Source organism: Gemmata sp., from assembly GCF_051859125.1.
Taxonomy (GTDB): domain Bacteria; phylum Planctomycetota; class Planctomycetia; order Gemmatales; family Gemmataceae; genus Gemmata.
In genome coordinates this window covers 1-57,671 of record NZ_JBHYGG010000046.1, presented here as the reverse complement: position 1 = coordinate 57,671, position 57,671 = coordinate 1, and the positions used below count along the sequence as shown (strand labels likewise).

The following is a 57,671-nucleotide window of genomic DNA, read 5'->3' as shown; positions in this document are numbered from 1 at the left end:
ATCGACGACCTGCTCGACATCTCCCGGATCACACGCAACAAGATGGAGCTGCGGCGGGCCCGGGTGGCGCTGGCCGACGTGGTGGGCAGCGCGGTCGAGACGGCCCGACCGGCCCTCGACGCGGCGGGGCACGAACTGACCCTCTCGCTCCCCGCGCGGCCGGTGCTGTTGGACGCGGACCCGACGCGGCTGTCGCAGGTGTTCTCGAACCTGCTCACCAACAGCGCCAAGTACACCACCCGGGGCGGCAAGATCTGGCTGGCGGCCGAGCGGACCGGGGGCGGCGTCGCGGTGTCGGTGCGGGACACCGGGATCGGCATCCCGGCGAGCGCCCTGCCGACAATCTTCGACATGTTCTCGCAGGTCGACCGCTCGATCGAGCGGAGCGCCGGCGGGCTGGGGATCGGGCTGGCGCTCGTCAAGGGGCTGGTGGAGATGCACGGCGGGACCGTCGAGGCCCGAAGTGAGGGCCAGGGGCGGGGCAGCACGTTCGTCGTCACCCTGCCGGTCCAGCCGGCGGCACCCGAGCCCGCACACGCGGTGAACGACGAGCGCTCGACGCCGAGTCGGGAGCGGCGGGTGCTGGTGGTGGACGACAACCGCGACGGGGCCGAGTCGCTGGCCGAGATGCTCCAACTCCTGGGCAGCGAGGTCGCGACCGCCCACGACGGGCTCGAAGCAGTTGAGCAGGCGGAGCGGTTCCGACCCGAGGTCGTCCTCATGGACATCGGGATGCCGAAGCTCAACGGGTTGGACGCCACGCGGCGGATCCGCGGGCAGGCGTGGGGCCGCGACATGACGATCATCGCCCTGACCGGATGGGGACAGGAGAGCGACCGGGCGCGGACGCGGGAGGCCGGGTGCGACGGGCACCTGGTCAAGCCGGTGAACCTGACGGACCTTGAGAAGGTGCTCACCGAATTACGCCCGAGCAGGGGGTGAGACGGATCGGGCTACGCTTTTCCGGGCGGTAGATCGCCACCTTCGTGCGTGAACATAGGGCGCACGTACACTTCAGCATCCGGAGCGGGTCCCCGCAACACTCGTCGTCGCCGCTCCAGCGGCTGATCGGCCCGGCGGAAATAGCCCACATGGTGGCATACCTGTCTAGTCCTACAGCCGTAGAAGCTAGAATTACCCCTGCGCAGCGAATGCGTTGGGGGAAGAAGTCATGTCAGGACGACCGACGGAGCGGGACGTAGCGGGGTGGGCGGAAGAAGTCACCGTCGTGGCGGAGCGGATCGGCCGACACTTCGCTCGGAGTGAGCCACGCGAGCGGGCCGTGGGCTACATACGCGGACTGTTGAGCGAGACCGAGCGGAAGAACGGCTGGCAGCTGGCCGAGCACCTCGGGGATCCAACCCCGGACGGCGTCCAGCACCTCCTGGCCCGCGCCGGCTGGGATGCGGATGCGGTGCCGGATGACCTGACTCGGTACGTGGCCGAGCACCTGGGCGACCCCGCCGGGGTGCTCGTAGTGGACGAGACGGGCTTCCTCAAAAAGGGCACGAAGTCGTGTGGGGTGGCCCGGCAGTACTCGGGAACGGCGGGGCGGGTCGAGAACTGCCAGGTCGGGGTGTTCCTCGGCTACGCGACGCCGCGGGGGCGGGCGTTGATCGACCGGGAGCTCTACCTGCCGAAGGAATGGGCACAGGACAAGGACCGGCGGAAGGCGGCTGGGGTGCCGAAGACGGTGGCGTTCGCCACGAAGCTGGTGCTGGCTCGGAGGAGGATCACCCGGGCGGTGGCGGCCGGGGTGCCGGCGAAGTGGGTCACGGCCGACGCGGTCTACGGCCCCGATTACCAGTTCCGCACGGCCCTCGAGGGCCACGGCCTGGGGTATGTCGTCGGGGTGCGGACGGACTTCTCCGTGTGGGCGGGCTTTCGGCAGGTTCGGGTGCGGGCGTTGCTTACCGAGGTGGCGGCGGGTGATTGGCACCGTCTCAGTTGCGGGACGGGTGCGAAGGGACCGCGGGTGTACGACTGGGCGTTGATTCGGACGAACTCTCCGGAACCGAAGGAATGCACGCGGTGGCTGTTGATCCGACGGAACGTGTCCGACCCGACCGTGGTGGCGTACTTCGCTTGCGGTGGGCCACCGAGTACGACCCTCAGCGATCTGGTGCGAGTCGCCGGAACCCGTTGGGCGATCGAGGAGTGCTTTGAGCTCGGGAAGGGGGGCTGCGGGTTGGGCGAGTACGAGGTCCGGAGTTGGACGGGGTGGTACCGACACGTGACGCTAAGCCTGTGGGCGCTGGCCGTGGTGTCAGCAATCCGTGCGAAGCTCCCCCGCCCGAGGGGGAGAAAAAAGGGGATCCGAAGCTCATCCCCCTGACCGTACCGGAAGTCAGGAAGTTGTTGCTCCAGCTGGTGCGGGATCAACTGTCGTCACCGGAAAGAGCGTTCGCATGGTCCGTGTGGCGGAGATCTCACCAGTATCAGGCTCGCAGGTCGCACTACAAGAAACGAAACGCCAAACCGCCGGATGACAAATTACGGCTGTAGGACTACACCCCGCGGTGGACTCGCGGGACGTCGTGAAACCCGGGATGGGGCTCCTCGCGCCGCCTCACCGCCCTCTCTTCGTGTTGCTGGTCGCCACCGAGAGGGGGCCGTTCGACACGCAGAACGGCTCCGTGCGGGGACTGTCCACCGGCGTGACCCGGGTCGACCGCACCCCGGCGATCTCGGGGCCCGAGGCGAAGGAATCTCGTGCCTCGCTGCCCACGGCCGTAGAACACGCCCTGCGCCGCCCCCGGGCAGTGGGCGGCGAGCCTGGCACCCCGCGAGTCCCGGGCCGCACTGGAAACGATGCCCGCGAGGGTCGTCGGGCTGGCGCCGCGGACCGACGCGCTTCGAGCCGAGAACGCCCGAGCCACCGACACATAGAGTTCGGCGGCCACCCGCGGTCACGGCTGGGCGGGGACGGGCACGTTCGTCGCGGGGACCGCACCGGGGTACATCGGCTGCACCACCATCTTCCTCGGACCGGGGATCGGGTGCTGCGGCCCCCGCGGCTGGAACGTCAGGTTCCGGCCCGCCCGGATCTGGGGCAGTTCGCCGTGGGCGGCGTCCGCCACCGGCGGGGTCCGCCGCCACGCGCTCGCCGAGCGGACCACGGACTGGCCCTCCCGGAACAGGGCGGTCATCACCTTCGGGTCGAACTCGCCGCACGACCCCAGCGGCGGGTACTCGGCCGGGATGGCCGTCAGGTTGTAGGTCATCCCCTTCAGCACGCACACCGTCCACAACCGCTGGAGGTCGCCCCGGGTCTGGGCGTACAGGACCGTGTTCATGGCCTTGGTCCCCTGGGACAGGGCACTGGGTTTGATCACCTCGGCGTCGGCGTACAGTTTCCCCGCCACGATGATGTAAACGTTCGTCCCGACCATGTTCATGGTCTGACGGTTACGCGCTTCCGGGGGGACGTACGGGGGGTAGAAAAAGAGCCCCTGCGACACCCCGCCGTCCACGTGCCGCTCGGTGTAGCACTTGCCGTCCACACACACGTCGATCTTGGACGGCGGGAACGCCCCGGGGATCGCGGACGACCCGATCATGACGTCGATGATCAGGTCCCGGTCGCGGGGGCCGTTGCGGCTCGCGATCTCGCCGATGTCCCAGAGGATGAAGCGCTTCCCCTCCTCCTCCGTCGTGCCGATCATGAGCCGCCGGCCGGCCTGGTGGGCGGCGGCGATTTCGGCAATCACCTCGCAGGTCAGCACCCCGGAGATCTTCTTCCGGAGCGGCGTTGTGTCTGCGAACGACTCCCCACCGAACAGCCCCCGGACGAGTTGCTTCTTGAAGATGTCGTCGTTGGTGATGGTCGTGTAGAACTCCTGAATCTGGGCGTCATAGCTCGACCCGAGGAAGGCGAACGGGGCGATTAGGGCGCCCGTGCTGATGCCGGTCACCACGTCGAACTGCGGCCGGTCGCCGCGGGCGGTCCACCCGACCAGCACGCCGGCCGAGTACGCCCCGTACGACCCGCCGCCCGACAGGCACAGGACGTTGCGCTCCGGCCGCCCGGGCGGTGCGTCCTTGAGTAACTCGTCCCGCAGGTGGGCGGCCCGCTTCTCTGCCGTCTCGTTGAAATGCTCGACGCCGATAAACTGCTCCCCCTCGGCCTGCGCCGCGGGGTCGATGAGGTCGCGGGTGGTCAACCCGGACGCGGCGGGGGTCGGGCAGTTCGTCGTCTGGCGGTACCGGCACCCGACGGCCAGCGTCAGGACCGCACACAGAAGTGACCCGCTCACCGCGGCGCGCCGGAGTTGTCTGGACATCACGTCACCCCGAGGAGATTCCACCGAGCACCATCCGCGACCCGACGCGCCTCGGCGACCCGAACCGCACGGCGGGCGTCGACGTGCGGACTCCGGCACCGGGTCCCTCGCCCGCCCCACGGGACCGGTGATCGCATTCGGTAGCCCGTGAGCGTATCCGTTCGACCGCGGCACCGCACCGATCCGGGCTCGGGTTGGTCCGAGCCCGGTGGGATTCCCGGCGGCCGGTGAGGATGGCAATTGAACGCCGGATAGCATCGGTAAGGCGAGTAAGGTGGGGTGAGGCGATTCGGTGGATTAAAGGGGCGAGGTGGATTGATTCGGACTGACCCGGGGCGGGGGCGGAGTCGGGGGCGTGCCGGCGCAATCTCCACCTCCGGCCCCGGGCCGGGCTCGGTTCGGCGAATCGTCCGTCGTCGTCGGTTCCACTAACCGGGTACGACCCGACACGAACGGACCGACGGCCGGCCCGGCGTCCGGGTGTACAGGCCAACCGCGCTCCCCGGCCCCGCCGCCGCGGCCTCCCACCGGGTGAACGTCCGGTACGACACGATCGAGGTCAGGTCCCTCACCGCCGACCCGACCCGCTGCTCGGGCCGTCCCGGCGCGCCCGGTCCCGAGCGGGTACACTACTCCCGCCGGGAGCTGGCACCGGAGCATCCGGTGCTCGGCGTTCAGCTACTCGACCACCCGAGCCAGCGACCGAGACCGGGGCGATACACAGGGATTTCAGTGCGTGGGCCACGGTTCGGCACCCTGCCACGAGTCCCGGGAAGCAAGCCGAACCGGAGCGCCCCGGTGCTCCGTGATCGTGACGGGTCGTGCGTCGGCCGCCGGCTCTGCTGACGACGACGGGGGAGACGGCGACCGGCAGGAGCCGGAGTGCCCTCTTCGCGTTGGGGTCCTCCGCCCCCGAACGGTCACGGGCGCGGCCCGGCCCGTCGCCCGTTCGACGCGGGTCACCGTCTGCCCGTCGGCGAAGACCCAGAACTTGTGCTCGTGCGCGGACTGATCCAGACCCCGACGGGGGCCGCGGCCAAACGCGTCACCACGTCGTTCGGCACCGCCGGATTGCGCGCCTCCCAGTTCCCGTCCTTGTCGGTGACGAGGATCTCCCGCCCGTCCGGGCCGACCTGAACGGACGGGGCGTGTTCGAACCACGCCTTGTTGGGGCACGGCTTGGCGGGCCTCGCGTCCACGAGAATGCCCGCTCCCTCGTGGTGGCGTTCAGCCGCCACACCACGCCGCGGTGCTCGGTGAGGCGGAGCGACGTGCCCTCGGGGGTGAACGCCGGGGAGCATTGGTCGAACGGCCCTTCGAAGTGGGCGACCAGTTTTCCCTCCTCCGCGTCCCAAACGCGGACGGCGTGGCCCGGCTCCGTGACCGCGATGTACTTGCTATCGGGCTACCACACGACAGCGCCGCCGGAGGCAGTACTGGTCGTTCGGAACCGATCGGTCCCCAACCGCAGGACACAACCGGGTGGCAACGGATCGGCGGGCGGGTCACCCCGGGGCGGATCCGCGGCGGTAAGTGCCTGCCGGGGAGGTGTCCCGACGGAGAATTCGACGACGAGTACCGTGAGCTACAAGAAAGCCGGGGTTCGCATGTCCACACCCCGCGTGCATCATCGAAGGGTTACGAATTGTCGCAAACGTTCGGGAACGTCGCACCTGAATTCTCACCAACTGTTGCGTTCACCGTGCGGAGACAATTAGGAAGGATGGCAGAGGACCCCTGCGGCGCACATAATGGTCCCACCCGAACCCGGTGGGCCGCCGATGCGTCCTCCTCCGGGCCACACACTCGCGGGGCGACATGGACTCGGACGTTGTCATCGGCATCGACCTCGGCACCACCAACTCGGCGGCCGCGTTCCTCGGGCCGAGCGGCCCGGAGATCATCCCGAACGCGGTCGGCGGCCGGCTCACCCCCTCGGTGGTCGGGATCGACGGGTCCGGGGCCGCCGTCGTCGGGGCCGCGGCCCGCGAACTTCAAGTGGTCCACCCGGACCGCTGCGCCAGCCTGTTCAAGCGGTACATGGGGACCGACCACACGCTCACCCTCGCGGGCCGCTCGTACGCCCCGGAGGAACTGTCGGGGCTCCTCCTGCGGTCCCTCAAGAGCGACGCCGAGGCCGCGTTCAAGCGGCCGGTGACGCGGGCCGTCATCACCGTGCCCGCGTACTTCAACGACCGGCAGCGGAAGGCGACCATCGCGGCCGGGCGGATCGCCGGGTTCACCGTCGAGCGGATCCTCAACGAGCCCACCGCGGCCGCCATCGCGTACGGGTTCCACGAGGCCGGGGAGGACAAGAAGGCGCTCGTGTTCGACCTCGGCGGCGGCACGTTCGACGTGTCCGTGATCGAGTTGTTCGAGGGCGCGCTGGAGGTCAAGGCGTCGTCCGGGGAGAGCGCGCTCGGGGGCGAGGACCTGACCCGCGCGATCGCGGCCCGGGTGCTCGAGGCCCGCGGGGTCGCGTTCGAGCGGGCCGAGGCCCGGACCCCGAAGCTCGTGGCCCGCCTCATCCAGCAGTGCGAGCGGGCCAAGTGCGCCCTGAGCCGCGAGCCGTGGGTCACGGTCCGGGTCCCCGGCGACGACGGCGAGTTCACCGCCGCGTCGGCCGAGGTCCGCGTGGACCGCGAGCAGCTCGAGCGGTGGGTCGAGCCGATCCTGGCCCGGGTCGAGCCCCCGATCCGCCGCGCCCTGGGCGACGCGAAGCTGACCAAGAACCAGCTCGACGAGGTGATCCTGGTCGGCGGGGCCACCCGGATGCCGCTCGTGGTCCGCCGGGTCACCGAGCTGCTCGGCCGCGAGCCGCGGCGGCGGCTGAACCCGGACGAAGTGGTCGCGCTCGGGGCCGCGGTCCAGGCCGGGCTCGTCGGCCGGGCCGCGGCCGTCGAGGACCTCGTCGTCACCGACGTGGCCCCGTTCACCCTCGGCGTCGAGATCTCCAAGCAGTTCGGCACCGAGCGCCGGGACGGGTACTTCGACGCGGTGATCGACCGCAACACCACCGTCCCGGTGAGCCGGGTGAAGCGGTACTCGACGGTCCACCCGAACCAGACGTCGATCGTCGTGCAGGTGTACCAGGGGGAGTCCCGGCGGGCGGCCGAGAACCTGCGGCTCGGCGAGTTCGAGGTGAAGGGCATCCCGCCCGGCCCGCCCGGGGAGGGCGTGGACGTCCGGTTCTCCTACGACCTGAACGGGGTGCTGGAGGTCGAGGCCACCGTGGTCTCGACCCGCAAGACGGTGACGCACGTGATCGCCAAGCACGCCAGGGGGATGACCGAGGACCAGATCCGGGCCGCCGTCCGCGCCATGGCCCGGCTCAAGACCCACCCGCGGGACGAGGAGGCGAACCGGCTCGTGCTGCTCCGCGCCGAGCGCCTGTACCAGGAGCTGCCGGCCGAGCTGCGCCAGTCCCTCACGATGCTCCTCGACGGGTACGAGACGGCCCTTGAGGGGCGGGACAAGGAAACGATCGCCCGGTACCGCGGGGAACTCGAGCTGTTCCTCTCGGCCCACGACCCGTCCGACGACGCGACCGGGGGGACCGCATGAGCGCCGACCTCCGGACCGCGGCCGCGGCCGCCCTCGGCGTCCCGCCGGACGCCCCCCCCGCCGCCGCCGTCGGCGCGTTCCTCGTCTCCCTGCCCGGCGACGAGTTCGTCCCGTCGCCCGAGCGGGTCGCGGCGGTGAACGCGCTCGCGCTCGCGGCCGCGCCCGTCGACCCGGACACCGACCTCGGCCCGGCCGCGGCGGTCGGGGACTTCGCCCGCCGGTTCTGGTCGCTGCCCCCGGCCGAGCGCCGCGAGGAGTGGGCGGCGCTCGGCGCGGGCGTGCCGCCGGGGCCGCTCACGGAGCGGCTCGCGGCCCTCCGCGCCGGGCTGGACGTGACCGCGGAGCCGGTGCCGGACGCGGCCGCGGAGGAAGTCGCCGGCGTCGCCCGCGAGTTGTTCGTGCTCCCGCCCCGCGCCCGCGCCGTTCGCCGGAACGAGTGGCTCGTGGCGAACGCGCCCCGGCACGGCGAACTGGTCCGCGGTGCGGCGGCCCTGGGTCACATGGCCCCCGCCTCGGCCCGCCTCGACCCCCAGTTGATGCGCCGCCTCTCGCCCGGGTTCGACGCGGCCGGGTTCGCGGCCGCCGCGTCCGAGGGCACGCTGGAGAGCTTCGCCCCGCGCGACCCGGTCGAGGCGTCACGGGCGTGGTACGCGGACGACGGCCCGACCGAGGAGATGGTCCGGGCCGCGAGCGCCTCCCGGCGTGCGGCGGCCCCCGCGGCGGCCGCGGGCAGCGGGTGCGGCGGCCCGTGGATCGCCGTCGTGATCGTCGTCACGATCCTGCGCGGGCTCATGTCGCTCTCGTCGAACCGCGCCCCGGACCCGGCCCCGGTCACGCTGCCTCCGGGCGGTTCGTACCGACCGGCACCGCCGCCCGAGTACAAGCCGCGGCCGGGGGGCACGCGCACGCCGTCGGACGGCGCGTTCTTCACCGTCACCGAGATTGCGAACTACCGAAGCTACGAGCAGTTGCCCCGTCGCGACCCGCCCCCGAGGTACGACGACTGGGTGCGGTGCGGGCGGCCCGCCCTGGCCGGCTGGCACGAACCGCGGTGGGGTCCGCTCGACGGTACAGCCCCGCCGGCAACCAAACGCTGACCGCACCCGTTGAGCCCCCCCATGCCCGACGAACTCCCCGACGACCCGGAGCGGTGGCCGCGCGACCCCTACGAGTTGCTCGGGGTGAGGCACACCGCCACCGAAACGGACCTCAAGCGGGCCTACACCCGCCTCATCCGCCGGTTCAAACCGGAGCGGTTCCCGGACCAGTTCCGCCGCGTCCGCGAGGCCTACGAGGCCGCGCTCGACGCCCTGAAGTGGCGGTCGCGGTTCGACCTGTCGGACGATCCCGACCCGCCGGCCGAGCCGCTCCGGCCGCCGGCCCCCGAGGCTGACGTCCCGGAGGCGTACACGGCCGACGCGGCCGACCCGCGGGCGCACCGGCCCGGCGACCCCGTGGACGAGGCGTGGGCGCTGGCCGCGCGCGGGGAGTTGCACGCCGCGTACTCGCGGCTGGTGGAGTTGGCGACAGTGCGGGCCGACGCGCCCGCGGTCCCGCTGCGGCTGTACTGGCTCCTCGCGCTCCGCCCGGCGCTCGACGCCACCCGCACCCGCCACCTCTGGCTGGCCGCGGCGCTGGACCGCGCCCGGCTCACCGGGGCGGCCGCGGACCTGTACCAGCGCGAACTGGAGGCCGACCCCGACGCCGCGCTGTTCGGGCCGTACGCGCGGCTCCTCGACGCCGGGGCCGCGCCGGGGCCGCTCCTGCGGGCGGCGCGGATGCGGCTCGCGGCCGCGGGGGCCGCGCGGGCGCTCGTGCGGGTCGAGGTCAATCTCGACGCCCTCGCCCCGCGAGCCGATCAGTTCGACGAGACCGCTTGGCTCGGGTACCTCGTAGGGGTCATGGGGGTCGTGGGGTTCGAGCGGGGGCACCCGGCGCGCGTGAAATGCGCGGACCTGATCGCCGGACTGAAGCACCTCCAGCTCCGCGTGGCGTGGGCGTTCGACCAGCTCGACGAGCAGGACGCTGTGTTCAACGCGTGGTGGCGGGCGCACGCCGCGCCCGACCCGGTGCGGGACGTGGTGCGGGACGCCTGGGCGGGGCCTCCGGCCGGGTGGCGGCGGGCCGCGCACCGGGCGGCCGCCTGGGTGCGGTCCGACCCGGACGCCGCGCTCCGGCAACTGGACGCCGCGGCCGCGGTGTCCGACGCGCGACCGCTCCTGGACACCTTCGGGCAACTCCTCGCGGCCCACGCCCGGTTCGACCGGTCCCACTCGCCCGGTGTGGTCCGCGGTCTCGTGCGGCAGTTCCTGGCCACTGCGCGCGCCCGCGACTACCGGTCCGTTCGGTCCGAGTTGCTGCAGCTCCTGCTCTGTGAGTTCGTGGACCCGGCGGAGTTGGTACACGCCTGCTCCGTTGACACGGACCGCCCGGCGCGCGAGTTCGCCCGCGAGGTGCGGGGCGACGCCGCACTGCGACTCGTTTGGCTCACCGCCACAGTCGATTGTTGATGGTTCACTGTCGAGTTGGGTGAGCCCCCTCGCGCGTGAACCGGTTCGGTTGCGGGTTTTGTGTACAGCTACTTTTGGCCGTCCGGTTAACACCTCACAGTTCGAGGAGTGTGACACTCGGACACCGAGAGGTACTCGAAACTTCCGCCGGTTAACCCTCGCGCGACGCCCTCATCTTGCGATCCCCTAAAAATCGCTCACGGTGGTGCGGCTCACGCGCGAAGGCACGAGAGGTGTTCCGCTCGGGGAGGTCTGCGCGAACCGCCAGGCGGAGGCGTTCAGGTTCGGGGCCCGCGGGCCGACCCGCTTCGCCTCGCACCCGTCTGCCTCAAGCACCGTGTCGAAGTCGTCGGCGTACTCTGTGTCGTGATCGATCAGCAGGCGCTTGGCCAGCAGCCCCCACCCGCCATCCGCATCAAGGCGTTCCGGGCCTGCGCTGCGTGACCCGGGGACTCGCGGGGTTCGCCGAGACGCCGGTCACGAACGCGTGGCGCGTACACTGACCCCCTTGCGTGGAGCTCCAACCGGAACCGCGGTTCTGAGCCTTGCGGTACTCGGCCACTCGGGCCGACTCCTCGCTCGTTGTGGCCTGGCCTGCGCACACAATCGCCGCACAAATTGCAGGGGTGCCCACCACCCCGAGCCGAGACACTGCGCAGTAGTCTCGGAAAGCACCAGAGTTCCCGAACGTGCGATGCCATTTGAGCAAGTCTTTAAACTCGCAAGCAAATCAACCACCGACGGGATCTCTCCTGCCGATCACACCTGATCGCTCAGCCCTGAGTCCCGGAGCCGGGAACGTGCGCGGCTCAACCTCGCCCGCAGAACCGCCGGGGTGCACTCCAGGGCCGCCGCGATCTCGACCGTGCTGTACCCTTGCGCGAGCAACTCCAGCGCTCTCCGGTCGAGTCCGTCGACCTCGCCCAAGATGTGTGCAAGGAGATCGTCGGACTCCGCTCGCGACGACGGGGGCGGAACGGTGCGGTCGACGGGGTCCGCGTCCGGATCGAGTGCGGACGGGCGCTTCCGCTGAGCCGCGCGCTGGACCTTGTGCCGGAGGACCGTCACGGCGAGCGCCAGCAACTGGCCCTCGTCCGAGAACGTGTACCGGCCGTCCCGGAGTCCGGGCAGCAGCGCGCGGTGAACGGACTGGACCAGATCGACCGAATCGAGGGCCTGTCGGAGCGGCGACCGAAGAAGCGCGCGGGCCGCGAGCCGGACCCGCGACTCGTACCGGCGGAGGAGGTCCGTCAGCGCGGCGGAATCCCCTTTACCGGCCCGGCTGAGCAGGTCGGCGAGATCGTCCCGACTTGTCGACGGTTCGCCCACGCGTTCTCCGACTCGCGGCGCTCTGGGGACGTATATTACTTTACCTGGCTGGCCCCACTTCTGCTAACCGGAACAGGCCGATGTTGAACCCGCGACCCCGGTCCCCGGTGGCGGCCTGGTGCGAGGAGTTGGACCGTCGCCTCTCGGCGGGCGAGCCCGTTCGGGCCGAGGACTACCTGGTCCCCGAACTGGACGCGGAGGACGCCGTCGAACTGGTGTACGCCGAATTCGTGTGCCTGGAGCACCTCGGCCGCGGGCCGGACCCGAACGAGTACCTCGTTCGGTTCCCGGGCATCCGACCTCAACTCGAAGAACAATTTCTGGTTCACCGGGCGATCTGGGGCGAGTCGAAAACGCCCTCGGCGATCGGCCCCTACGACCTCGTTCGCGAAATCGGCCGGGGCGCCCGCGGGGCCGTGTTCGCGGCGCGGGACCGGCGCGACGGGCGGACCGTGGCGGTCAAACTCCTGCTCACCGGCGAGTACTCGACCGCGGACGACCTGGCACTGTTCCAGCACGAGGCGGCCGTCCTGGCCCGCCTCGACCATCCGAACTTGACCCGGATCTACGAGGCCGGGTTGGCCGACGGCCGGCCGTACCTGGCGCTCGAGTACATCGACGGCCCGCCGCTCTCGCGCGCCCTCGGGGCGTTCGGGCCCCCGGTCGCCGCGGCCGGACTGGTCGAGACCCTTGCGCGGGCGGTCCACCACGCGCACCTTCAGGGGGTCGTCCACCGCGACTTGAAGCCCGGCAACATCTTGTTGCAACTCGGCGGCAAGCAAGGGGCGGACGGTACCACGTCGCCGCCCGGTGACCAGAACCCGGTGCTCACCGCGACGCCCAAGGTGTCCGACTTCGGGCTGGCCCGGGTCCTCGACGCGAGCAACCACCGCACGCGAACCGGGCACATCGTCGGGACGCTCGCGTACATGGCCCCGGAACAGGCGGCGGGGTCGGCCCACCGTGCCGGACCGGCCGCCGACGTGTACGCCCTGGGGGCGGTCCTGTACGAGTTGCTCACCGGCCACGCGCCGTTCGGTCCGGACCCGTCCGCGGCCACGATCCACCGGATCCTGTACGAACCGCCCGCGGGCCCGAGGCGGCTGAACCCGGCCATGCCCCGGGACCTCGAAACCGTCGTTTTGAAGTGCCTGGAGAAGAACCCGGACCACCGCTACGCGACCGCCCTCGTACTCGCCGACGACCTGCGCCGGGTCCTCGCCGGGAAGCCGATCGCGGCCCAGCGCGTGGGGCGGGCCGAGGCCCTGCGCCGCTGGGTCGCCCGGCGGCCGGCACCCGCGGCGCTGATCGCGGTCGTGGTGCTCGCCACCGTCGGGTTGGTCGTCGGGGGGCTGTACTACAACGCCCGCCTCCGCGCCGCCCTCGCCGAGTCCGAAGCCCTGCAGCACCAGACCGCGGTGGCACTCGCCGAAACGGACTCGCTGCGGGCCGACACCCGGCGGCAGCTCGACGACACCCGCCGCGTGTTGTTCGCCCACCAACTCGCACAGCTCCCCGCCCTGTGGTTGCGGGAACCGATCCGGGCCCGGCAACTGCTCGGTGACGAGAAGCTGTGCCCGCCCGAGTTGCGCGACTTCACCTGGCACTACTTCCAGAACCAGTGCGCGCTCGGCGAGCGCTCGTACGAGGCCGCCCACCCGGGCGGGACGCGGGCGGTGGCGTTCCTGGTGGACGGCCGCCTGGTCAGCGGCGGTGCGGACGGTAAACTCCGCTACTGGCCCGCCCCGGGCTCCCAGGCGAAGCCCGGACCGGCGGTCGCGGCCCACGGCAAGCCCGTCACGGGCGTGGTGGTGTGCGGGGACCGAATCGTCGCCACTTCGGGCCAGGACCGCACGGTGAAGGTGTGGGAGATCGAGAAGCCCAAGCCGCTCCGCACGATCACGGTGCCGGCCGCGGTGAACGGCCTGAGCGCCGACCGCCGGAACCACCTCTTGGCGGGAGCGTGCGGCGACGGCGTGGTGCGCGTGTGGGACCGGGAGTCGGGTCGCGAGGTCGCGGCCCTCGCGGCCTCGTCCGACCCGGTCACGTCGGTGGCCTTCGGCGCCGAAGGGCGCCTCATCGCGGCGGGCGCGAAGGATGGGTCCGTCCGGCTGTGGGACCTGACGTCCCGCACGGCGAAGGTGATCGGCACCGAGCACTCCGGGGCCGTCGTCGGACTGGCGTTCGCCCCCGACGGGAAGTTTGTGGTTTCCACCACCGAGCGCGGGGAGGCTCGGGTGAACGACCTTCTCACAGGAGCCGCGCGCGACCTCCGGGGGCACCTGATGCCGGTCCGGGGGGCGGTGGTGTCGCCGGACAGCGAACGCATCCTCACCGGCGGCGACGACACGTACCTGAAAGTGTGGGACACCGCCACCGGGCAGGAGTTAACCAACCTGATGCGGCGCGACGTGTCCGCGGCCGCGTGGTCGCCGGACGGCCGGTGGGTCGCCGCGGGGAGCCGCGACGGGCGGCTGTGCGTCTACCAACTGCCGACGTTCCCGCCGGCCGCCGCGTACCGGCAGCCGACGAACGTCGGGGTCCTCGCCGCGCTCCCCGGCGGGGGCATCGTGACGGCGGACCGGGTGGGAGAGGTGCGGGTGTGGGGCGCGGCCGCCGCGACTCCGTCCGCGAGGTTCGTGGTGCGCCCGCACGATGCCGGGCCGGTCCGCCCGCAGGCCGTTCTCGGGGGCGGGGCACCCGCCCTGGCCGTTTCCCCGGACGGTGGGACCGTTGCGATCGGTGCCGGGGGCGGAGAAGTGGTGCTCTGGGACGCGACCCGTCGGACCGAAACGGGCCGGTGGACCGGACACGACGGGAACGTCGCGGCGGTCGCCTTCCACCCCGGCGGGGGGGTTCTCGCGACCGGGGGCGTTGATGCCCGTGTGCGCCTGTGGGACGCCGGCACCCGGAAGCCGGTCCGCACCCTCGAGGGGCACACCCGCGGCGTTCTGGCGCTGGCGTGGTCCGCCGACGGCAAGCGGCTCGCCTCCGGCAGCGAAGACAACACCGTCCGGCTCTGGGACGCGGACACCGGGCGGCTCGAACGGGAGTTGAAGGGGCACACAATGTGGGTGCTCAGTGTGGCCTTCAGCCCCGACGGCCGGGCGCTCGCGTCCGGGAGCCGGGACCGCACCGTGCGCCTGTGGGACCTCGACGGCGGCCAACCGCCGGTGGTCCTGTCCGGGTACACGAACTGGGTGTACTCGGTCGAGTTCTCGCCGGACGGCCGCACCATGGCGACCGGGTCCGGGCACTACTCGATCGACACGCCGGGGGAGGTGAAGTTGTGCGACCCGGGTGCGGGGTACGTTCGGGCGATCCTGACCAACGCCCACGCGCCCGTTGCGTTCAGCCGCGACGGCACCCGGCTGCACGTCGGGGTCCGGGGCGGCGTGGCGGAACTGGTCGGCGCTACTTCTTCCCCGGGGCCTCGACCTTGATGAGGATCTCGGTCGCGTCCGGCTTCACGGTGACCTTCAACCCCGACGATTCGGCGTTGCTGTACTTCGCCGCGACGACCGGTTTGGCGGGCGCCGCGCTGTCCGTCGCCGGGAGCGGCACGACCGTGACGTCGTGCTCGCCCTCGATCACCCCGTCCTTGTCGGTGAACGTCGTCAACTCGAACGTCCCGTCCGGGTTGGCCATCCCGCGGGCCGGGATCCGCTTCCCGTCGTGGGTCGTTTGCAGAACGACCGTCGCCCCGGGGACGGGGGTGCCGTCCTCGTACACGAGCCGGCCCGGAATGCGGTACGTCTTGGGGGTCGCGTCGCCGCAACCCGAGAGGCAACAGAGCGCCAGGAAACAGGCCGGTCCCAGCGGCCGGCGGTGGAAGCGGTGGGTCATGAGGGTACCGGTGGGGCGAAGTGAGAAGGAGCCGACGCCGTCCGGGCCGCGGACGGGATCCGCGGCCCGGGAGTACGAGTTTGGCAGCGAACGGGACCGCGACACGGGGCTCAGTACTCGCCCGACGGAACGGTTCCGACGGCGCGGGTCGTGAGCCGCGCGAGGGTGACGGAGTCGATGTTGAACTTCAACGTGCGAACGCTCCCATCGCCCCAGACGAAGTTCACCGAGCCGGTGTGCCAGCTCCCGAAGACCGCGAGGGCCTGGCCGCCGACGTCGTCGGTCGGCCCGTTGCCCATCGGCCACTCGGCCCCCGACCCGCCGCTCGTGCCCCCGGCGACCCGCATGAACGAGTACGCGAACCCGCCCATGATCGGGCCGTCGCCGCCGCTGTCCCTGCCGACGTCCACCATGCGGACGTGCTTCTCGCCGATCATGAGCGTCGAACTCAGCCCGTCGGTCACCGACGTGAGACTGGTCTGACTCTTCCAGTTGGCCGCCGACCCCGACGTGCCGGTCGCGACGACGATCATCCCGGCCGCCGAGGCGCGGCGGAACGGCGGGTCCCGCCCGTCCGGCCCGTCCACGCTCGCGTAGTCCCCGAGCGAGCCGGCCTGCCCGGTCGCGGTGGCGTCGTGCTGCGTCGAGAGCTGGCTCGCCGAGCGGCGGCTCGGGCACTGGTACACGGGAATCGTCGCCTGGAGCGCCGCGGCCGGCTGTGCCGAAACCATGGCGGTGGGGTTGAACTGCTTGAAGACGTTGTCCTGCTCGATGAACGGCAGGATCAGGACCGGCCAGGCCAGGTAGCGGTACTCGATCCGGGCCGGCGGCAGCTTCCCCAACGCGTCGTGGTAGCTGTGGACCGCGATGCCGATCTGCTTGAGGTTGTTCTGGCACTTCATGCGTGCCGCCGCCTCGCGAACCTTCTGAACCGCGGGGAGGAGCAGCCCGATCAGGATGGCGATGATGGCAATGACGACCAGCAGTTCGATGAGCGTGAACCCTCGCTGTTGGGGACGAGACATGAGCGGACACTCCGGAGAGGACGGGGATGGAGACAAATGGATGCCACGAACGCGGGCGAAGGGATCAACCGGTGACGAGCCGCGTGAACGGCTCGCCCTCGTTCAGGGTCGGCCGCTCGGGCCGGCCCTTGTGCTTGTAAACCAGCTTCATGTGGTCGGCCCCCAGCAGGTGCAGCCAGGTCGCGTGCAGGTCGTGGACGTGGAGGCGGTCCTCGACGGCGTGCAGCCCGAGCTCGTCGGTCGCGCCGTACGCCCGCCCGCCCCTCACCCCGGCCCCGGCCATGAGCATCGTGAACCCGTACGGGTTGTGGTCGCGCCCGTTGCCCTGCTCCGATTGCGGCGTGCGGCCGAACTCCCCGCCCCACACCACCAGGGTGCTGTCGAGCAGCCCCCGCCGCTTCAGGTCCGCGAGCAGCCCGGCGACCGGCTTGTCCATGCTCTTGCACAGGGCCGCGTGGTTCTTGTCGAGACCGGAGTGCGAGTCCCACTTGCTGCCGGCACCGTGGTAGAGCTGAACGAACCGCACCCCGCGCTCGACCAGACGGCGGGCGAGCAGGCACTGCCGGCCGAAGGTCTCGGTCTCTTTCTCGTCGGCCCCGTAGAGGGCGAGCGTTTCGGCCGACTCCTTCGACAGGTCGACCGCGTCGGGCGCCTCGGCCTGCATCCGAAACGCCAGCTCGTAGGCCCGGATGCGTGCGTCGAGTTCGGTCTGTTCGGGGCGCGCCTCGGCGTGCCGCTGGTTGAGCTTCGCGAGGAACTCGAGCTTCTGCTTCTGCCGCACGTTCCCGACGCCGGACGGCGTGTGCAGGTTCGGGATCGGCTCCGGCCCGGCGTTCAGCCGCGTGCCCTGGTAGACCGCGGGCATGAAGCCGGCGCCCCAGTTCCGCGGCCCGTTCACGACGGGCGCCGCGTTGTCCTGCATGACCACGAACGCCGGCAGGTTGGTGTTCTCGGTGCCGAGCCCGTAGCTGACCCAACTGCCGAGCGACGGCCGGCCCGCGAGGACGCTGCCCGTGTTCATCTGGCACACGCCGCCGGAGTGGTTGATGCCGTCCATCCAGCACGACCGGACCACCGCCAGGTCGTCGGCGCGCGTTGCCAGGTGCGGGAGCCAGTCGGAGAACCACAGCCCGCCCTTGCCGTGCTGCTTGAACGTCCGCTTGCAGCCCATCAGCGGGGCGTCGTTCTCGCCCATCGCGAGGATCACCGGCTTGAACGTGCCGGGCAGCTTCTGGCCGTGCAGCTTGTTCAGCAGCGGCTTCGGGTCGAACAGGTCGATGTGGCTCGGGCCGCCTTCCATGAACAGGAAGATGACCGACTTCGCTTTGGCCGCGTGGTGGGGTTGCTTGGCCGCGAGCGGGTCGGCCGCCTTCGCTCCGGCGGCGTGCGCGTCGCGGCCCAGCAGCCACGACAGCGCGACGCCGCCGAACTCGGCCCCGCCCCGGATCAGGGCGTCGCGCCGAGAAAGCGGTCGTTCGACGTGAGGGAGAGAGGGCCCCATCGCGAAACCTCAGTCGATGTAAAGGAACTCGTTCGCATTGAGCAAGGAGTGGCAGAAGTCGGTCCAGCCCTTCCGCCGACTGTCGGGGGTCACGGCGTTGCGTGCGAGTCCGACTTGCTGCTTCAGGAACTCGAGCGCCTCGGCGGCCTCCTCGGTGGTCGGCGAGCGACCGAACGCACGCCGGTACGCTTCAGTTACACCGGCCGCCGCGTCCTTCCCATCGGCGGGCATCACCCGAGCCGCGAACGCCTCAGCACGGGCCAGCGTGCCGGTGCCGTTCATCAGAAGGAGCGCCTGTGTCGGGGTAACGGTGATGTTGCGGCGGGCACAACCCGAGATCCCGTCGGCGGCGTCGAACGAGGCGATCAGCGGGTCCGGGGAGTTGCGGAGAACGCGGGTGTAGATGGATCTGCGCGGCGCGGCGGCCGGCACGGCGGGGCCGCCCGCGTCGAGCTTCAACTCGCCGCTTGTGGCCAGCATCGCGTCGCGCACCTGCTCGGCGTCGAGCCGACGAACCGACATCCGCGACAGCAGCCGGTTCTCGGGATCCGCGGTCCTCGCCGCCCCTTTCGCGCTGCCGACCGACGCCTGCCGGTAGACCGCGGAGGTGACGATCAACCGGTGGATGTGCTTCAAGCTCCAACCGTGCTCGACGAACTCAACGGCCAGCCAGTCGAGCAACTCGGGGTGCGACGGCTTCTCGCCGAGGGTGCCGAAGTCGCTCGCGGTGGCGACCAACCCGGTCCCGAAGTGGCCCTGCCAGATCCGGTTGACCATCACCCGCGCCGTGAGCGGATGATCCTTACTAGTCAGCCACTCCGCGAGCGCGGCGCGGCGCCCGGTCGAGTCCGGGCGCGCCCGAATCAGCGGTGGGCTTGCACCCAGGACGACCGGGAACGCGGGCTCGGCCGCCACGGCCTTCTTCCGCCCGCCGGGAATGAGCACCTCGGCCGCGTCCGGCCCGAGGTCGCGTGCGACCATCGCCATCGGGGCGACGGGCTTCGTGGCGGCATCGAGTTCCTTCTTGAGCGCGTCGTACTCGTCCTTGTGCTTGCCCAGGCGGGACGGGGCGCGGTCGAGTTCCAGTTCCCGCACCTGGCGCATCGCCAGCTCGTACAACTGCCGCTCGCCGGGGGTGCGCTCGGCCGCGGGCTTGTGGATCACGGCCTGGATCTCGGGCGGGTACTTGTCGCCCGCGTTCGCCTGGATCTTCGCGAGCACCGGGCCGAGGAGCGCGGCCATCTTCTCGCGGAGGGGTGCGGTCTTCGCGTCCCACGCGGCGAGTTCCGCTTCGTACTCCGCCCTCGCCGCGGCCGACGGGAACACGGGTTCGTCGACGAACCGGAGGCCCGCGAAGAACGATTGCAGCGAGAAGTAGTCCTTCTGGAGGACGGGGTCAAACTTGTGGTCGTGGCACCGGGCACAGCCCAGTCCGAGCGCGAGGAAGGCGTCGGCCGTCACGTCGGTGATGTCGTTCTGGATCGCGGCCCACTGACCGCGCACGTCCTTCTGGTTGTACTCGTACTGTCCGAGGCGGAAGTACCCGGTGGCGATCAGAGCGTTCGGATCGTTCGGGTACAGTTCGTCGCCGGCCAGTTGCTCCCGCACGAACCGGTCGTACCCGGTGTCGGCGTTGAACGCCCGGATCACGTAATCGCGGTACCTCCAGGCGTGCGGCCGTGCGGCGTCGGCGCGGTAGCCGTCGCTCTCGGCGTACCGAACCACGTCGAGCCAGGCCCGCGCCTGGCGCTCGCCGTACCGCGGACTCGCGAGCAACTTCTCTACGAGTTTCTCGTACGCGTCGGGCGACCGGTCCTCGACGAACGCCGTCACTTCGGCCGGTGCGGGCGGCAGCCCGATCAGATCGAAGGTGAGCCGGCGAATGAGCGTCTGCCGGTCCGCTTCCCCGGCGTGCGACACCTGTTCGGCGTTCAACCGCTGAGCGATGAAGTGATCGATCGGGGTCCTCGCCCAGTTCCCTCCCGCCCCCGGCACCTCGGGGCGCAGCGGCTTCTGGAACGCCCACCACTTGCGGTCGTCGTCGGTAATCAGCCCGGGTTTACGGGCCGCGTGACCACTCGCGCCGCCCGTCTTTGAGGCCCTGCCGCCCCAAACGGCTCCGTCCTTGATCCACTTCGCCAGCACCGCGATCTGCTCGTCGGGCAACTGCTTGCTCGGCGGCATCTTGAGGCCGTCGTGCTTCAGGGCTTGAACGAACAGGCTCTCTTCGGGCTTGCCGGGGACAATGGCCGCTCCCGAATCGCCGCCAGCGAGGAGGGCTTCCCGGGAATCGACCCGCAGGCCACCCTTTTGCTTGTCCGCTCCGTGGCAGCGAAAACAGTGTTCACTCAAGAGTGGGCGGATCGACTCCTCGAAATGATCATCGACCCCGCTCGCGGTCGTGGTCGCGAGGGTAAGGATCACCGCAGCAATGACGAACGACTGGGTGCCAGGTGGCATTCAAGCTGCCTTCAATGAGTGTCGGGAACCTCCGCCACCCACAGAAAGTCACGAAGACCACAAAGCGCACGCAAGAACCCGGAGAAAATCATTGGGCCACCGCAAGAGACATCGCAACCGACGTCGAGTTCTTATTTTGCGAGAAGTGCCCGTGTGAGCAGTGCGGGACAAAGCTGCTCGGCGACTCGCGCGATCGGATCAGGTCCTTGGGCGCCGTCCCGACCCGCTGCCCGAGGCGGCTCCGTCGCGTCCGATCGCGACACGTCCGGTCCCGTGCGGATACACTGACCCGGGCCGGGAGGTGATGGCCCCCTTCAACCATGTTCCCGGGCACTCATCATGCGGGTGATCGCGTTCTCCGTCTTTCTCACGGTGACCGCCGCTGCGGTCGCGTACGTTTCCGTGCGCCTCGTCCGCCCGATGCCGTGGTCGCCCGGGTGGAAGGTCGCCGCCGGCCTTGTGACCGGGAGCATGCTCGTCGTCCCCTTCACATCGATCCTCCTCACGCGGTACGCGGAGGACGCCAGCAACCGCCTGGCGTGGCCGACCGGCGTGATGCTCGCGCTGTTCTCGTTTACCATCACACTGGTGGCCGCCCGGGACCTCGTCCTCGTGTTTGGGAAGGTTGCCGGCCGGGTGGCAGCGGCGGTCAGCGGCACGAGCGACACCCCCCGCGACCCGGCGCGCCGCGCGTTCCTGACCCGGGCCACCAACGCCGCCGCCGTCGCCGCCGCCGGGCTGCTCACCTCGTACGGCGTCTTCCAGGCGCGGCGCCGGCCGCAGATCGTGCGGGTCACGGTCCCGATCAAGGGGCTGCCGGCCGCGTTCGACGGGTTCCGGATCGTTCAGATCACGGACCTCCACGTCGGGCTCACCGTCACGCGCGACTGGGTCGAGGTCGTCGCGTCCGAGGTCAACGCCCTGCGGCCGGACCTGGTCGCCGTCACCGGCGACCTGACCGACGGGTCCGTGGCGTACCTCCGGGACCACGTCGCGCCCCTCGCCGAGATCCGCGCCCCGTACGGCAAGTACTTCGTGACCGGCAACCACGACTACTTCTTCGACGCGGAGGGGTGGGTGGCGGAGGTCGAGCGGCTGGGCTACCGGGCGCTGCTCAACGCGCACGCGGTGGTCGAGAAGGACGGGGCCGCGGTCGTCGTGGCGGGCGTCACGGACCTCACGGGCGGGCAGCACCTGCCCCACCACCGGTCCGACCCGCGGCGGGCCGTCGCCGGCGCGCCGGTCGGGCCCCCCAAGATCCTGCTCGCGCACCAGCCCCTCTCGTTCGCCGCCGCCGAGCCGCTCGGGTTCGACCTCGTGCTGATGGGGCACACGCACGGCGGGCAGTTCTTCCCCTGGAACCTCGTCACCGCAGCCGTACAGCCGTTCCTCCGCGGGCTCTACCGCCGGGGCGGCACCTGGATCTACGTCAGCAGCGGGACCGGGTACTGGGGGCCGCCGGTGCGCGTGGGGACGCGCTCCGAGATCACCGTCCTGACGCTCACCCGCGAGAGCGGGGCGGAGTGATACCAAGTCTGGTTGATGGCTTCCTGTAGCCGGCCTCTGTGAGGCCGGGCCTCGGTGAGGCCCTCAAGCACCGGCCTCACAGAGGCCGGCTACAGAAGAGCCGTGAATCAATCGAACTTGTTATGAGACCTGTCCTTGCGGGGAGCTTTCTGTCCGGTGACGGACTTTGGGCACAGACGGGTTAACGGCGCCCCCCGGGGGCGGTCCCCCGGGGGGCGGCCAGGTCGCCCGAGAATCCCGAGCGATTCGCGGTCCCGCAGGCGCTCGCCAAAGTCTCGGGTTCGGCGGGGTCCACTCGGACCCCGAACGTCTCCCCGATACACTCTCAGCGTCTCGCCCCGAGGCGGACACGCCGGGGAACACGTTTCGGCCGCGAGTTCGGGAACCGGTGCGTCACGCCAGCCCCCGGATCTCGTCGGCCGACAGGACGCGGTTGAACACGAGCAGGTCGTCCACGGCCCCGGCGAGACCCGTCGGCGTCCCGCCCGTGTCGTCGATCCGCCCGACGCTCCGGAACGGCGTCGTCTTCACCCCGGTGCCCGACGTGGCCGACCCGCTCAAGGTGCCGTCCACGTACACCTCGACGCGGCCCGTGCTGTGGTCGCGCGTCAGTGCGACGTGGTGCCACTGCCCGTCGTTCACCGGGGCCGCACTCTTGGCCCCGCCCATGTCGCCGGCCTGCACGCCGATCCGCCCGGAGGCGTCGAGCCAGCCCCAGAACACGTCGTTGCCGTCGCCGGCCGACTCGACCCCCAGCACGCCCGGAGCCTGCCACATCGTGTTGTTGCCCACCTGCGTCGTGCGGAGCCAGAACGCGACCGTTCCCGACGCCCCAAGCCACGGGTTGAGGTCCGCGCCCAGGTCCACGCGGCCCGACCCGTCGAACGACACGGCGGACCCGGCCCCCGGCCGCCCGCCGACCCAGACCGCCCCGCCGACCAGAGTGCCTGCGTTGGCGGACGCCGACCCTTCGGCCGTCGCGGTGCCGGTGCCCTCGTTGAACCGGTACTCGCCGACCAGACCGGCGGGCAGGCCGCCGATCTGCGTGACCTCGACGAACGCGAGCTTGTTGTTCTGCGCCCCGGCCCCGTTGGCGAGCGTGAGCCGGCCGTCGGTCACGGTCACCGTCACCGTGTTGTCGACCCACCGCTGCGCGCTCGTCGGGGTGCCGCTGACCGCGAGGACGCCCTCGGCGGTCGTGCGGAACACGCTGTCGGTGTGGGACGGGTCGCCGGCCACGAGCCGCACGCGGTACGTGCCGTTGGGCACGGCCAGCTCCCACACCGCGTTCGGGTTCTCCGGCTTCTGCAGGTGGATGAGCGTGTCGTACCGCTGGTCCGGCGAGTTCGCGGCGTTGCGGTCCCGGGTCGTCGCGGCGGTGTTCGCGTTCCACCCGTAGGAGTACCCGTTGCCGCGGCTCCCGAACACGGCCCCGGTGTCCGCCAGGTAACCCGCCGGGACCGGCGCGCCGGCGAGCTGGAAGTTGATCCTGGTCGCGAACAGGGCCGCGGCCGCGTACGTCGCGGTGTACGTGGTCGCGGCCGCCGGGGTGCTGATCGTGTGCGTCGCCGCGCCGCCGTCGGACCACCCCTGGAAGGTGTACGTCGTGCCGCCGATCGTCTGCGTGGCGGCCGCGCCGATCGGCCGCTCGAACCCGACCACGCTCTGGAAGGTGGTCGAGGCGGTGTACGGCTGGCCGTCGAGCGTCAGCGTCAGGCCGGTCGGCGCGGACGCGAGGGTGACCGCCGCTACGTTCGGGAGGACGTCGGTGCTGGTCGTGGTCGTCAGCCCGGCCGAGTCGCGGACCGTGAGGGTGACCCGGTACGCCACGTCGGCGAGCGTGTACGGGCCGGACGTGGCCGGGGTGAACGTGCCGCCGGTCGCGCCGCCGAACTCCGGCACGAACGGGCGGACGGCCGGGGTGCCGGTCGCGGTGCTCGTGAGGTACTCGACCTTCCACGTGTACGCCGCCGCGCCGAGGGTGCCGTCCTCGGGGTCGGTCGCGGTCCCGGAGAACGTGACGGTCCGCCCGGCCACGAACTTCCCGTTCGTCAGCCCGGCCGGTAGCGCGATGGCGGCCACCGGCGGGCGGTTGGCGGTGACGGTGAGCGTTGCCGCGGTGCTGGTCGCGGTGCCCGCCGAGTTGGACACGACCGCCCGGTACTGCCCGGCGTCGCCCGCGGCCGCCCCGAGGACGGTCAGCGTCGCCGTGGTCACGCCCGAGAAGTCCGCGCCGTTGGCCAGGTTCGTCCAGGTGCTGCCGACCAGCTTCTGCCACTGGTAGGCGAGCGGGGCGGTGCCGCTGGCCGCCACGGTGAACGTCGCGTTGCAGCCCTCGGTGACCGTCGCGTTCGCCGGCTGCTGGGTGACGGCCGGGGCCGACGAGGCGGTGTACGACACGCGGAACACCTGGTTGCTGCCGCGGGCGAGGTACAGCAGGCTGCCGTCGGCCGCGACCCGCAGGTCGACCGTGGCGGGGGCGCTGGACGCGAACCGCTCGACCGTGCCGGTCGTGGTGTCGAGCACGTTGATCCAACTGTTCACGTAGTCGGCGAAGAAGTAGTCCCCCTGGTACTGGGCCGGGAACTGCGACGCGGCCGGGTTGTAGAACGCCCCGCCGGTGATCGCGAACCCCTGGAACGTGCCACCGCCGTGGCTGTACGCGTACACCGGCTGGGTGAAGCTCGGGTACGTCGTGGAGTTGAAACTCCCCTCCGTGGACGGCCACCCGTAGTTCAGCCCGGCGCCGCCGCGGTTGACCTCCTCCCACGTGTTCTGGCCGACGTCGTTGATGAACATCTCGCTGGTCCCGGGCCGGAACGCGAACGTGTACGGGTTCCGCAGGCCGACCGCCCAGATCGCCCGGTTCGCGCCGGACGTGGTGCCGGCGATCCCCGCGAACGACGTCGGGTTGTCGGCCGGGATCGTCCCGTCCGCGTTGACCCGCAGGATCTTGCCGTGGCGGTTGGCCAGGGACTGGGCGTTGGCCCCGGCGGCGTTGTCGCCGACCGCGATGTAGAGCTTCCCGTCCGGCCCGAAGTGGATGGCCCCGCCGTTGTGGTTGGTCGCGCCGGACAGCGGGTCGAGGTCGAGGATCACCGTCTCGTCCGGCCCGGCCACGGCGGCGTCCGTGTCGACGAACGAGTAGTCGGCCGCGTTGGAGTCGCTGACGGTGAACCGGCTCACCCGGTTGTGCGGGTTCGGGGCGTCGCTGCTGGTGTAGTACAGGTACACCCACTTGTTGGTCGCGTAGTTCGGGTCAAACGCCACCCCGAGCACGCCCCGCTCGCCTTCTGACCGGAGCCCAACGGCCGACAGGTTGGCGACGAGGTCGGCCGCGGTGCTGCCGGGGCGGAACCGCTTCACCCCGCCGCCCTGCTCGAGCACCCACAGGTCGCCGTTCGGGGCGACCTCCATCGCCGTGGCGTTCGAGAGCCCGGCGGCGACCGCCGTCTCGGTGAACCCGGTCGGCAGGGTCGCGGGGGTGATCCGGTCGTCGAGCCGCTCGACGCCCAGACGGGTGCGGGTCGCGGTGCGCGCGCGTGCCATGTACTTCACTCCGGTGCGGGGAGCGCCCGCCGCCGCGCGGGGAGGCGCGGCCGCACGGGCGGTGTGTCGGGGGCGAAGGGTCCGGGGCGGCCGGGGCGGACGTGAGTCCCGGCCGGGGGTCGTCACGACCCCGGGCGAAATGGGCAACCGCGACGGGACCGGAGGGCCGGACCTGCCGCGGGGTGGATTAGAGCCCCGCGATACCTGCTCGTGCAAGTGAATTCTCCCGCACATTTTCTCCCCCGTGGGCCCGCGCCCGGATCACCGACAGCGACCATTTGGGTCGAGCGCTTCCGGCACGCGCAACCGGCCCGCGTGACACACCTCTATTGCCGGGACCGGTCCGGCCGCAGGGTCCGGTTCCGGTACTTCGCGCGGCGATGGTGGAGTTCACAGGTCGAGACCGTTCCATCCCGCCAGAGAGCCGCCGGCGGCCGAGCGAGGGTCGCTGTGGTCACACCCGTCTCGCGCGACGCCGGCCCGAGCCGCACCGGTCCTCCTAAGATCGAAGGGTGGGACCGCCCCGCCGTTCCGCCCTCGATGCCCTCCGCGAGACTCCCGTGGACCGACGCCACTTCGTACTCTCCGTCCCGGCCGCCGCGGCCGGCTCCCGTGTGGCCGCCGCGGAGTCGGTTCCCGACGTCGTCTTCGACGGCACCGCTCCCGGCGGGCCGGTCCGGGCGCGGCACGGGGTCAACGGCGGCCCGCTCGCGGCCGGGGGCCTGCTCGACCTGTCGCCGCGGTGGAAGGAGGCGGCCTTCCCGCTGGCCCGGCTGCACGACGCGCACTGGCCGAACCCGGACGTGGTGGACGTCCACGCGATCTTCCCCGACCCCACCGCCGATCCCACAAAAGCGGAGAGCTACGACTTCGACCGCACCGACGAGTACGTGAAGGCGGTCCACGACTGCGGGGCCGCGATCGTGTACCGTCTCGGCGAGAGCATCGAGCACCAGAGGGCCAAGCGGCACGCCCACCCGCCGAAAGACTTCGACAGGTGGGCGGCGGTGTGCGCCGGGATCGTCCGGCACTACACGCAGGGGTGGGCCAAAGGGCTGAAGCTCCCGATCAAATACTGGGAGGTCTGGAACGAGCCGGACAACCGCCCGAACTGCTGGACCGGGACCGACGACGAGTACCTGCGGCTGTACGTGACCACGGCGGCGACCCTGCGGAACGAGTTTCCGGCAATCAAAATTGGCGGGCCGGGGCTCGGCAACTCCGGCGACCAGAAGGGCGAGCAGTACACACCCACGGCATTCCTGAAGGCGTTCCTGGCGCGGTGCAAGAGGGACGCGGCCCCGCTGGACTTCCTGTCCTGGCACTGCTACACCGCTGACCCGACCGAACTCGTGAGGCGCGCTAGGGGCGTGCGGGCACTCCTCGACGCGAGCGGGTTCAAGCACGCGGAGAGCCACCTGAACGAGTGGAACTACCTGCCGGACGGGAGCTGGTCGGGCATCAAGGCCAAGGAATCAGCGGCCCGCGAGCGGTGGTACGCCCGGGTGGCCAATGAAGAAGGCGCGGCATTCGTCGCCGCCACACTGATTGCCCTCCAGGACGCTCCGCTGGACGCCGCCAACTACTTCACCGCCGAGGCCCCGGGCATGGGCCTGTTCTCGCAGCACGGCACACCGTCGAAGGCCTTCGGCGCGTTCCTCGCGTTCCAGGAGCTGGTCGGACTGAAGCGGCTGCCGGGGCGGTGGCCACCGGGGGTCTGGGCCCTCGCCGGGGTCGGGGAGCAGGCGCGGGTTCTGCTCGCCCGCCCGGGGGGCACGGGCGGCCCGGTGCGGGTCGCCCTCGACCCGGCCCCGTGGAAGGGCCCGACTGGCTACGAGGTGCTGGCGGTGGACGCCAAGCGGGACCTGAGTCGCGTCGGTGGGGGCCGGGTCGACGCGTGCGAGGTGGCCGTGGAACTGCCGGCGCAGTCGGTCTGCCTGGTGCGGCTGTGGCGGGCCGGCAAGCCGTGACCACGGGCGGGTGATCTTCGGATCGGCCGTGCGTCAATCCCGTCCGCCTCGTGCCCCCCGGCGACGCATCCACGTCGCGAGCGCTTCGCCCGCGCCGGTCGGCCGGCGGGTCACCCGCCCGTACACCGCTGGACGAAGTGGAGCAGTTCCTCGGCGCTGAACGGCTTCTGGAGGAAGTCGACCCGCTCCTCGCGGATGCCGTGGCGGAGGACGGTGTCGGTGGTGTACCCCGAGAGGAACCCGACCTTGAGCCCCGGGCGGGCCGCGGTGAGCCGCTCGGCCAGCTCTGGCCCCGAGAGGCCCGGCATCACCACGTCGGTGAGGAGCAGGTCGACGCGGGCGTCGCGGGCCACCGCGTCGAGGGCCTCGGCCGCGCCGCCGGCGAGCAGCACCCGGTACCCCGCCTGGGTGAGCACGAGCTGCGCGAGCCGGCGGATCATCGGGTCGTCGTCCGCGACGAGGACGCCCGCGCCGCCGGCCCGGGGCCGGGCGCGGCGGGCCGGGGCCTCGGCCGGGCGGGGGTCCGGCGCGGCCGCGGGCAGGTACACGGTGAAGCACGTCCCGCGGCCCGGGTGCGTGTCGACCGTGACGGCCCCGCCGGTCTGGCGGACGATGCCGTAGGTCGTGGCCAGGCCGAGCCCGGTCCCCTTCCCGGGCTCCTTGGTGGTGAAGAACGGCTCGAACAGCCGGGCCTTCACCTCGTCGGTCATCCCGGTCCCGGTGTCGGTCACGGTGAGCCGCAGGTACGCGGGGGCGGGCGCGGCGGGGCGGCACGCGGCGGGGAGGTCCGCGGCCTGGACCCCGGCGGTGGCGACCGCGAGCCGCCCGCCGGTCGGCATCGCGTCCCGGGCGTTGAGGGCCAGGTTCATGACGACCTGTTCGAGCTGGCCCCTGTCGGCGAGGACGTGCGGGGCGTCGGGGGCCAGGGCGGTGGCCACGGCGACGTCCTCGCCGATGAGCCGGCGGAGCATCTCGCACAGGTCCGCGACCAGCGCGTTGACGTCCACGGTGGTGGGCCGGACGATCTGGTGGCGGCTGAACGCGAGGAGCCGCCGGGTCAGGTTCGCGCCCCGCTCGGAGGCCCGGCGGATCTCGTCGGCCAGCTCGCTCCCCGGGGCGTCGGGGGCCAGGTCCTCGATGAGCAGGTCTGCGAATACCCGGACCCCGGTGAGGATGTTGTTGAAGTCGTGCGCGATGCCGCCCGCGAGGTGCCCGATCGCGTCGAGCTTCTGGGCCTGCTGCGCGGCGTGCTCGCGGGCCGCGAGCCGGGCCTCGGCCTCCTTCCGGGCCGTGTCGTCGCGGACCGTGCCGATCATCCGCACCGGGCGGCCCGCGTCGCCGGTGTAGAACCGCCCGGCCGCCGCGAGCCACCGGACCGCGCCCCCGGGGTGGACGACGCGGTACTCGTGCCGGAAGTCGCCCCCGGCGGCGCGGCCGGCCGCGAGTTGCCGCTCCAGCCCGGCGCGGTCGTCCGGGTGGACCCGGTCGCCGAAGTGCCGGTGCTCGACCGGGAACGCGGACCCCGGGGGGTACCCGAGCAGCTCGTACAGCCGCGGGGACCAGATCACCCGGTCGGTCTCCAGGTCCCAGTCGTACAGGCCGGTGCTGCCGGCGTCGAGCGCGAGGCGGAGCCGCTCCTCGCTGGCCCGGAGCGTGGCCTCGGCGGCCTTGCGGTCGGTGACGTTCCGCTGCACGGCGATCCAGTGCGAGTGCCCGGCGGCCTCGTCGGGGAGCGGGGCCAAGTCGACCTCGGCCCAGAACGCCGAGCCGTCCTTGCGGCGCGCGACCAGTTCGACCCGGCACGGCTCCCAGGTTTGCAGGCTCCGGGCGAGCCGCTCAGCGGTGGCGGCGTCGGCCGGGGTGCCGGTGAACGCGCACAGGGGCCGGCCCGCGGCCTCGGCCTCCGCGTACCCGGTCTCGGCGGCGAACGCCGGGTTCGCGTACACGACCCGCAGGGCCGCGAACTCGCGGGGCCCGGCGTCGGCGACGAGGACCGGGTCCCGCGCGTACCGGACGATGGCCCGCTTCATGCGGAGCTGATCGGCCGCCTCCTTCTCGTCGGACACGTCGCGGGCCGCGGCCATGATCCCGGTCGGGTGCCCGGCGTCGTCGCGGATCCGGCACAGGCGGACGTCGAGCCACACGGGCCGGCCGTCCTTGCGGGTGTCCCGGTACCGGCCCGAGAACGGGGTGCCGGCCTGGACCGAGGCGATCAACTCGGCCGCGGCCGCCCGGTCCGCGTCCGGCACCCGGGCGATGATGTGCCGGCCCACCATCTCGTCGGCTCGCCACCCGAGGGTCCGCTGCGCGCCGTCGTTCCAGAACGTGACGACCCCGTCGAGGTCGGTCACCACGACCGCGTCGTGGACCTGCTCGAACAGGATGTTCTGGTACCGGCGGAGCACCTGGGACTGGTACTGGTACGCGGTCGCCATGACCTCCAGGAGGTCCGGGCGGAGCACCTCGGTGGCGACGGCCCGCTCGGCGTGGGTCCACGGCCGGGACCGTTCGCGGACCTCGGTGACCCACGCGCGGAACGACCGCCGCGGGCCGAGCCGGGCCAGCGCGCCCTCGCCCACGAGCCCGTTGCGGTAGTCCCCGGCCCAGGTCACCGTGGCCGCGTGCTCGCCCCGGAACCAGAGGATCCACCCGTGCGCGGCGTTCGGGATCCGCAGGGCCAGCACCCCGGGCGCGGTCCCGGCCAGGTGCGCGAATTCCGGGGCCGCCTCGCCGAGCCGGTCGGTCACGAACACGTCCGGCCCCGGGCGGTCGAGCCACGCGACCAGTGCCCGCAGGTCGCCCCGGCCCGGGGTCGCGCCGCGGACCGCCCACTGGCCCCCGTGCCACACCGCCATGCCGGTCGCGCCGAGCACCTCCATGAGCCCGAACTGCGGGTCCGTGAGCCCGTCCCCGAGCCGCTCGTACCCCAGGAGCAGTTGGGGCAGGAACCGGAGCAACCCGCGGGCGTCGGTCACCCCCCGGGACCGGGTGCCGCCCTCCTGCGCCGCGACCTGGACCGCGATCAACTTCCCCAGCGCCCCGGCCAGCGCGACCCACGACCCCGGGGGCCGGAGCGGGCCGACATGGTGGCACGCGATCATCCCCCACAGCCGCCCGTCGCGGACCACCGACGCGACGAGCGTCCCGCGGACCCCCATGTTCCCGAGGTACTCGCGGTGGACCGGGGACATGGCCCGCGACACCGCCGGGGACAGGTCCAGGGGCGGCGCGTCGGCAGGGACCAGCGGCACCGGGTCGGCGGCCGCGTCCGCGAGCACCCGGACCCGCGTGCGGAGGTACAGCGCCCGCGCCTGGGGCGGGATGTCGGCCGCCGGGAAGTGCTGGTTCAGGTAGCTGTCTACCCCGGGGGCCAGTGCCTCGGCGATCACCGCCCCGTTCCAGTCCGCGTCGAACCGGTACGCCATCACCCGGTCGTACCCGGCCAGCGAGCGGAACCGGTCCACGACCGCCTGGCAGAACGCCTCGGTGCCGCACCCCTCGGCGAGCAAGTCCGACAGCCGCTCGACCGCGGCGGCGACTGCGCCCTCGGGGAGCGGGCTGCCCTCGGGCACGCCCGGGAGCGGCACCGGCAACTCGACGAGCCCCGCGCCCCCGCACCGGTGGACGAGGGCCGGCCCGGAGGTGCCCGCAACCCCCTCCACCGCGGCGGACCCGCCGGGCGGGAGCGCGTCGAGGGCGGCGGCGAACCGCGCGGCGTCGGCGGGCGAGAAGAGTTCGCCCAGGGACCGGCCGAGGACCGCGTCCGGGTCGCGGCCCAGTGCGGCGGCCGCGTTGGCGCTGCACCGGGTCACGGTCCCGCGGTCGTCGAGGGCGAGGAGCACCGCGAACGGCTGAACCGCCCCGGGCGCGTGGATCGGCTCGGCGGCGCACCGTTCGAGTGCGGGGGCGAGCGGGTCGTCGGGCGGGGGGGCGTGCATCGGCAGGCGCACGGGGGTGCGGGGGGCGCGGGAACTTCCCTCCGGGAACTGTACCCCCTCGGCGGCCGGGGTGCGATGCTCAACTTCGTTCACGGCCGCGCTCGGGTCGGGAAAGGTGGTTATCGTCCTGCCGAGATCCGCAAGAGATGGTCGGCGAGCCGCCCCTTCGTGGCGCTCAAGTTCGGGGTGGCTGGCCTGCCGCTGGCACTCGGTCTGTTGTGTAGCCGGGGTCTGTGACCCCGGACGCTCACGGAATCCCAGAAGCGCCGGCCTCACAGAGGCCAGCTACAGAAGACAAACCACGTGCCCTTGGGCACCCCGCCCGCGGTCCGAGGCGAGTGTCTCACGGCTAACTTGACCGCGATGATGGCGGCCCGGTCACGCCACTCCGGCCGCGGCGAGGGACTGGGCCAGTTTTACGAGGTCGGCCCGGAGCCGCCCGTAGTCCGGGTACCGGTCGTCGGGCGACTTCTCCATCATCCCGAGCACCACCCGCGACAGATCGGCCGGGACGCTCGGGGCGACCTCGTGCGGGGGCACCGGGGCGGACCGGAGGTGCTGGAGCAAGACCTCCTGGGCCGACCGCCCGGTGAACGGGAGCCGCCCGGTCACGAGCTGGTACAGGGTGCAGCCCAGCGAGTACTGGTCGGCCCGGTGGTCCACGCTCCCGCCGACCGCCTGCTCGGGTGCCATGTACCCGACCGTGCCCTCAGCGGCCGCGCCGATCGGGGCCGCCGGGCCGCCGGCCGTGCGGGCCGCGATCGCCAGCCCGAGGTCCACGAGCTTGCTCGTGCCGTCGCGGGTCAGGAGGATGTTCCCCGGCTTCACGTCCCGGTGGACGACGCCGATCTTCCGGGCCGCGTCGAGCCCCTCGATCACCTGGAGCGCGATCTCGATGGCCCGGCTCGGCGCGACCCGCCCGCACTGCTTGATGAGGTCGGCCACGCTCAGCCCGTCGACGAACTCCATAACCACGAACGGGCGGGCCGGGTCGTCCTCGAAGTCGAGCACGCGGACGATGTTCGGGTGGATGAGCTGGGCCAGGAGCTGGGCCTCGCGGGTGAACGACGCCAGGGCATCGGGGTCGCCGGCCAACACGTCGGGCCGCAGGAACTTGACCGCGACCGGGGTCTTCAGCTTGGTGTGCAGGGCCCGGTACACCATCCCCGCACCGCCCTTGCCGATGCACTCGATGAGCAGGTACTTCCCGATCTGGGTGCCGGCCTGGACCGGGGGCAGGGCCCGCGCCGCGCCGGCCGTCGACGTTTCGCCGCTGGGCCGGTCGTGCGGGCCGGCCGTGGTCGCCGAAACGCTCACCGGCGGCCCGAACTGGCTGGCGTTGGTGGACCGCGACAGGTACAGGCCCGAGTCGCCCGGGGCGACCGGGGGCCGGGGCGGCGGGGCCGGGTCGCCGGGGACCGGGTTCGGCGGGGGCGCGGCCGCGGCCCGCACCGGCGGCGGGGGGATCATGCGGGACGACCGACTGGTCGCCACCGGAACGACCCCGCTCCCGCTGGCCAGGAACGACCGGTGCGTGGTCGAGTCGGTCAGCGGGTCGCCGCCCGCCTTCGCGCGCCGCAGGTCCGTCGCCACGCTACGCGACTGCTCCAGGAGCGTCCGGGTGATGAGCTTCCCTTTGGGGATGAGGACGATCCCGGTGACCGGGTGGAGGATGTTCAGCGAGGCGCGGGTGCCGAGCAGCGCGACGAGGTCGTCGGCCGACTCGATGTACATGCCCTCGGGCACCTCGACCTCGACCCCGTCGCCGAACACCCGGCACTGGCAAGCGAGGCGGCTCTCGGGCCGCGCGTCGGCGACGAGTGACAGGGTCATCTTCTCGCGTGCGTTCACCGGCGAGAGGTTCTCGGTCCCGGTCCGCACCCAGACGTGGCAGGTGGAGCACAGCCCCTTCCCGCCGCACGACATCTGCACGTTCAGGTCGCGCCGGAGCAGCCCCGAGAGGAGCGTGGCCCCGGTGTCCACGAGGGTCGTGTCGGCGAGCGGGTGGAGCGCGATCTTCTTCATGTCGGCCTGCGGGAGCGTGGGCGGGTCTCGGCAGGGCGGGGAGTGAGCCGCACCGGGAAATTGCGAGTTTCGAGCCGCCGGGTTCCGTCCGGCGGTCCCGGACTGCGATCCGATAAGGACTGACGCAGTTGGGACCGCATCAGCCTGGTTCTGGTGGGGCAGACATTCGTGTCTGCCTCCAGTCGCCTCACGAGGCAGACACGAATGTCTGCCCCACCAGAACCAACTTCGCCTCCCGGACTCACATGGCCCGGACCAGGATCGGCTCGGGGTCGGCGACCGGCTCGGCGTGGACCGCGAGCATCAGCTCGAAGGTGGCGACGGCCCCGAACGTGATGTGCGCGCGGTTCGCGCCGCCCTCGTCGAGCGCCGCGAGCGCCGCCCGGACCCGCTCCCACCGGCCGACCGGGTCGGCCAACCCGTCGCGGTGGTAGTCGAGCCCGACCCCGGCGCCGGGCGGGACCGCGAGCGCGCGGGCCAGCGGCGCGGCGAGCACCCGGCTCCCCATGCGGCTCCCCTCGAGGACGTACCCGGCCCCGGCCCACGCGGCGTGGTGCCCGCGGGCGCGGAGCCGGTGCCGCCACTCGGTCACGGCCGCCGGCGGGGCGCACGGGGGGTCTCCGCCGAGCACCTCCAGGTCGCGGGCGACGGCCGCGGCCCGCTCGGCCTCGGCCGGCCACGCGGCCCGCACCACGGGCGCCCGGTCCAGTTCGGCCTCGAAGGTCGCGTGGACCCAGTACAGGCGGCCGAGCAGGTCCAGGTACGGCTCGCGGCCGATCCGCCCTTGGGCCAGCTCCCGGGCCGCCGGGAGTTGCTCGATCCGCGTGTGGATCGGGCGGGTCACCGTTCGAAGTTCGTCGATGAGTTCCACGGGTCGGCTCCTGGTCACATGAGTCCGCTGGAGATGGTGCGCCGCTCGCCGGTCTCGTCCCGGGCGGGGACCGGGAGGTCGGTGAGGATCTCGGCGAGGTGCTCGGCGTGCGGGCGCACGAGTCCCCACGCGGCCGGGGACAGGCACGCCTTCAGGGCCTCGTGCCACAGCGCGAACGTGTCCCGCATGAACTGCGGCGACATGTGGGCCGCCTTGAGGATCGTCTTGTACCAGTGGGTGAACATGTCGTCGAGGCTCTCGTGCTCGCCCAGGAACGTGGCGTTCCCGACCATGTTCGAGAGCAGCACCATGTCGCGGTGCCCCTTGTCGTACCCGGTTGGGCGGTACCGGGCGAACTGCGGGTACCGGGCGCGGATCCCGGCCATCACCCGGTCGGCGACGGGGCCGGCCTGGTGCCGGACCTCGTCGAGCGCCGCGCGGCGGCCCTCGACGGTCGCCAGGTAGCTCTCGATCTTCGAGCGGTCTTCGGCCGACGGGTACGCGGCGTCGAGCCGGCTCAGCACGGTGGCGATCATGCGGGCCTCCGGGGGTCAGGCGGTGGGTGCGGGAACGGCGGTGAGCGCGTCGGTCATCTCGTCGAACGCGGGGCGGAACACCTCCCACGACGAGGCGGTGAGCCGGCCCTCGAGGAGCTCGCGGAGCACCAGGTACGCGTCGCGGACCTCGAGCGGGTCCACGCCCAGTTCGGGGAGCACCCGCGCGAGGTGCTCGGTCCACCGGTACCGGAGCAGCCGCGGGTCGTCGGCCAGGACCGACAGGTTGACGTGCCGCAGGCTCTCGACGAGGTCCTGGGCCAGGGGCCGGCTGTAGGTCTGCCGGTCCGGGTGCCGCTTGGTCAGCTCCTCGTGGAGCCGGCGGGCGAGCCCGGTCTCGGTCCGCTCCAGCTCCTCGCCGAGCTTGAGCCGGGCCGGGAGCCGGGCGTAGTACGCGGTCATCCGGGCCACGTCGGCCTCGGGGAACGGGCGCTCGTTCGCCTTGCGGATGATGTCGGTGAGCCAGGTGTTCATGGGCGCTCCGCGGGGTCTCGGGGGGTCACGTCGTTTGGAGGGCGTCCTTGATCCGCTGCAGCACGGCGGCGTGGGCCGGCATGGCCTCGACGGTCTCGATCCAGTCCTCGGCGGCGGCGACCGCGTCGGCCCGCGCGATGACGAACCGGGACCGCTCGGCCCCCATCGACGGGCACTCGGTCTGGACCGCGTCGAGGGACTCGCCGCTCAGGTGCCCGAACACGACCCCGAGCGCCCCGGCGAGGAGCATGTCCACGGGCCGGTCGGACTCGCGGATCAGCGACGGCATGACCGAGTCGGCGAGGTCCGCGAGCAGGATGCCGTCGCCGCACAGCGACAGGTCGAGGCGGAGCACGCCGTACCCGTGGGCCGCGAACGACTCGGCGAGGCACGTGTGGACGAGCCCGGCGGGGAGGTCCCGGAGCCGGGTGCCGTAGAGGGCCGTGACCTCCTTGTCGAACCGGGCCGCGAGCCGCGCGCCCCACTTCTTGCCCGCGCCCTTCATGACCCGCCGGTACGCCTTGCCGCACTCGTACACGAGGGCGTCGCGGAACCCGAGCAGGAACTCGGTCGGCAGGGCGCAGATGCGGACCCCGGCGGGGTTCCGGGTCACGCCGGTGGCCACGTCGGTGCGGAAGTAGTCGGGCCGGGCGGCGGGGTTGCCCTTGAGCCGCACCGGCGGGTCGAGTGCCATCGTCATCGGGGTCTCCTCGGTTGGGGGTCACGCCACGGCGCTGGCGGTCGGTCCGGGGGCGGGGGCCGGCGTCTCGGCGGGAGCCGGCGCGAACAGTTGGCTCAGGGGCCGGCGGCCCGGGTGGCCCCCGGCGGCGCGGGGCGCGCGGGCGACCCGGGGGGCGGCCGTCCGGGGCGGGGCGGCCCGGAACCGGGCGGCCAGGGCGGACCAGGGGAGGCGGTGCGGGTTCATTGGTGCGGGTCTCTCGGTGCGGGTTCGGGTGCGGGTTCCGGGGGTCACATCTCGGACAGCTTCTTGGTGATGTCGCGGGCCGAGGCGCCCTCGCCCCGCCAGAACGCGGCCGCGTTCACCCGCTCGTAGTCCGCGACCACGAACTTGCAGAAGTCCTCGCCGGTCGCGTAGCACTGCATCTCGACGCACCCGAGGGGCCGCTTCGCCAGCGCGCTGAACACGGCCCCGAACAGGCCCGCGTAGAAGTAGCACACCACCGACCCGACGTCGCCGACCGACTTGGCGACCGCCGACTCGTACAACTCGACGTACAGGAGGCCCTTGTCCCGCTGGGTGAAGTCGTACCGCCAGGTGCCCCACCCCATGATGGTGAGCGGCCACCACCAGCACTCCATGAGGAAGTCGACCCGCATCCGGTCCAGCTCGGCCTCGAACTCGGCCTGCATCCGGGGCAGGAACCGCCGCATGTCCTGGACGCCCCACTGGTACCCGCACTTGTACATGATCTCCCGCGCGCCGCTCTGCCCGACCTCGTCCTCGAGCGACCCGAGGACCGCGACCAGGAAGTCCTCGGACACCCGCATGACCCGCTGGCCGTACGGGTTGGTGACCGTGCCCCGGTCCGGGTCGGCCCGGAAGAACTCCGAGTCGTGGTAGTGGTTGTGCTTGTACGGCTGCGGCCCCTCGACCACGGAGATCGGGCCGCGGTGGATGGTCCCGTCGGTCACCCCGGGGCGGCGGAGGAACGAGACGGACCGCAGGTCGGCCTTCTCCTTCCACAGCAACTGGAGCGTCTGCTCCGACGGGCGGTCGATCGGGGCCGTGTAGTCGTCGGTCCGGGTGCTCATCGCGGGGCTCCTCGCGTGCGGGGGTCAGGTGGGGGTCTCGCGGACCCGTTTCAGCTCCTTCGCGGCCGACACGAACTCGTTGAAGATGGACCGGGTGATGAGCTTCCCCTTGGGGATCAGCCGCTGCCCGGTGATCGGGTGCAGGTAGTCGTACCCGGCGACCGTGCCGACCAGGGCGTCGACCTGCTCGATCGACTGCACGTACATCCCCTCGGGGACCTCGACGACGATCCCGTTGCCCTCGATGTGGCACTGGCACGCGAGCCGGCTGTCCGGGTCGGCCGTGGCCACCAGGCCCAGGGTCCGCAGCTCGCGGGCCGAGGGCGGGGACACGCAGTCCTTGCCGGCCCGCAGGTACACGTGGCACGTCGCGCACAGGCCCCGGCCGCCGCACGCCATCTCGATCTCGAGGTCCTGCGAGAGCAGCCCCTCGACCAGGCGGCTCCCGGTCGCGACCTCCAACTGACCGCCGACCGGCACCATCGTCACGGACTTCATCGCGCCCCCCGGTTGAGACAGAGGACAGAACCCCAGAGGACAGAAGGTCAGGAACCGAAGTGGTCCCGGTTTGCTCTTCTGTCCTCTGTCCTTCTGAGGCTCCGTCCTCTGGTCCTTAGCTGCTCATGCCCAGTCGCCAGCCGACGCACAGTTCTTCGACCGCGATCGCCTCGGCGTGCGGGTCGGTGAGCCCGGCCAGCGGCGCGGCGTTCCGGTCCGGGAGCCGGGTCGGGACCACCATCCGCACCACGAGCCGGCCCGACGGAGTGGCGTCGAGCGCCAGCTCGCCCCCGAGGGCGGCCGCGAGCCGCTTCGCGAGCAGCAGCCCCGGGACGAACCCCTGCCCGTCTCCGGTCGGCAGCAGGGCGCTCGGGTCGAGGTCGCCGAGCGGGTTCGCGAGGGCCGCGGCCTGGGCCGCGGTCAGCGGCGGGCCGGCGTCGACCACCTCGACCTCCAGGTTCCCCTCGGTCTGGCCCGGCTGACACGGGAGCCGGCGGAGCCGCACCCCGACCGGCGCGCCCCGGACCGCGGCGGCCGCGTGGGTGAGCACGCCCAGCACCGCGGTGCCGAACCAGTCCTCGTCGCAGTACACCCACCCGCCCGCGTCCGCGACGGTCACGGTCACGTCGGCCCGCTTGAGCCGCGCGGCCAGCAGGTCGAGCGCCCCGCGGACCGACTCGCCGGCGAGGAACTCGGACCGGGCCGGGGCCGGCAGTTCGCCCCACAGCGTGACCGACAGCCACCGGGCGACGCGGACCTGTGCGTCGAGGTCGGCCGCGGTGTCGCGGACCGCCCTGAGCCGCGGGACCAGCGCGTCCCGCTGCGGGGTCTGCTTCACCTCGCCGATGAGCTGCCGGGCCTGGGCGACGATCCCCTCCCCGGCCGCGCCGGCCTGCTGCTCGACGAGGCCCAGCGCGGCGACCAGCACCTCCTCGCGGGTCCGGGCCCGGTCGAGCCCGAGCCGCCGGTGGTCGTCGGCCAGTTCCCGGGCCACGACGCACCACATGCCGTCGTTCTGGACGTGGGACCGGGCCGCCGCGAGGCACAGCCGGGTGCCCCGGGCGATCGCGTCGGCCGCCACCGGCCGGCCGCCCTGCGCGAACCAGTCGGGCACCCCGGTCAGCACCAGCGAGGGGATGCCGGTCGGGTCCGGCTCGGCCGGGGCGCGGAGCAGGTGCCCGAGCGGCGCGCGGACGAGCTGGGCGACCGGCCGGCCCAGCGCCTGCTCGGCGGCCGGGTTCGCGTACCGGATCACCCCGCGGTCGTCGGTCGCCACGAGCGGGAGCGGGCACGACTGGAGGATGCGGGACAGCCCGGCGAGCCGCTGCCGCACCGCGGTCACCTTCGCGTTCAGGTCGGCGCACCCGGCCGCGACCGGCTCGCCGCTGATCCCGGCGGGCAGCGCCAGCGCCAGCGGCTCGGCGGGCGTGCCGGCGGCGACGCGGCCCATTGCGGCGGCCACGGCCCCGAGCGCGGCGGTGAACTTCGCGGCGTCGGCGGCCCGGCGCGCGGTCTCGTCGTCGAGCCGGCCCGAGGTCTCGTTCCCCTTGTCAATAAGGGCGGCGACGACCGCGGCGAGCCGGCCGAGTTCGTCGCGGCGCCCGGTCGGGAGCCCGTCGGCGGTCCCCTCGTCCGCGGCCGCCTCGACGGCGCGGCCGAGGTCCGCGAGGGGCCGGGTGAGCTGCCACAGCAGTCCGGCGGCGGCGGCGGCGAACGCGAGCCCCGCGGCGGCGGCGGCCCCGAGCGCCTCGGGGCAGGCCGCGGCCACGACCCCCGCGGTCCCGAGCGGGCACGCGGCCGCCACGAGCAGGCGGGTGCGGAACGTGTTGGGTGGTCCGTTCTTCATGGGCGGTCCTGGTGCGGGTCGGGTAGCGTCAGTCGCCAGTGGCGTCGTCGGGGCCGAAGGCGGTCCGCGCGGCGGCCAGCGCCTCGCGGGCCGAGGGCCGGGCGTCGGGGTCGCGGGCCGCCATGCGGCGGATCAGGTCCGAGGCCGCCCGCCCGACGCCGGGCACGGTCCAGTGGAGCGGATCAAGGTCGAGGGCCAGGTGCCCGGCCCGGCACTCGGCGGCGTCGCGGCCGGCCACGAGCGGGCGGCCGGTGAGCGCGTGGTACAGCGTGTGGGCCAGCGAGTAGATGTCGGACTTCGGGGAGCCGGGGGCGTCGAAGCACTCCGGGGCGGCGTACGGCCACGTCCCCTCCACGACCGTTGGGGCGGGACCGGCCGTCCGGCGGGCCGAGCCGAAGTCGCACAGTTGAATCGGGCCGGAGCGGGCCGCGAGGACGTTGCCGGGCTTCACGTCGCCGTGAACGAACCCGGCCCGGTGGGTGGCGCACAGGGCCGCGAGCACGCCGCGGGCGAGCCGGAACACACGCCGCGGGGCCAGCGCGTGCTTCCGCCGGAGGGTCCGCGCGAGGCTCTCGCCGCCGAGGTCGGTGACGAGCAGCGCCTGCCCCCCGGCCTCGTCGAGGTCGCACAGCCGCACGACGTTGCGGTGCGCGGCGGCGACCAGTGCCGCGGCCTCGGCCCGCAGCGGCCCGGCGGTTGCAGCGACCTTGATCGCGACCGGCACCCCGAGGAGCGGGTGGACGCTGCGGTACACCGGCCCGCCGCGCCCGTGGCCCAGCACGCCGCGGACCGTGTACCGCCCGAGCTTCGCGTTCAGCGGGAGCGGGAGAGGAACCGTGGCGGCAACCGGCACCCCGCGGGCGAGCCGGGCGCGGACCGCGGCCGGGTCGATGAGTTGCCGCAGGTCCCGCTCGTCGAGTTCGCCTGCCGCGACCATCGTCAGCGCCCGGGCCGCGACTCGGTCGATGATCCCGCGGGCCACGAGCGTGTCGATGACGGTCGCCGCGTCGGTCGGCCCCACGGCCCGTGCCAGCGCCGCGGGTTCGACCCGTGCGACGCGGGCGACGATCTCGAGGACGAACCCCGGGCGCGTCGGGCCGGCAGTAAAGGGAGAACTGGGCGACATTGCGGTCCCGTTCGTGGGCAGCGAACGGGCTTACAGAGGTTGTCGATCGGAACGTGTTGTGTGGCGACCTACATTTCAAACGCCGTGCCACCGGCGGCCGGATCGCGCCGCGAACGCGAGATTGCGTTGGGACGCTGAGCTTTCACGCTCGGACCGATATGGCGACGGGTTACGAACGGGTGCATAGGCGCAACGAACCGGCGAAAACCACTTGTGCGTCGGGAAAGCTCGAAAATGTTGGCGGTCCGAGGGGGGGCGTGAGGGGCGGGCGGAAGATTCGTGCCGGCGGCGACGGCGGACGATTCGCCGCGCCGGGGCCGGTCACGCAGTAGCCGGTGGCGAAGAATTAGCCGGCGGCGGGGTCACCGGTGGGGCGGTCCGGAGGTGGTACTGCTCGACCCGCTTGCGGAGGGTCATGCGGTTGAGGCCGAGTGCCTCGGCGGCGCGGGTCAGGTTCCCGTCGAACTGGGTTAGGGCGAGGCGGATCAACTCCGGCTCGGACCGGGCGAGCCACTCGTTGTAGAGGTCGCGGGTGCCGGCCGCGAGCCGGTCCCGGACGAACGCGGCGAGCCCGGCGTCGTCCCCGGTGCCCCCGGATGGTCGCGAGGCCGCGGGCCGCGGGAGCCGGAGCGCGTCGGCCGGCACGACCGCACCCGGCGCCTCGAGGGCCGCCTGCCGGAGCACCCCCTGGAGCTCGCGGAGGTTCCCGGGCCAGTGGTGCGCCCGGAGCCGCTCGGCCGCGTCCGGGGCCAGCCCCTCGACCTCGATCCCGAGTTCGGTCCGGAACTGTTCGAGGAAGTGCGGCACCAGCAGGTCGAGGTCGTCGCCGCGGTCGCGGAGCGGCGGCAGGTGGATCGTGTACCCGGCGAGGCGGTAGTACAGGTCGCTGCGGAACCGGCCGGCGGCGCACATGGCGACGAGGTCGCGGTTGGTCGCGGCCACGACCCGGGCGTCGGTCCGCACCACCTCGCTCCCGCCGACCCGCTCGAACGCCTGGTCCTGGAGCACCCGGAGCACCTTCGCCTGGGTGACCGGGGACATGTCCCCGACCTCGTCGAGGAAGATGGTGCCGCCGGTGGCCTGCTCGAACTTGCCGATCCGCTTGCGGTCGGCCCCGGTGAACGCGCCCTTCTCGTGCCCGAACAGTTCGCTCTCCAGCAGCGCCTCGGGGACCGCGGCGCAGTTCACCGCGACGAACGTGCCCGGCGGCCGCCCCGAGTGCTGGTGGATGGACCGGGCGATCAGCTCCTTGCCGGTCCCGCTCTCGCCGAGGACAAGCACGGTGACCCGCTGGCGGGCGACCCGGCCGATGGCCCGGTACACGTCCTGCATCGCGGGGCACCGGCCGATCAGGACCGAGTCGAGGTGCTGGGGCGGCGGGGTGACTGCCGGCGGCCGGGGGTCGCGGGCGGCGGCCGCGGCTCGCAGCGCCCGGGCCACGGCGTCCACGATGCCGGCGGCGGAGAACGGCTTCGGGACGTACGCGAACGCGCCCGAGGCGTTCGACCGGATGGCCGCGTCGCTCGAGTCCTGACCGGTCATCACGATGATCGGGGTGGCCGGGCTGGCGTCGCGGATGTGGCGGAGGACGTCGAGGCCGCTGCCGTCCGGCAGCAGGATGTCGCACAGGACGACGTCGGGCCGGACCTCGCGGAACCGGGCCACCCCCTCGGCCCCGGTGGTGGCGCCGGAGAACACCTGGCCGGACCGCTCGACGACGACGCGCAGCGCCCGCAGGACGCTCGCGTCGTCGTCGATCGCCAACACTTTCGGACCCGAGTGTTCCTGCATGGTCGCGGCTCCGCCCGTCGCGCGGCGCTCGCACCAGGGCGGGTGAGCGAGCGGTGCGACCAGAAGGGTGCCAGGTTCGCGTCGTACCGCGGGCGGGTTGGGCCGTGGGACGGAGAGCGAGACCACGGCCCGTGTGCCCGGGGCCGGTGGCCCAGTAACAGCTTAACTTACCTTCGCCCGCGGTGCGTGGAAAGTCCCGTGCGTAGCGACACGGCGGCCCCTCATCGCGAGATCCTTTAACGTCGAGGGAGCTGTAGACTGAACCCCGGAGGACGTAGTGTCAGACACCGAACTGACCTGAATTACCCAATGTTGGCCTCGAACTCTTACCTGTTCGCTCCTCGAGTTCCAATTTTACGCCCAGAACAATCCAACACAAGGGCGAATTGTCTGATCAGTACCGCCGCAATCATTAGCGCGGTGCTACACCAAGAACGTACACTCATGTCAGATCGCCCACGGGGCTCCTGCTCCGACGGCTTTTCACGGGCCGCGGTGTTCTCGCCCCATGCGGGTCCGCCCGTCTTGTACGAAGGTGATGTCCGGGTTGAACGCAGGGATTTTCAGGGCCACCGGACCAGGGTGCCTCCTGTCCCAGCGCCCCTCCGACCTCCTGTCTCGGCCCGTGTCCATGCGGACGCTCCGCACGGTTGTGCGGCTCCTGCACCGGACGGCCGGGCGGTTTGCCCGGCGCGACAGGCCGACTTAAATCTCTCGCAAATAATGGGTTATCGACCGAAGCACGGCCCGGCACGCGAGCCGAATCACGGTTCGCGGGTCGGGCCGGCGAAAATTCACCGTCAAGGGGCGGGCGGGCGGGCGGGGATTACAGTATCAGTTGTTCCCGCAGAGAGGGTCCTGGCCGATGTCGTCCCATACGTCTTCCGGTAACCTGGACCGGCTCGCCGCGACCGTACTGCGGGTCAGCGCCCGGTCCGAGTTGTCGGACCTGGAGCTGCTCGGCCGGTTCGCGTCCGACCGGGACGAGGCGGCGTTCACCGTGCTGGTCCGCCGGCACGGGCGACTGGTGGCTGGCGTCTGCCGGCGGGTCCTGCACGACTCCCACCACGCCGAGGACGTCGTGCAGGCGACGTTCCTGCTGCTCGCCCAGAAGGCGGGGGTCCTCGTGCGGAGGGGCGTCGTCGTCCCCGGGTGGCTTTACCTTGCGGCCCGGCGGATCGCGACGCGGGCGCGGCGGGGGGACGACCGCCGGCGGGTCCGGGAGAAGGCGGCCGCGCCGCCCCGGCCCGACTCCGAGCCGGACGACGTTTTGATCTGGGAAGAGGTCAAGCGGGCGGTCGACGACGAGGTCGCCGGCCTGCCGGCCAAGTACCGCGAGGCGGTGGTCCTGTGCTACTTCGCCGGGCTCACGCAGGATCAAATTGCCGCCCAGCTTCGGGTCCCGCGAACGACCGCGCAGTTCCGGCTGGAAAAGGGCCGAAGCCTGCTCGAGCAGCGGCTCGTGCGGCGGGGGCTCGCGCTGTCGGCTGCGGTGACCACGGTCCTCGCGGCTCCGGGCGACGCGCCTGCCGCGGTCCCGCTGGCCCGCGCGGCCGTGGCGTGGGTCAAGGGTGACGCCACGATCGGGGTGACGGCCGCGGCACAGGCGCTGGCCCGCGACGGGGCGGCCGGCCTCGCGACCCGCGCGTGGGCCGTCATGCTCGGCGGGCTCGTGCTGGCGGCGGTTGGCGGAATGGGGTGGCTGTTCCCGGCCCCACAGCTTCCCCCGGAGGCGGCCGTTGCGGCCGCGGTGCCGCTCCCAATCGCACCGGCCCCGCGGGCGGTCGAACAGAACCGCGAACCGGTCGTGGTGACGGGCCGGGTGAGCGACCCGAGTGGGGCGGCCGTCCCGCACGCCGAAGTCGCCGTGCTGGCGGCGGACCCCGTGTCGGCCCGGCAGCCACTCGCCCACGCCCGGGAACTGGCACGCGGCCGGGCCGGGGGCGACGGCCGGTTCCGGATCGAACTCCCGCGGGCCGTGCCCGGCGGTTCCCTCAGCCTGGTCGCCCGCGCCGACAACCACGCACTCGGGACCGCGAGCGTCCCGGCCCGGCCGCCGGCCGACACCGCCGTGACGCTGCCCCCGGTCGGGGCACCGGTCCGGGTGCGGGTGATCGGTCCCGACGGCCGGCCGGCGGCCGGCGTCCGGGTCGCCGCAACGCAGATCGGTGCGGTCCGGGCCGAGGTCGCGGGCCGGGAGCCGCCGCCCTTCTGGCCGGCGGCGGCGGTCTCGGGGCCGGACGGGAGGGCGGAACTGGCTGGGGTCCGTCCGCTGGACGGGCTGACGGTCACGGTTCGGGACGACCGGTACGAACCCGCGGTCGTCGCCCTGTTGGGCGGCGCTGACGGCGAACAGGAGGTCCGCCTCAAGCCGGCCCGGACCTGCGAGGTGACGGTGGCGTCGGCCGGGAGCGGGCGGCCGGTCGCCGGGGTGCGGCTGGTGCTGGTGCCCCTCGCGGCCGGGACCGACGATCCGATCGCCGGACTGGCCGCGATCGGAGAGTCGGGTGCGGACGGGGTGTGTCGATTGGCCCCGGTGGGCGCGGGCAGGTACCGACTGACCGCACTCCCGCCGCCGGGATCGCCCTACCTGGCGACCCGGGTGGCACGCGACTGGCCGGCCGACGACCCCGCCAAACACGTCGAGCGCCTCGCCATCCCGCCGGCGGTCGTGGTCCGCGGTCGGGTGACCGGGCCGGACGGCGGGCCGGTGCCCGGGGCCATCGTCCACGCGATCCCCGCCGGGGAACGCGACCCGGCGAGCCCGGGGATGATGACCGGGGCCGACGGGGCGGTCCGGACCGGGGCCGACGGGGCGTTCGCCCTCGCGGTCCCGCCCGGCGACGCGGCGGTCCTGGTCCACGGGCCGGGGGAGGACTACGTCTCCCGCCCCGTCGCGGGCGCAGCCGGCTCCGGGGTGCGGCGGTACGCGCACGCGGCGGCCAGGGTGCGGCTCACCGTCGGGGAGGAGCCGGCGGCGCAGGACTTCCGGCTGGCGGCCGGCGAACGAGTCCCGGTGAAGGTCGAACTGGCCGACGGGTCGCCGGCGGCGCAGGCGGTCCTGGTGTGCCGGTCGAGGGCGCTCGCGGCCACGCCCGAGGTGCTCAAGCGGTACGTGGTGGCCGACGGGCGGGTCGAGTTGCCCGGCTGCGACCCGGACCGTGATTACCCGGTCCTGGTCTGGGACCTCCAGAAGCGACAGGGCGCCGCGGCGGTTGTCCCCGGGCGGCGGACCGACGCGCCGGTGACGATCCGGTTGGCCCCGCTCGGAGCGGCCGGCGTGCGGGGGGTCGATGCCGCCGGCCAGCCGGCCGGGTTCGCGCCCACCCGGTTGGCGTTCACGCTCCCGCCGGACGTGCCGCGGGGGAGCAAGGGCGACCCGTTCGCCGGTGAGCCGGACCCCGACAACGAGTTCGACGCCCGGTCGTTCGACCTGCGGCCGATCGCCCCCCGCGGGCCGGGCGACCGGCCGGGCGAGGTCGGGCTCAACGGCCTCGTCCCGGGGGCGACGTACCGGGTCGCCCTCCAGGCCCAGGACGGGTGGCGGCGGTCCGAGGGGTTCCGGGTCCGGTCGGGCGAGTCCCGCCGCGGCCCGGACGTGGTGGTCCGCCCGTAGGTTTGCGTGCGGTTCAGAGTCCCGCCGAGTCGACGCCCCCTCTCCCGTCGCTCTGCAGCCGTCCGCGGGTTCCGCGGTCGTCGGTTCCCTTCATCCGGAGAGGTGTCATGCGCAGCCCCCCGTCCCGGTCGGCGTTCACCCTGATCGAACTGCTGGTGGTGATCGCCATCATCGCGGTGCTCATCGGCCTCCTCCTGCCGGCCGTCCAGAAGGTCCGGATGGCGGCCGCTCGGGCCAAGTGCACGAACAACTTGAAGCAGTGCGCGCTCGCGGTCCATGCGTTCCACGACGCGCAGGGGTACATCCCGCCGACGTGCGGGGTCAAGCCGGCGGTCACCTACGAGGATAACTGGACCGGCACGCCGGTCACCTATCAGCGGGTCGGGCCGGGCGGGATCGACGGGTCCTGGGCGTTCTTCGTGTTCCCCTACATCGAGCAGGCCGCCGCCTTTCAACAGGCGAACGCGGACGACGGCAGCGGGTACGCCGCCCACCGCGCATACAGCGCCCCGCAAACCCTGATCCCTACACTGGTCTGCCCGAGCTCCGACGAGGGCAGCGACCCGACTGTGTGTAACTACCTGGGCAACGCCGCGGTCATGGACGGCACCCGCAAGTTCGTGAACATCGGCGACGGGACCAGCAACACGGTGCTCCTGGCCGAGGGATTCGGCGGGTACGGGGGAGGGGCGAACGGACTCTACACTCTGTCGGGCCAAGCTCCTTTTGCGGACAGCCCGCCTGGCGGCACGACGCTCGAGTTTTCTCCTAACGCATCGTGGTCGGCGTCCGCGTCCGGCACCCAGCCGCGGTCGCCGGGCTACCTCAACGTGTCGGGGCCGTCTTTCCTGGTCCTCCCCGGGGTGTACCCGGCCTCAACGACCAAGACGTTCAACCCGTACGGCGGGACGATGACCGAGTACGGGGACATCGATTACGACTACGGTCTCCCGACCGCGATGACTCCCGGGGTGCTCATGGTGGCGATGGCCGACGGTAGCGCCCGGGCGGTTCCTGAGGGTGTCTCGGTGGGAACTTGGCAGGCGGTGTGTACCCCGAGTCGGCAGGATCTGCCCGGGGGTGACTGGTGAGAACGGCACCTGACGCGGCCGCAATCTCGGCACCCGACTCTGTGCGGTGGGCGAGCGTTCACCGCCCGCGGGTCTGGCTCCTCCTGGGCCTCGGCGCTGTGATCACTGCGGGGCTCGTCGCGAGCGTCGGCCGCGCCCCCAGACCCCAGCGGCTCACCCCCGCGACGGCCAGCCAGGCGTTCGGGATGGACGTCACCCCGCCCGGCGTGTGTGCCGTCCGTGGTAAGGTCCGATACGGGACCGCGCCGGTGACGGCCGGGCGGCTCCTGTTCTGGTACGACACCGGCCCGGTTCCGGTCCCGGCCGAGATCAAGTCGGACGGGACGTACCTGGCCCGGCAGTTGGCACCTGGGAAGGCCCGCGTCGCCGTCCTCCTGGACCCCAAGGGCGACCTGCCACTTCCACGGGGGTCCGTCGGCCCGTCCGTCCGAGCCGCCCTCAGTGGGGACGGCCCCGCGGCGACCCCCAAGGGGCCGCCGCCCCCGCAGGGGAACCGGCGCGCGCGGCCGCAGATCCCGTCGTCGTTCATTCGGCAGCTCACGGATTTCGTCGTCCCGGTACAGGCCACCGGGCTCCACAAGCAACTGCACCGGAAGTACGCGGCCCCGTTCGGCCCCGACACGCCCCAGGTCGAAGTCAAGCCCGGGGTGACCGAGTTCGACATCGTCCTCCGCTGAGCACCCGCCCCCCACCCAAAACACACGAGGCCGCCATGCGCCGCGCGTTTACCCTCATCGAACTGCTGGTCGTGATCGCGATCATCGCCGTCCTCATCGGCCTGTTGCTCCCCGCCGTGCAGAGGGTCCGGGAGGCGGCCGGCCGCGCCGAGAGTCAGAACAACATCAAGCAAATCATGCTGGCCACCCACAACTACCACGACACGCACCGGCGAACCCCGCCGGCGTACATCGAGCCGGTCGTCGAGGGCGGCTACAACTACAACCCCAACATCCCGTGGACCGGCCCGGTGGTGTTCGGGCTGCTCCCGTACCTGGACGGCCAGAACGAGTACACCGCCGGCCGCATGACGGTGAACGTGGTCAACCTGAACACGTGGGAGATGGTCGCGGCGACCGTGCACCAGTCGTCGGCCCCGGCCCTGGCGCCCGGCGGCCGGAAGCCATCGCTGGTCAGCCGCCTCGACCCGACGTTGGACCTGGACGCCGACAACACCGGCCCGGTGAGCTACCTGTTCAACACCCAAGCGTTCGGGGGTCGGTTCGAGTCGTTCAACCGGGGGCTGAGTCAGACGGTGTTCGTGGACGAAGGGTACGCCAACTGCCGCCGGCGCGAGTCCGTGGGCGGGGAATCTCCGCCCAACCCGGCGTCCCCGGACGACTACGTCACGTCCCGGCGGGGGGCCTGGAACTACCGGACCGATTCCACCAGCCTGCGGGCACAGTACCCCGACGTGACGGGTGACACGTTTATTGTGAGCGCGCCGCAGTACACGGCCTCGGACGGCGTCAACGCTCTGGGCGGGGCGTGGTTCCAGTCGCGGCCGCCGGTCGCGGAGTGCCACCCGTACGCGGCGCAGGGTCTGTCTTCCGGGGTGATCCAGGTCGGGCTCGGGGACGGCAGCGTCCGCGGGGTGCGGCAGGGGAGCGACCCGCTCCCCTGGGTCCAGGCGCACCAACCGGGCGGCGACGCCGGGCGGCTCGACTGACCGGAACTTCTCTTGTAGATCGGGCCGAGTCGGACGGGACTGACCCGGAGCAGTTGGTCGAGTCCCGAGGTGGTGCCGGGTTCAACACCGAGCGGATGCTTACGGAAATTGATGGCACGGAACACGCCCGGCCGGTCACGCCCGGGCGTGGGGGTCCACCTCGTCGGCTACGGGTCGCGGACGGCGAGTTTGAACGAGTGCAGCACTTCCTGGCCCGCCGCGTCGGCCACGGTGAGAAGCACGCTCACCTCCGACTCGGCGAACCCCTTCGGCACCGCCCACGCGATCTTGCCGTCGGGGGAGACACTCATCCCCTCGGGGCGGCTCTCGAGCTTCACCTTCACCCCGCCCTTTTTCGACCGGACCGTCAGGGCGTAGGCGAACGCCGCGCCGCGGATCACCCGGACCAACCGCGGCGACTCCACCAAGAGGTAGTCCTTCCCCGACTTCTCCAACGCGGCATCGAGGTCGAACGGGTAGAGCAGCAGTTTGTCGTTCTTCGGCGAGAGCACCACCAGCAGCTTCGCCGAGGGAAGGAGCATGAACCGCTGATCGTTTCCGATCGGTTCGCGGTCAAAGGCCGTGATGTCCGCGAGGGGGACCTCCGGTAACTCGGTCAGCTTCTGGCCGTCCGTCGCCCAGCGGACGCCCAAGTGGATCGGGTTCCTGGGGTCCCCGAATTTGTTGCCGTGGGAGTACGGCAGGGTGACGGTCAGGTACAGGCTGCTTCCCTCGGCGGCCGGGAAGCAGTACGGGATACCCCGCCCCTTCTGTGCGTCCCCGCTGTCCGCTTCCCCGGCCGACTTACCCTCCGGGGTGAACCGCCCCTGGGCGGTGTAAATGACCTGCCCGTCCGGCCCGGGGGTGAGGTGGCCGACCGACTGGTGGCCGTAGTGGTACTTGAGGGCCTGGTCCGCCAGGGTAATGACCGTGAACCCGGACGGCGACGTGCCGAACCGCCACGTTCCGATCGTCCCGCCGTCGGCGGACACCCGGACCCCCTCGCCGACGCCCTGAACCCGGGCCTTCGGTTCCGCCTTAAGTACGAGCGGGAGCAGCGTCTGGGCGTCCAGCACACTCACCTGCTCACCGCCGACCAGCCACAGTGGGCCGGCCGAGGCCGACCCCATCAGCGCGACCTTGATCGCCCCCTTGCCCTCGATCAGGGCCGTCTTCTCCTTCTCGAACGTGGTCAAGTCCCACCGCTGAACGGCCCGCTCGCCGGGACTGACGATGAACAGCTTCTCCGCCCCCGCGGCGACCAGCGCCCCTTCCCCGGCAACCGGGAGGAGTTTGACCACCTTCTGCTGCGTGGCATCGAACACCGCGACCTTGCGCTCGGACGGGATGTACAGGCAGATGAACCGGCCGCCCCCGCCGACCGCGACCGCGCCGACCGTGCCGGGGAGGTCCACCGGCTTCCCCGCCGCGACCACCGCGCCCGGGGCGATGGCGGGGAGCGGAACCGGCCCCTTGACCGACACCTTGGGCGGCACCGGCACCTTGGGCGGCACCGGCACCGGCACCGGCGTGACGCCCTTCACGGGCTCCAGTTTGGTAACCGACACCTCGCCGATGTACATGCGCGAGAGGTATCCGCCGAGGCAGAACTTGTGCCCGCCCGTGAGCGGCTTGTCGTCGCGGTGCCTCAGCACGATCTCGCCGTCGACGGCGACCGTGTAGTCGCCCCCCTGCCGGGTGATCACGAGCACGAACGGGTCGTCCGGGTTGCCCCTCGGAACGACCTTCTCCGCGTCGGCCCCGCCCTCCTTGAACAGGAGCATTCGGTCGTGCGTGAACTGGAGCAGGGTCCCCTTCCGCTCGAGGACCATCGTCTTGGTGTCGGCGGTGTCGAACCGGACGCACAGGGTCCGGAGGATCGACCGCTGCGACGGCTGGAGCCGCTGGCTGCCGACCAGCAGGTCGACGTGGCACTGGATCACGAGCTGGAAGTCCTGGGGCAGCGGCTCCTTGCTCGCCACCCAGTACGGCCCCCCGTTGCTGTCAATGACCAGCGCCCCCTTCTGCTCGCGCAGCTCGCCGCCCACCACGTCCCAGTTGTCCTTCTTGGGGGCGATGCTGGCGACCACGGGCATGCTCTTGGGGTCGAGCGGCCCCGGCTCCGGCGCGACCTTCGCGGCCAGCCGCCCGGCCTGCTCGGCGGCGTCCTTGACCTCGCCCAAGTGCAGCGCGAACCCGATGTTGTTGGCGTCCCGCTTCTTGAGGGTGACGATGCCGACCGCCTCGCCCTTGGCGTTCAGGAGCGGCCCGCCGGAGTTCCCCGGGTTGACGGCGGCGTCCGTCTGGTAGTACGACCGCTCCCCGAGCCGCACGCGCCCGACGGACACGCTCCCCTTGGTGAACGACAGGTTCGGCTGACTGTCCAGCACCCGCGGGAACCCCAGGGCCGCGACCTCACTCCCGAGGTCGAGCCGCTCGGCCGCGAGGGGCAGCGGCTGGAACGCCGGCCCGCCCTTCCGGGCGATCTTGAGCACGGCGAAGTCGAGGTCGTCCTTCTTTGGTGGGGCGTGCACGACCTCGGCGCGGAAGTACTCGAGCACCTCCGGGTCCTTCGCGGACGGCACCCCGACGAGGACGATGGAGCCCTTGATGGTGTCATCGGGCGGCACCGCGACGTGGCGGTTCGTGTAGACGAGGCCGTCGGCGGACGCGAGGAACCCCGAGCCGACCGAAGGCCCGACCCCGGGGGTGATCCGCTTCACGAGGACCACGCTCTTCCGGCTCTCGCCGATGTTGAACTTGGGGGGCTCGGCGGCGGCGGTGCCGGCGGCCGTCGCCACCGCCCACACGCCGATCAGGAGGCGAACGAGGCGGACCGGCCTCGGCACCGCGGGGCGAGAGAGTGGCATCCGGGCTCCTTGAGTACGGGGGCAGTGGCGGGGCCGGAACTGGCCGGCACCGGGAACGGACCGCGGGCCGGTTCGCACTGCGCCGGGGCCGACGCGGGCGGCGACCGACAGTTCAACGGGAACCCGCTGCGGAACGCGTGCGTGTCGGAACCCAATTTATGTTCCCGACGATCGGAACGCAATCAGATTGGACCGGACTTCGCTCGGCCGCGGTGCGCCGTGATTCGACACCTCGCGCCGGTGGTGAAGTTCACGGACCGAGCGCGTTCCCGTCCCGCCCAAGGGCAGCCCGCGGTGCGAAGGTCGTTGTGGGTCCGTGTGAAACCTATTGTGATCGGGAAAGGCGCGGTCGCACCCCGCGTCGCGGAGCAAAATTACTAGAGGGAGAGGGTTTACAATATTTCGACCGAGCTTTATAAAATGACCTCCGCCTGTGCAATCAACTGAGAGGCGCCCGATGCCCTACGGTGCCCAGATCACCCGAACCAACCCGGCGTGCCTCCTCTTCCTCATCGACCAGTCCGGCTCGATGAGCGAGCCGTTCGTCGGCGGGGCCGGCCAGTCGAAGGCCGAGGTCGTCGCCGACGCCGTCAACCGCCTGATCCAGAACGTGGTCCTGCGGTCGGCCAAGGCCGACGGGGTCCGCGACTACTTCCGCGTCGGCGTCCTCGGGTACGGCAGGGACATCCGGGCCGGGCTCGGCGGCACCGCCCCGTTCGACGTCCTCGTCCCGGTCAGCCGCGTCGGCAACCTCCCGCTCCGCGTCGAGAACCGCACCAAGCTCGTCCCGGACGGCGCCGGCGGCGTGATCGAGCAACCGATCAAGTTCCCGGTCTGGTTCGACGCCGAGGCCGACGGCAAGACGCCGATGTGCGCCGTGATGGCCGCGGCCGGCCTCGCCGTGCAGGGGTTCGTCGATGCGTTCCCGGACGCGTACCCGCCCATGGTGCTGAACCTGACCGACGGCGTCCCCAGCGACGGGAACCCGCTCGAGAACGCCCGCAAGCTCCAGGCCCTCGCGACCAGCGACGGGGCCACGCTGCTGTTCAACCTGCTCATCTCCAGCAAGCCGGTGCCCGCGGACTACTTCCCCGCCGGCGAGGAGACGTTCACCGACAACTTCTCCAAGCTCTTGTTCCGCATGTCGAGCGAACTGCCGCCCAAGTTGTGGGACGCGGCCAGGGCCGAGGGCCACCCGGTGAGGCCCGGCGCGCGCGGCGTGGTCCTCAACGCCGACCCGACCGCGATCGTGCGGTTCCTGGACATCGGCACGCGCATCACCCCGACCGGGCGGTGACCGGCATGACCGCGGCACGGCCCGTCACCGAGTGGATCACCGGCACGCTCCCGAAGGTCGGGAACCGCCCGGAGGAGAACGAGGACGCGACCGCGGCCTCGGCCGACGGCCTGCGCTTCGCGGTCGCCGACGGCGCGACGGAGGGCTGGGAGTCCGGCCCGTGGGCCGCCCGCCTCGCCGCCGCCTTCGTCGACCTGCCGCCAACGCCGGCGACCTTTCCGGGTTGGCTCAACGGGGCCCGCCGCGACTGGGGGTCGCGGGCCGCGGCCGCCGGCCCCCTGCCCTGGTACGCGGTCGCCAAGCAGCAGGAGGGTTCGTTCGCCACCGTCGCCGGGCTGGAGGTCCGCCGCTCCGCGGCGGCGCCCGGGTGGGGCTGGCGGGCGGCCGCCGTCGGCGACAGTTGCCTGCTGCACGCCCGGGGCGACGCGCTGCTGGCGGCGTTCCCGCTGACCAGCCCGGCCGCGTTCGGGAACCGGCCGCGGCTCGTGCCCAGTTCCGCCGAGGTGCCGTGCCCCGAGCCCGAGTGGCTCGCCGGCCGCGCGGCCCCGGGCGACCTGCTCCTGCTCGCCACCGACGCGGCCGCGGCCCGGCTGCTCGACCCGGCGGCGCTCGGGCCGGCCCTCGCCGCCGTTCGCGCCGGGCTCCGCACCCGCGACCCGGCCCCGGTGCTGGCGTGGCTCGCCGCCGTCCAGACCGCGACCAACGACGACGCGTCCCTGATCGGGATCCGCTTGCCCGCCCACGAGGAGGTCCCATGAGTTGGCCGATGTCGCAGGACTTCAACGAGGCCCTGCAGAACCCGCGGCTGGCGTTCACCGACCCCGACCTGAAGGACGGCGAGACGGTCGTGGGCGCGCACGGCCTGCCGCTCCCGCGGTCCGGCAACTTCGCCGACGTGTACCAGGTCCGCGCCGCCGACGGCCGCGAGTGGGCCGTCAAGTGCTTCACCCGCCCCGTCACCGGGCTCGGCGACCGGTACGCGGCGATCACCGAGGCGCTGGCCGAGGCCGACTTCCCGTTCACTGTCGGGTTCGAGTTCCTCGCGGAGGGGGTCCGCGTCGGCGGCGTCGGCCGGCCGGTCGTGAAGATGGAGTGGGTCGAGGGGCTCCTCTTCAACCAGGTGGTCCGCGAGAACGCGGGCAGGCCGAACGTCCTGGTGGCGCTCGGGCAGATGTGGGCCAAGCTGTGCAAGCGGCTCCGCGAGGCGGGCGTCGCGCACGCCGACCTCCAGCACGGCAACGTGCTGCTCGTGGCCGGCTCGCGGCCCGGGGCCTACGGGCTGAAGCTCATCGACTACGACGGCATGTACGTCCCGGCGCTGGCGAACACCCCGTCGGGCGAGTCCGGGCACCCGTCGTACCAGCACCCGGCCCGCGCCAAAACCGGCGCGTACTCGCGGGACGTCGACCGGTTCCCGCACCTCGTCGTCGCGACCGCCCTCCGCGGGCTCGCCGCGTGCGGCCCGGCCCTGTGGGAGAAGTACGACAACGGCGACAACCTGCTGTTCACCGAGGAGGACTTCCAGAAGCCCGCCGGGTCGAAGGTCATGCGCGAGCTGTGGGAGACGGGCGACCCCGCCGTGCAGGCGCTCGTCGGGCGGCTCGCGATCGCCTGCACCCGGCCGATCCCGCAGACGCCGTGGCTGGACCAGATCCTCCCCGACGCCGACCCCGCCCCGCTCGACGACGGGACGCGGAGGGCCGCCGCCGCGGCACTCGGCATCCCCCTACCCGCACCGGTTGCGGCGCCGCCGATCGCCCCACCACATGTCGCCGCGCCGCTGTTCGAGGTGTTCGACGCCGCATCGGAACCCGTGCCGGTCGCCCGTTCGAAGCGCCCCTCCGCGCCCGTCATCGAAGTCGACGTGGAACTGGTCGAGGACGCCCCGTGGCCCGGGAAGTCGAAGCCGGCCCGGAGGAACAACAAGTCGTCCAAGACGGTGCTCCTGGCGGGCGGCGTCGTGCTCCTGCTCGCGGGGGGCGCGGCGGCGGTCGTGATGTCCCGCGGGAAGCCGAAGACGGAGGTCGCACAGAACAAGCCGGACGAACCCGCGCCCGCGGCCGTCAAAGAAAAGGAACCGGGGAAGAAGCAGCCGCCGAAGGCTCCCGTCGAGCCCGCGAAGCCCAAGGACCCCGGGGAGCCCGCGAAGCCCAAAGACCCGGTCGAGCCGGTGCAGCCGAAGGACCCCGTTCCGGTCGCCCCGCTGCCGGGCTCGTTCGAACTGTTGGAGGAGCCGTACCCGAGGGCCGAGGGGTCCCCGGCGGTCGGCGGCTGGCGGCGGAAGGGGGCGGACTACCTGATGGTGATCTCGAACGCGTCGGACCGGCCGGTTGCGATCCCCGACACCAAGGGCGTTCAACTGGCGGCCCGCGGGGTCGCGGTCCACCCGGGCCCGAAGGAGTCCGTCGCGGTCGTGTGGAAGAGTCCGATCGCCGGGAAGGTCCGCGTCGCGGCCCGGGTCACCCACCTGGACCGCGGCGGCGGCAACGGCGTCGCGTGGTGGCTCGAGCACCGGGCGGCCGACCGCGCGGTGACGTTCGCGGACGGCGTGCTCGACGTCGGGGGCGACGCGCAGCCCGCGGCGAGGGTGCTCCAGGTCGAGAAGGGCGACACGGTCGTCCTCGGCGTGGACGCGAGGGACGGCAACCACAACAACGACACGACGGGGGTCGCCCTGTCCGTCGCCGACGCGGACAAGCCGGGCCAGGTCTGGGACCTCGGCGCCGACGTCGCCGACCGCATCGCCGCCGGCAACCCGCACGCCGACCGGCTCGGGAACAAGGACACCTGGGCCTTCGCGACCCGCGGGGTCGGCTCGGGCGCCCCGAGGGCGAAGGACCCGCCGCCCGTGCCGGACGAGAAGTCCCCGGCCCCGCCCGACGCCGAGGCCCAGGCCCGCGCCGAGAAGGTCGTCAAGGACGTGTACAAGGCCGACTACGCGAAGGCGCGGCTGCCGGCGGACCGGGCGGCCCTCGCCGAGAAGCTCCTGGCCCTGGCGCTCGAGACCAGGGACGACCCGGCGGCCCGGTTCGTCCTGTTCCGCGAGGCGCGGGACCTCGCCGCCGAGGGCGGGGCGGTGCCCGCGGCCCTGGACGCGATCGACGCCGCGGCCAAGTTCTTCGACATCAACCCCCTGGCGATGAAGGCGGACGCCCTGGCCCTGGCCGCGCGGACCGCACCCATCCCGGCCCGCAAGACCGCCGCGGAGACCGCCCTGTCGCTGTCCGACGACGCGGTCGCCGCCGACAACTACGAGGTCGCGAACCGGCTCGCGGCGCTCGCCGGGGCGACCGGCCGGGCGAACAACCTCGGCACACTCGTCCAGCAGGCGGGCATGCGGTCCAAGGAGGTCGCCGAGGTGAAGGCGGCCTACGACGCGACCGAGGGGGCGCGGGCCGCACTCAAGGCGCGGCCCGACGACCCCGACGCGAGCGCCGCCGTCGGTAAGTTCCTGTGCCTCATGAAGGGCGACTGGGACCGGGGCGCGCCGCTGCTCGCGGCCGGCTCCGACGCGGAGTTCAAGCGGCTCGCCGAGCAGGAGGTGGCCCGGCCCGCCGCCGCGGCCGACCGCGTGGCGCTCGGCGACGGCTGGTGGGACCTGGCGGCCAAGGCGCCCGGCGGCCGACCGCGGGCGCAGCTCCAGCGGCGCGCCGGCCACTGGTACCGCGAGGCCGTCGCCGAGTTGTCCGGTCTGGCGAAGACGCGGGTCGAGAAGCGGGTCCTGGAGCTCGACAAGCTCGGGGTCGCGACGGCGTTCAAGGGGTTCACCCCGCTCTTCAGCGGGAAGACCCTCGACGGGTGGCAGGGGTACGTGGACCTGAGGGAGCGCGCAACGCTCTCGAAGAAGGCCTACGACGACCTCCTGCGGGCCCGGACGAAGGACGCCTTCGAGCACTGGAGCGCGTCGGACGGGGTGCTCAATTACGACGGCAAGGACGGCGGCACCCACCTCCAGACGACGAAGGACTACGGCAACTTCGAGCTGACGCTCGACTGGAAGATCGAGCGGCTCGGCGACAGCGGGGTCCACGTCCGCGGGGTCCCGCAGGTCCAGATCTGGGACTCGGACGAGCACCCGGCGGCCCTCGGGCCGGACAAGGGCTCGGGCTCCGGCGGCCTGTGGAGCAACGGGCCGGGCGACAAGTGGAAGGCGCCACTGAAGAAGGCCGACAAGCCCGTTGGCGAGTGGAACACGTTCCAGATCACCGTGGTCGGCAACGAGATCACGGTGCGGCTCAACGGCGCGGTGGTGGTGGACCGCGGGCGGTACCTGAACTCCCTCGACAGGACGAAGCCGTTCCCCCGGCGCGGGCCGATCGAACTCGAGGTCGGCGCGGGCCAACTGTGGTTCCGGAACATCGCGATCAAGGAGCTCCCGTGACCCGCCTCGGGGCGCGCGGCCCGTGCGGTACGAAAAGGATGTCCACCCGAGCCGCAGCGATTTGCAGGGGCCGGCCGAGGTCGCCGTTCTGGCGGATGTCCCCGGGTGTCGCGGGAGTCAGGGGGACTTCCAGGGTGCCCCGACGTTGGACCTCGGGGGCCGACCTCGCCCCTCGGTTCGTACCGTCTCATACCGGGTCTGTTGGGTTCGTAGTGGTCCGAGCCCGAGCGCCGAGCGAGGGTCCAGGTTGTCCCGCGCACGGCGCTCGGGCTCGGACCCGGCCACCACGG

The 57,671-nt window shown here is 72.4% G+C and carries 35 protein-coding genes (1 of these 35 running past the window's edge); 15 read left to right on the top strand and 20 right to left on the bottom strand.

Features of this window, described 5'->3' with window-relative positions; genetic code table 11:
- Together ACTIGN_RS06125 and ACTIGN_RS06120 are read left to right on the top strand one after the other, a co-directional pair.
- Window positions 1-942, top strand: partial view of a hybrid sensor histidine kinase/response regulator gene (locus ACTIGN_RS06125; RefSeq protein ID WP_439621926.1) — the final stretch only. 2,199 nt of this gene lie to the left of the window's left edge; the window shows 942 of its 3,141 coding nt (coding positions 2,200-3,141); its start codon lies beyond the left edge, outside the window; it ends in the stop codon at window positions 940-942.
- 229 nt (window positions 943-1,171) lie between these two features.
- Window positions 1,172-2,335, top strand: coding sequence for an IS701 family transposase (locus ACTIGN_RS06120; RefSeq protein WP_439621925.1), 1,164 nt, complete (start codon window positions 1,172-1,174; stop codon window positions 2,333-2,335).
- A gap of 574 nt (window positions 2,336-2,909) precedes the next feature.
- On the opposite strand, the gene ACTIGN_RS06115 is transcribed toward ACTIGN_RS06120, so the two are convergent.
- The gene (locus tag ACTIGN_RS06115) at window positions 2,910-4,283 is read right to left on the bottom strand and encodes a patatin-like phospholipase family protein (RefSeq protein WP_439621924.1); all 1,374 of its coding nucleotides are present in this window, start codon (window positions 4,281-4,283) and stop codon (window positions 2,910-2,912) included.
- Between the two features lie 1,818 nt (window positions 4,284-6,101).
- Between ACTIGN_RS06115 and ACTIGN_RS06110 the strand changes: the two genes are divergently transcribed.
- Genes ACTIGN_RS06110 through ACTIGN_RS06100 form a run of 3 tightly spaced genes read left to right on the top strand, consistent with a single transcriptional unit; the run spans window position 6,102 to window position 10,357 of the window.
- Window positions 6,102-7,847: an Hsp70 family protein gene (locus tag ACTIGN_RS06110; protein ID WP_439621923.1), complete on the top strand. Its 1,746-nt coding sequence runs from the start codon at window positions 6,102-6,104 to the stop codon at window positions 7,845-7,847.
- Window positions 7,844-8,944: a hypothetical protein gene (locus ACTIGN_RS06105; protein WP_439621922.1), complete on the top strand. Its 1,101-nt coding sequence runs from the start codon at window positions 7,844-7,846 to the stop codon at window positions 8,942-8,944. The genes ACTIGN_RS06110 and ACTIGN_RS06105 overlap by 4 nt, the downstream gene beginning before the upstream one ends.
- A 21-nt stretch (window positions 8,945-8,965) precedes the next feature.
- A complete protein-coding gene (locus ACTIGN_RS06100) occupies window positions 8,966-10,357 on the top strand; it encodes a DnaJ domain-containing protein (RefSeq protein ID WP_439621921.1) in 1,392 nt (463 codons plus the stop codon).
- Between the two features lie 759 nt (window positions 10,358-11,116).
- Here ACTIGN_RS06100 and ACTIGN_RS06095 read toward each other — a convergent pair.
- Window positions 11,117-11,686: an RNA polymerase sigma factor gene (locus ACTIGN_RS06095; protein ID WP_439621920.1), complete on the bottom strand. Its 570-nt coding sequence runs from the start codon at window positions 11,684-11,686 to the stop codon at window positions 11,117-11,119.
- Window positions 11,687-11,766: 80 nt separating this feature from the next.
- On the opposite strand from ACTIGN_RS06095, the gene ACTIGN_RS06090 reads away from it, so the two are divergent.
- Window positions 11,767-15,129 carry a protein kinase domain-containing protein gene (locus ACTIGN_RS06090; protein WP_439621919.1) on the top strand — a complete coding sequence of 1,121 codons (3,363 nt, stop codon included), beginning with the start codon at window positions 11,767-11,769 and terminating at the stop codon, window positions 15,127-15,129.
- On the opposite strand, the gene ACTIGN_RS06085 is transcribed toward ACTIGN_RS06090, so the two are convergent.
- The 4 genes from ACTIGN_RS06085 to ACTIGN_RS06070 form a co-directional block, all read right to left on the bottom strand.
- Window positions 15,101-15,532, bottom strand: coding sequence for a carboxypeptidase-like regulatory domain-containing protein (locus tag ACTIGN_RS06085; RefSeq protein ID WP_439621918.1), 432 nt, complete (start codon window positions 15,530-15,532; stop codon window positions 15,101-15,103). The genes ACTIGN_RS06090 and ACTIGN_RS06085 overlap by 29 nt on opposite strands.
- A gap of 110 nt (window positions 15,533-15,642) precedes the next feature.
- Entirely contained in the window at window positions 15,643-16,557 is a 915-nt protein-coding gene (locus ACTIGN_RS06080) for a DUF1559 domain-containing protein (RefSeq protein WP_439621917.1), read from the bottom strand.
- A 64-nt stretch (window positions 16,558-16,621) separates the two neighbouring features.
- Entirely contained in the window at window positions 16,622-18,058 is a 1,437-nt protein-coding gene (locus ACTIGN_RS06075) for a DUF1501 domain-containing protein (RefSeq protein WP_439621916.1), read from the bottom strand.
- A 9-nt stretch (window positions 18,059-18,067) separates the two neighbouring features.
- On the bottom strand, window positions 18,068-20,518 hold the full coding sequence (locus ACTIGN_RS06070) for a PSD1 and planctomycete cytochrome C domain-containing protein (RefSeq protein ID WP_439621915.1): 2,451 nt from the start codon (window positions 20,516-20,518) through the stop codon (window positions 18,068-18,070).
- A gap of 339 nt (window positions 20,519-20,857) precedes the next feature.
- Between ACTIGN_RS06070 and ACTIGN_RS06065 the strand changes: the two genes are divergently transcribed.
- Entirely contained in the window at window positions 20,858-22,045 is a 1,188-nt protein-coding gene (locus tag ACTIGN_RS06065; RefSeq protein WP_439621914.1) for a metallophosphoesterase, read from the top strand.
- Between the two features lie 393 nt (window positions 22,046-22,438).
- Here ACTIGN_RS06065 and ACTIGN_RS06060 read toward each other — a convergent pair whose 3' ends face one another.
- Window positions 22,439-25,594 carry a PQQ-dependent sugar dehydrogenase gene (locus tag ACTIGN_RS06060; RefSeq protein WP_439621913.1) on the bottom strand — a complete coding sequence of 1,052 codons (3,156 nt, stop codon included), beginning with the start codon at window positions 25,592-25,594 and terminating at the stop codon, window positions 22,439-22,441.
- A gap of 560 nt (window positions 25,595-26,154) precedes the next feature.
- On the opposite strand from ACTIGN_RS06060, the gene ACTIGN_RS06055 reads away from it, so the two are divergent.
- Complete coding sequence (locus ACTIGN_RS06055; RefSeq protein ID WP_439621912.1) at window positions 26,155-27,564, top strand: GH39 family glycosyl hydrolase; 1,410 nt, start codon at window positions 26,155-26,157, stop codon at window positions 27,562-27,564.
- A 110-nt stretch (window positions 27,565-27,674) separates the two neighbouring features.
- Here ACTIGN_RS06055 and ACTIGN_RS06050 read toward each other — a convergent pair whose 3' ends face one another.
- The 12 genes from ACTIGN_RS06050 to ACTIGN_RS05995 form a co-directional block, all read right to left on the bottom strand.
- Window positions 27,675-31,595 (bottom strand): PAS domain S-box protein, encoded by a 3,921-nt coding sequence (locus ACTIGN_RS06050; protein WP_439621911.1) that lies wholly within the window; start codon window positions 31,593-31,595, stop codon window positions 27,675-27,677.
- Window positions 31,596-31,880: 285 nt separating this feature from the next.
- Window positions 31,881-33,527, bottom strand: coding sequence for a protein kinase domain-containing protein (locus ACTIGN_RS06045; protein WP_439621910.1), 1,647 nt, complete (start codon window positions 33,525-33,527; stop codon window positions 31,881-31,883).
- Window positions 33,528-33,768: 241 nt separating this feature from the next.
- A complete protein-coding gene (locus ACTIGN_RS06040) occupies window positions 33,769-34,398 on the bottom strand; it encodes a biliverdin-producing heme oxygenase (RefSeq protein ID WP_439621909.1) in 630 nt (209 codons plus the stop codon).
- Window positions 34,399-34,412: 14 nt separating this feature from the next.
- Complete coding sequence (locus ACTIGN_RS06035; protein WP_439621908.1) at window positions 34,413-34,934, bottom strand: hypothetical protein; 522 nt, start codon at window positions 34,932-34,934, stop codon at window positions 34,413-34,415.
- 15 nt (window positions 34,935-34,949) lie between these two features.
- Window positions 34,950-35,426: a hypothetical protein gene (locus ACTIGN_RS06030; RefSeq protein WP_439621907.1), complete on the bottom strand. Its 477-nt coding sequence runs from the start codon at window positions 35,424-35,426 to the stop codon at window positions 34,950-34,952.
- Window positions 35,427-35,451: 25 nt separating this feature from the next.
- Window positions 35,452-36,126 carry a hypothetical protein gene (locus ACTIGN_RS06025; RefSeq protein WP_439621906.1) on the bottom strand — a complete coding sequence of 225 codons (675 nt, stop codon included), beginning with the start codon at window positions 36,124-36,126 and terminating at the stop codon, window positions 35,452-35,454.
- Window positions 36,127-36,147: 21 nt separating this feature from the next.
- Window positions 36,148-36,351: a hypothetical protein gene (locus ACTIGN_RS06020; RefSeq protein WP_439621905.1), complete on the bottom strand. Its 204-nt coding sequence runs from the start codon at window positions 36,349-36,351 to the stop codon at window positions 36,148-36,150.
- 44 nt (window positions 36,352-36,395) lie between these two features.
- Entirely contained in the window at window positions 36,396-37,199 is an 804-nt protein-coding gene (locus tag ACTIGN_RS06015) for a V4R domain-containing protein (RefSeq protein WP_439621904.1), read from the bottom strand.
- A gap of 24 nt (window positions 37,200-37,223) precedes the next feature.
- Entirely contained in the window at window positions 37,224-37,697 is a 474-nt protein-coding gene (locus ACTIGN_RS06010) for a 2Fe-2S iron-sulfur cluster-binding protein (RefSeq protein WP_439621903.1), read from the bottom strand.
- Window positions 37,698-37,812: 115 nt separating this feature from the next.
- Window positions 37,813-39,543 (bottom strand): PAS domain-containing protein, encoded by a 1,731-nt coding sequence (locus ACTIGN_RS06005; RefSeq protein WP_439621902.1) that lies wholly within the window; start codon window positions 39,541-39,543, stop codon window positions 37,813-37,815.
- A 28-nt stretch (window positions 39,544-39,571) separates the two neighbouring features.
- Window positions 39,572-40,669 (bottom strand): serine/threonine-protein kinase, encoded by a 1,098-nt coding sequence (locus ACTIGN_RS06000; RefSeq protein WP_439621901.1) that lies wholly within the window; start codon window positions 40,667-40,669, stop codon window positions 39,572-39,574.
- Window positions 40,670-40,990: 321 nt separating this feature from the next.
- The gene (locus ACTIGN_RS05995; RefSeq protein WP_439621900.1) at window positions 40,991-42,460 is read right to left on the bottom strand and encodes a sigma-54-dependent transcriptional regulator; all 1,470 of its coding nucleotides are present in this window, start codon (window positions 42,458-42,460) and stop codon (window positions 40,991-40,993) included.
- Between the two features lie 865 nt (window positions 42,461-43,325).
- On the opposite strand from ACTIGN_RS05995, the gene ACTIGN_RS05990 reads away from it, so the two are divergent.
- From ACTIGN_RS05990 to ACTIGN_RS05975, 4 genes are all read left to right on the top strand, one after another.
- Window positions 43,326-46,076 (top strand): sigma-70 family RNA polymerase sigma factor, encoded by a 2,751-nt coding sequence (locus ACTIGN_RS05990; protein WP_439621899.1) that lies wholly within the window; start codon window positions 43,326-43,328, stop codon window positions 46,074-46,076.
- A gap of 107 nt (window positions 46,077-46,183) precedes the next feature.
- Complete coding sequence (locus ACTIGN_RS05985) at window positions 46,184-47,167, top strand: DUF1559 family PulG-like putative transporter (protein ID WP_439621898.1); 984 nt, start codon at window positions 46,184-46,186, stop codon at window positions 47,165-47,167.
- Entirely contained in the window at window positions 47,164-47,844 is a 681-nt protein-coding gene (locus tag ACTIGN_RS05980) for a hypothetical protein (protein WP_439621897.1), read from the top strand. The genes ACTIGN_RS05985 and ACTIGN_RS05980 overlap by 4 nt, the downstream gene beginning before the upstream one ends.
- A gap of 35 nt (window positions 47,845-47,879) precedes the next feature.
- Complete coding sequence (locus ACTIGN_RS05975) at window positions 47,880-48,833, top strand: DUF1559 family PulG-like putative transporter (protein ID WP_439621896.1); 954 nt, start codon at window positions 47,880-47,882, stop codon at window positions 48,831-48,833.
- A gap of 167 nt (window positions 48,834-49,000) precedes the next feature.
- Here the strand turns inward: ACTIGN_RS05975 and ACTIGN_RS05970 are convergent, their stop codons facing one another.
- The gene (locus ACTIGN_RS05970) at window positions 49,001-51,703 is read right to left on the bottom strand and encodes a S1C family serine protease (protein WP_439621895.1); all 2,703 of its coding nucleotides are present in this window, start codon (window positions 51,701-51,703) and stop codon (window positions 49,001-49,003) included.
- 457 nt (window positions 51,704-52,160) lie between these two features.
- Between ACTIGN_RS05970 and ACTIGN_RS05965 the strand changes: the two genes are divergently transcribed.
- Genes ACTIGN_RS05965 through ACTIGN_RS05955 form a run of 3 tightly spaced genes read left to right on the top strand, consistent with a single transcriptional unit; the run spans window position 52,161 to window position 57,381 of the window.
- Window positions 52,161-53,000 (top strand): VWA domain-containing protein, encoded by an 840-nt coding sequence (locus ACTIGN_RS05965; protein ID WP_439621894.1) that lies wholly within the window; start codon window positions 52,161-52,163, stop codon window positions 52,998-53,000.
- Window positions 53,001-53,005: 5 nt separating this feature from the next.
- Window positions 53,006-53,758, top strand: coding sequence for a hypothetical protein (locus tag ACTIGN_RS05960; protein ID WP_439621893.1), 753 nt, complete (start codon window positions 53,006-53,008; stop codon window positions 53,756-53,758).
- Complete coding sequence (locus ACTIGN_RS05955) at window positions 53,755-57,381, top strand: family 16 glycoside hydrolase (protein ID WP_439621892.1); 3,627 nt, start codon at window positions 53,755-53,757, stop codon at window positions 57,379-57,381. The genes ACTIGN_RS05960 and ACTIGN_RS05955 overlap by 4 nt, the downstream gene beginning before the upstream one ends.
- The last annotated feature ends 290 nt before the right edge of the window (window positions 57,382-57,671 follow it).

Coding starts and splice junctions, on each gene's coding strand:
- ACTIGN_RS06120 (WP_439621925.1), top strand. CDS start 1,172: ATGTCAGGACGACCGACGGAGCGGGACGTAGCGGGGTGGGCGGAAGAA.
- ACTIGN_RS06115 (WP_439621924.1), bottom strand. CDS start 4,283: ATGTCCAGACAACTCCGGCGCGCCGCGGTGAGCGGGTCACTTCTGTGT.
- ACTIGN_RS06110 (WP_439621923.1), top strand. CDS start 6,102: ATGGACTCGGACGTTGTCATCGGCATCGACCTCGGCACCACCAACTCG.
- ACTIGN_RS06105 (WP_439621922.1), top strand. CDS start 7,844: ATGAGCGCCGACCTCCGGACCGCGGCCGCGGCCGCCCTCGGCGTCCCG.
- ACTIGN_RS06100 (WP_439621921.1), top strand. CDS start 8,966: ATGCCCGACGAACTCCCCGACGACCCGGAGCGGTGGCCGCGCGACCCC.
- ACTIGN_RS06090 (WP_439621919.1), top strand. CDS start 11,767: ATGTTGAACCCGCGACCCCGGTCCCCGGTGGCGGCCTGGTGCGAGGAG.
- ACTIGN_RS06085 (WP_439621918.1), bottom strand. CDS start 15,532: ATGACCCACCGCTTCCACCGCCGGCCGCTGGGACCGGCCTGTTTCCTG.
- ACTIGN_RS06080 (WP_439621917.1), bottom strand. CDS start 16,557: ATGTCTCGTCCCCAACAGCGAGGGTTCACGCTCATCGAACTGCTGGTC.
- ACTIGN_RS06075 (WP_439621916.1), bottom strand. CDS start 18,058: ATGGGGCCCTCTCTCCCTCACGTCGAACGACCGCTTTCTCGGCGCGAC.
- ACTIGN_RS06070 (WP_439621915.1), bottom strand. CDS start 20,518: ATGCCACCTGGCACCCAGTCGTTCGTCATTGCTGCGGTGATCCTTACC.
- ACTIGN_RS06065 (WP_439621914.1), top strand. CDS start 20,858: ATGCGGGTGATCGCGTTCTCCGTCTTTCTCACGGTGACCGCCGCTGCG.
- ACTIGN_RS06060 (WP_439621913.1), bottom strand. CDS start 25,594: ATGGCACGCGCGCGCACCGCGACCCGCACCCGTCTGGGCGTCGAGCGG.
- ACTIGN_RS06045 (WP_439621910.1), bottom strand. CDS start 33,527: ATGAAGAAGATCGCGCTCCACCCGCTCGCCGACACGACCCTCGTGGAC.
- ACTIGN_RS06035 (WP_439621908.1), bottom strand. CDS start 34,934: ATGATCGCCACCGTGCTGAGCCGGCTCGACGCCGCGTACCCGTCGGCC.
- ACTIGN_RS06030 (WP_439621907.1), bottom strand. CDS start 35,426: ATGAACACCTGGCTCACCGACATCATCCGCAAGGCGAACGAGCGCCCG.
- ACTIGN_RS06025 (WP_439621906.1), bottom strand. CDS start 36,126: ATGACGATGGCACTCGACCCGCCGGTGCGGCTCAAGGGCAACCCCGCC.
- ACTIGN_RS06020 (WP_439621905.1), bottom strand. CDS start 36,351: ATGAACCCGCACCGCCTCCCCTGGTCCGCCCTGGCCGCCCGGTTCCGG.
- ACTIGN_RS06015 (WP_439621904.1), bottom strand. CDS start 37,199: ATGAGCACCCGGACCGACGACTACACGGCCCCGATCGACCGCCCGTCG.
- ACTIGN_RS06010 (WP_439621903.1), bottom strand. CDS start 37,697: ATGAAGTCCGTGACGATGGTGCCGGTCGGCGGTCAGTTGGAGGTCGCG.
- ACTIGN_RS06005 (WP_439621902.1), bottom strand. CDS start 39,543: ATGAAGAACGGACCACCCAACACGTTCCGCACCCGCCTGCTCGTGGCG.
- ACTIGN_RS06000 (WP_439621901.1), bottom strand. CDS start 40,669: ATGTCGCCCAGTTCTCCCTTTACTGCCGGCCCGACGCGCCCGGGGTTC.
- ACTIGN_RS05995 (WP_439621900.1), bottom strand. CDS start 42,460: ATGCAGGAACACTCGGGTCCGAAAGTGTTGGCGATCGACGACGACGCG.
- ACTIGN_RS05990 (WP_439621899.1), top strand. CDS start 43,326: ATGTCGTCCCATACGTCTTCCGGTAACCTGGACCGGCTCGCCGCGACC.
- ACTIGN_RS05985 (WP_439621898.1), top strand. CDS start 46,184: ATGCGCAGCCCCCCGTCCCGGTCGGCGTTCACCCTGATCGAACTGCTG.
- ACTIGN_RS05975 (WP_439621896.1), top strand. CDS start 47,880: ATGCGCCGCGCGTTTACCCTCATCGAACTGCTGGTCGTGATCGCGATC.
- ACTIGN_RS05970 (WP_439621895.1), bottom strand. CDS start 51,703: ATGCCACTCTCTCGCCCCGCGGTGCCGAGGCCGGTCCGCCTCGTTCGC.
- ACTIGN_RS05965 (WP_439621894.1), top strand. CDS start 52,161: ATGCCCTACGGTGCCCAGATCACCCGAACCAACCCGGCGTGCCTCCTC.
- ACTIGN_RS05960 (WP_439621893.1), top strand. CDS start 53,006: ATGACCGCGGCACGGCCCGTCACCGAGTGGATCACCGGCACGCTCCCG.
- ACTIGN_RS05955 (WP_439621892.1), top strand. CDS start 53,755: ATGAGTTGGCCGATGTCGCAGGACTTCAACGAGGCCCTGCAGAACCCG.